The sequence below is a fragment of the Hydrogenophaga sp. genome (genome assembly GCF_025699295.1).
Lineage (GTDB): Bacteria > Pseudomonadota > Gammaproteobacteria > Burkholderiales > Burkholderiaceae_C > Hydrogenophaga.
Genome location: NZ_JAILWB010000012.1, coordinates 57,042 through 113,279, shown reverse-complemented (window position 1 = coordinate 113,279; position 56,238 = coordinate 57,042). Strand labels below are relative to the sequence as shown.

The following is a 56,238-nucleotide window of genomic DNA, read 5'->3' as shown; positions in this document are numbered from 1 at the left end:
CCGCACCAGATTGGTGCCGGGAACGGCCCCCTTGGACAAGATTACCCAAGGAAATAGACTCATCCATGCCACGAATGAGATCCTAGAGGCCCAACTGTCTGTCGTGAAAGATCAGTGCGATTTTCTAAGCATGATTCGGGCCACAGAGGAAGCTGCACGCTTCCACGGGGTCACCATCATGCCCCAATGGGGAGGCCACGGGATTGGAGAGCGAGTTCACCTGGAACCGTTCATCCCAAGTGCATTGAATCGAGGTCAGAGCAAAATCAAGCTCCAACTGGAGGAGAAGAAGTACGCTCGACAAAAACTAACCGAAGGTCAAACTATTTGCATAGAACCTGTTGTCACTTTCGGCTCATCTGATATCATTGTAGATGAGGATAGGTGGACAATCAGGCAAGCTGATGGACACCTTACCGCCCACACCGAAAGGTGTCTCCTAGTTACTAAAGACGGATACGAACTACTATCATGAATGAAAACCGTAACCCGATCATTACTCCTGGTGATCCTGAGCGTTGGCCTCTTCTAGAAATGCCCTCGCGTTCATGCCAGCTTCCGCTAACTCCAGCAGACGAGCAAGCCATTATGGATATGGACACCCTGCTCGACGCCCTCGATGAAGAGGCTGCTGGTCTGGCGGCAGTACAGATCGGTTTCCCGCACCGTATTTTCTTGCTACGCAATGGTACCGACGACGAAGGCAATGCCTCCAACAACGTCTATGTCAATCCGACCATCGTAGAGAAAAGCCGTGCGGTTAGTAAGGGTGGGGAAGCCTGTCTTTCCCTTCCTGGAATGGGAGCCTCCTTTCCACGTCCCAAGAGTGTCACGTTGGAGTTCTTTGATCTGGATGGCAACATGCAGCAAGAGACCTTCACTGGATTCTGGGCTCGTGCAGTCATGCACGAAATGGATCACTTGAACGGAGTTCTCATCACGAAACATCTTGAGGAGCAGATTACCAAGCAGCCTCGTCGCACTTCGTTTGGTATGAAAGTTACCCCCCATCGTGAAAAGGTTATCGCTGCAAGGCGAGCCAAGAAAAACCGTGCCCGCAAGGCAAAGAAGCACTTGAGGGCCATTGGGAGGTAACAACGTGCTCAAAAACTTCGTTCAACCGAAGCCACAACCAGGACAAGAAGAATATGTCAGAGCCATTAGAGAAAACGATGTAACGATCTGTACCGGCCTCGCCGGTACGGGTAAGACGTTCCTCGCTCTCGCTGAGGCGGTAGACATGATCAACAGGTCCCCTAAGCGTGGTGGCATTCAGAGAGTTGTCATTATCAGACCTTACATCCCCTCCAACACAGGAGAAAAGATCGGTGCCCTTCCTGGCACACTAGAAGAGAAGGTACTTCCTTACGTAGAGTCCATCAAGGACAACCTACGTGTCTGTATCAACAACGAGCAAGATATTGCTCAGCTAATCCAACAGAAGTTTGAGTTCACGGTGTTGAGCATGTGCCGTGGACGTTCGTTCAACAACTGCTTTGTCATCGTTGAGGAAGCACAGAACGTGCCCCTCGATGGGGCCGCAATGAAAATGATCCTAACCCGCATCGGTAAAAGCTGTAAGATGGTTATCGCTGGTGACCTCGATCAGTGTGATATTGACACACGAGACAGTGCTTTGACAGAAGCAATCAATGTTCTCGATGGCGTCAGGGGTGTAGGTCTAGTTGAAATGAACGATGTCGAGACTGTCCAGCGTAGTCGCATCGTCAAAGAAGTGCTCAAGGCATACAAGAGACACGAAAAACATGGCTAAAAGAGTAATCCACGAGTGCGACCTGACTAAGCAAGAGATTGACGAAGAGGAAACTCTCTTCACTCTCAAGCTTGCCAAGAAGGGTACGCGATCTAACATGACCTACGAACTGAGTGCCGAAGCAGCCGAAGCGTTGCTTGCTCAACTCAATGGTCGAAAAGAACTAGCGGAAGGTTGGCAGTTTGTTTCCCCGGGAGACATGCAGCCGAAACCGCCCGGTGTTCGCGGCGGCTCTGAGAGACGACGCACTCTGGAAGATCTTGAAGCCGAGGCTGGTGAAGAAGAGGAGGAGCCAGCCGATGATGCAAGTTTCGTGGCAGAGAAGAAAGCTTCCCTCCGCGAACAAGGTGTACTAGGGGACGAAGACTCTGATGAGGAAGCGTCCCCTAGGGAATCCACGGGTGGACCCGTGGAGAAAGCGTTGGGTGGATCCGGAAACAGGTGCTCGCACATGAATAAGGGTCGCATCCAAACAACAATGCGAGGCAAGAAACGCCTCATCTACCGAAGATGTAACGACTGTCGTAAGGATATCCCGGAAATCACTTCCGAAGCTCGACAGCAATACATGAGTGGAAAGACACCGCAAGGTGTCAACATCAGAGATCTCTAAGGAGAAATAGCTATGGAAAGAAAGAAATGGATCGCTCCCGCCGTACTAGTGCTCGCACTAGCCGGTGGTGCCATTAGCGGGTGCATTAGCACTGGCGAAGGTGGCGAACAGGGCATCGAAGCTCTAGAGGGAATGACAGACCTCGAATTCAACAAGTGGAAACTCTACATCACTCTCGGAACCAAGATCGGTGCGAACCGTCTCTTGGCAGAGGAGACAGTGACGGCAGAAGAACTCGAAATCACGGCTACCGCACTTGAAACCGTGCGTGATCAGTCTGTAGTCCCTGGGGCTACACAGATCATCACGCCCGCTCTCGAAGAGGCTGGTCTGACCAATGACGAGGTTGCACTTCTGCTATTGATCGTTGAGCAGGAACTCCTGTCGCGTGGTGCCCTTGAGTGGCTAGATCCGGAGACGGGTCTGATTGCTCTGTCGCCGCGTACCAAGGAACTCCTGACTGCGGTTGCGGATTCTCTACGTTCGGCTGCACAGTTGAGTGGAACCGAGCTTGAGCAAGGTAAAGAACTGGAAGCCGTTTACGGCGGCCAGATCATCGCTGAGTAATGATTACCGTCTTCTTCAATGAGGACGGTTACCTTGTGACCGGGGAGAGTGTTGAGGCTGCTCGACGCTGCTCCCCGGCTACGACTACCAAGGGTGACCGCATCTTCCAGAACATCCATCACGCATACAAAGTGCTGTATCTAGCACTCTGCGAAGTGCGTGACATGGAGAGCATGGAAGACGTGATGATCCACAACGACAGTCGTATCATTGATGAAATCAATGGACTCACAGAGCCGCTGGATGAAACCTGCGGCGAGTGGCTTCAAACGTTGAAAAGGGATGTCATCCCAACGATTCGATCCGTGGTCTTCTTCCGCAAGAAGCCTACGACACACGTAAACTCTACCGTATCCTCGGCACACGAACGAATGCTGGCGAAGCTGGACACTCGGACACGCGAGGAGATTGTTGCACGGGAAACCAAGGCCCGTGAAGACCACGCAAGGTCACGCCGTAAGCGTCTGGTAGATCGTTTGAGACTATCTTGGTTTGGAGAAAAGACAGATGGCTAGTGATAAGAGCACAGACCTTACACAGACTGTAGACCGCATTCTCCGTGAACGACTGGAGCAGTTCGAGGTTCCGGCTGAGGTTCGTAATGAACTTCGTCGTGATATCCTAGCCTTCTTCCAGCGTCCGGAGACTAAGCCCTTTGGGGCTACGGTGATGACGCCCGAGGCGAGCATCGCTGCGGATCAAGCACGAAAAGAAAAGCGGCCTCAGAGTCCTGGTGGGAACACCCCCAAGATCGTCTGAGACGCCTTGACCTAAACTCAGGGGCGGCCACTGGCCGCCCCTTTTTTGTTAGTCGCTCTTACGCTCCATGCGTTCGAGCGTGTCCTTGATTGCTTTCAAGCAGCCCGTGAGGTCTGCCAGCACCTTGGTCTTATTTTTGACCAGTTCGACATACTCGGTGATCATTTCTTTCTGATCATCGATATGACTTTGGTGCTGTTCCTGTTGCTGCTTCTCTAGATTCTCGATACGGGTTTGTGAGTTTTTGTTCTGACGCATCATGATTGTCAGGACAACTCCTAATCCAATTCCAAGCGGCCCATACTGCTCCAACAGGCTACCAATCAAGGTACCCGCGTTGGGGTCAGCCACCGTTTGTGCTAAGTACATCCACATATTTCCTCCCTACTAGGCACTCTGAGTTGTGATGGCACCACCCGCAACCGGGCCGATCCATTCTACGATAACGTTTGAAGCTCGCGATTGAGCACGGACACTGTTACCTGCGGGCGGTGCCCCCTTGTGCTCAACCCACAAGACGATAGAGTCGCCAGCATGGAGGTCCACTAGGGTTTGACCATTACAGGTGTTGGCGTTCAGGTTATTACTGTCACGGATGATAGCAACACTCTGACTGCCTAGATAGAAGAATTCTTGTCCCCACTTGTCTCGCATTCTAAGCTCAGCCTCAACAGCCTGGGCCAAGTTGCCAGTAGTCTTTTCGATAATGGCCGTGTAGCTAATCTTGTACTGACCCGGCACGAAAATCTGAATACCACTGGCAGACTGAACGTGGTAGAATGTACTCGGAGTAGTCTCAATGTTTAGCGGAACAACGAGACCATTCTCGTCAATCGAAGCACTGGAAGCAATATTGAAGAACTGTGAAACACCGGACGCCGCACGTAGCGGCACAATACCAGAACCAGTAGTGTAGAAAAGGGTATCAATACCAAGCGACCTAGCCGATGCTTCGGCACGATTACTAGGCTCCGGACCACCTACAAGTTGTGCCTCCATACCGGCTGAGTGAGCCTGCATCCATAGAGCACCAGGAACAAGGTGACCAGTATTGGGTAGCTCATTCACACCGGACACAAGCAAGTGCGGGTGATCTTGCTCGGCGGCATCAAGTCTTAGGGCATACGCAGTATCACCATCAAAGTGAACTGGATTTCCGCCAGTAGTAATGGCTCGTGGACCACCATCGTATGCCGCCTGCATACTGTGACCACCACCGACACCATTTTCCAAGATCATCTGGAGGATCTGACCAGAGTGCGGCATCGGGAAGAAGCCGTCACCTAGCGGACCTTCGGTATCACCATTGGTACTTGGGTTGACGTGCCACGCTTGATAGGGACCAAACTTGTAACGAAGCTGGCCACTACCATCGAAGGCAGACAATTGAACATCTTGACTTGCCTGCAACACGCAGTCATTACTGGCCTGACCAAAAAGATTGAAGTTCGCAGACATCTCAATATTACCATCGAAGGCAATAAGAGAGATGAAACCACTGGCCTCTGTTTTGATAGCACCGCCAGATCTAGTTTGAATGGTTCCACCACCCTGTTGAGTGTTGAAATCCATCTGACCCTGTACGCATTCTACAAACAGGCCACCACTAGTCTGAATGAGGGGGGTACCAGCAAATTGGTTGTTGTATCCAAAGAACATACCATTGGTAGGAGAGCCCACAGCACCAGAAGCAAGAATATGCATCCAGTGGGAACCAATACGTGTGAGACTACCGTGTGGGGAGCCGGGCGATCCACTAACGGCAAAACCGTATGACGCGAATCCCTCCACTGGATCAAGGTGATCAACCCATGTGGCTGCACCACCAGCAGCAGGATCGTTGTCGGGCGTGGGCTCCAAAACGATGACGCCCTGATACGCTTCACCGTTCGCCGGGGCGGCATCAATTTCATTACCACCATCATACGCACGCTGCATCGAATGACCAGTGTCGATTTGTCCAGAGGTCATCAACGTATCGAACGTTAGACCACCATCGACAGACGCCTGAAAAGCGGAAGTATTGAGGTCGTAGCGAATGACTCCCGACTGTCCTTGTCGCGGATCATGCCACACACCACTATTCATGTGGACATGACAGAACGGTCGGATATCCTCTGTCATTCCACAGAGGCCGACTTGTTCTACGCCAAGGCTGGCTGCCCCACTGGCACGCGGGACAAGATCACCAGTATCGATAGCCATTCTACTCTCCTATTACGTACTCGGGCAAGCAATCACAACGGCTTGACCGGACTGTGCCACGTTGAAAGTGGCAGTCACGGTATTCAGGTTGGCTACGCCAATGCCATCAGGAATAAGCCAACGCTTCGGGCCTTGGGCACCATTCCAGAGCTGTACTTGTACGTTATGTGTATTGAGGTTGTGAGTGATGCTCCAGCTAGTTGCAGGAGTCGTGAAGTCCTGCACGTAACAGGTTGCAAAACCGTCGCCTGCGGCGGGGCCAATCGTCAGCGTTTGACCAACGATATCCGCGATGATGCCAGAGACACCCTGGACAGTCACAGAACCTTGGACTGACGTGCCGTGGAAGTCAATCAGTTCGTTGACTACACGACCATTGAAGCCCTGAGTGGGGAAGTCCCATAGGCCAGACAGTCCAAGCTGATCGACCGCGAATTGGATCGGACTGGCGTCCGACGTGTCGAAGATCGCCAGGAAACCGCTGCCTGCGGCAGAAGCCAGATCAATGTTGCCGGTGAGGTTCGTATCACCGATTACACCAACGCTGTCAACGCCAGCACCAGCCGACAGGCTGTTGAATGTCAGGCCCCCGTCTACGGATACTTCAAAAGCTCCGACGTTCTGGTTGAAACGCAGAACACCAGACTGACCGTGCAGCGGGTCATGGAAGACGCCACTGACTTGGTGAATATGATTGAACGGGCGAATCTCGCCCTGCGTGCCATCAAACGCATTCTGAGCGTTCGGGCCGACCTCTACACCTAGGTTCGCAAAGCCAGAGCCTACGGGCACTAGGTCGCCATTAAAAGGTAATCCCATTTTACTACTCCAACTTCTCGAAAGTTAAGCCATAACCATTTGGTTCCGTCTGCGGACCAAGGGGAGCAATCATCCCCGTGCTCGTCTCAGCGGACTTAATACGGAACTGATCCCCAGGTGCAACGTCCTGCAAGATAATAGTACACAAACTTGTGTCCTCTCCGTTCGTAGAGTTTCGAGCATATGTCCAGCCGCGAGACCCGGGCACTTCAGCGAAGGCACCACCGCCCGAGCTACGCTCCAACCAGTGTCGGATCGACAGTCGAGCGGTTCCACTGATGTTGTCAGTACCGGCCCTTACGGTAATTTCATAGGTGCCAGCCGCCCACACTGTCACTACGTCAGAGGCCAGCGTGAAATGGGTGGCATCACTTACTGTCCTTTGGGTGTCAATATCAATGACTGTACCAGGACCAAATGAGTTAGAGATATTCTGAGAGCTACTGTTGTAACCATCAAAATAGACGGCAGTACAAATGGGAGTGGCCCCGCTCATCGAGGGGTTGAGTAGGAGGCGATTGTTTTCGGAATCGAAGGTGATGATACCAGAACCATCAGCCGTGAAGGCGGCATCGATGTCCTCACCGTCATAGAGGTCAAACTCGCGTGCATGAATATCGAAACACGGCACAACGGGGGCGGGAGGATCGAAGCTATTTCGTCCAATCGATACGGCCACGCCGCTTAGGGGCATTACGTCCCCTCTCCAGATGTCGTGCAGGCTCATTACGACAGCTTCCGAATAGTGATACCAGTAGAGTCAGCGAGTTGCGTCAGGTTAGCTCCAGCAAGAACGATGCCACGAATACGCACGGTGTCACCACGGTCAATGTCCATGATCACCTTACACATCAAGGTGTCTTCGCCCTGGCTAGTCGTACGATGGTAACCAAAGCTCCTGGCACCAGCCACCTCAGCAAACGCTCCACCCGCAGCCTGTCTTTCAAGCTGTGCCCGACTACTAGTACGAGTACCAGATGAAACGTCAAGCCCCACACGATACTCAATAGCGTATGTACCAGCCTGATTGATCTGCACTTCGTCATTCGTGTTGTCAAACACAAAAATGTCTGGGTGAGTGTTTGTCCGCTCTGTGTCTAAGGCAACAGTACCAATGGTCGTGGTAATCGTATTGCCGCCCGTCGTATCATAGGCTTCAAACAAGATGGCCGTAACGATGGGTTGAGCACCACTCATACTAGGAATTAGCTCAAGACGACCGCCTTGTGTGGTCTGACGGGCGTTGTACGACAAGATGCCAGAAGCGTCTAGTGCAGAGTCGTGGAGATCGAGTTGGCGGGCATGAATATCGACCACCGGCACTACGGGTGCCGGTGGATCAAAGGTGTTGCGGCCAATGGAGACGGCCACCCCACTCAGGGGCATCACGTCTCCTCGCCAGATATCATGTAGGCTCATAGGTCACTCCTCCATAAGAGAATACACTACCATTGTTCTTCCCATCGCACAACCGCTGACACTGTAGTTGATGTCGCGGCGTGTTTTCTAACCCAAAGGGTTGCTTCGAGCCCGGGTTCAAGAGGAATTCTACCTTCTCGCTGGATGGTCGATTCCGCCTTGTTGCCCGCACCTTCGACTAGTACCTCTCCAATCAGTAGTCCCGAGGGAGCACCATACAGCACGTTTGCAGTAGACTTGATTTCCATTGCAGTTTCGTTTACAGTGATCCCCTCTGGAGTAGCAAAGCCACCTCCGTAACTTGGATCGCTACTGTATGTCAAGCGAGCCTGCACGTCTTGATTAGTTCTTAGCTCAAATGCCGTGATATTCACAAGCACAGAATTCAATCTATCAGATGGCCCAAACGTCACTTTGGGCGTGATCGTCATGAGCGGTTCCCATTCATTAGTACCAGAAGAGATAACGTGTTCAATAATGGATTGACTAAAGGGTCTTGTTTGTGGAACACTGTCACCAGTGATAACTGAAAACTGTCGCCCTCCGCAAAATAGGTCGATATTGCCGCTGGCTGCTCCGTCGCCATTGTATGCCTCAATACAAATCGGCAGGTTCGGGTCTTCAACACTGGCAGAGTCTTCTGGCAAGAACCTATGTAGGTCTACCAGTTGGTGTCTGACGTTTTCGCCCGACGCGGTTAGTGCCCTGTATACGATGTCTCCATATCCATACCACGTAAAGTCAATGTGATAGATGTTTCCTGATGTGGCTGCAATCGGCACGGTCGGCGTAATGTTCCAATCCGGCTGATATGTCTTTTGCGTATCGGCCTTCTTACGAACAAACGTATACAGACCCGCTGCATCCATCCCAAAACCAACACCATTATGATTGTCCATGTAGCCCCAACGCACGTCCTGGGTGCCACTTGGCAAACTATTCAATCGCAAAGCAACGCCAGCCTGTCCTTGTGTGCCAGCCTGATATTGTCCTCTTTGCCTTGTTTGCATAACAACGACGCCACCAACATCTACCCCCGTGGATAGCTTTAGTAGTCCATTTTCTTCTACTGCACCAGCACCAGTACCCGACGCCAGAACACTATCTCTTAGTGTGGAGATGCCCCAAGTAGGCTTGATGTTTAGCTTGCTTTCAGTAGAAGCGACCAACTGCTCCCTAAAGGGAGAAGCCAGGGGTGTCTCTCCATTCAACGGATATTTGTTGATAGACATTAGCTTACCTCCGCTCCAAAAGCCGTGAATGTTAGGGCACTCGCCACGCTCGTACGGACAGCAAGATTGCCTGCCGAACCATCGAGAGCCATAAAGGTATCTAGTTCGACAGTTGTATTGCCTTCAATAGTTACATCCCAGAAAAGTGCAGTTGACTCGTCATATGTAGTGCCGTCGTCGTCCGCAAAGATTCGAAATGTCACTGAAGAGGCCGTAGTATTGCAAATCCAAACCGACTTGACAATGGCCGTGATGCCCGCCCCCGGCGAATACAAGGACGCAGCCGTTGTGTCCGCCGGTCTCAATTGTCCTAGTTGTTTTTCTTGTAGTGCCATTAGCTCACCAGTAGTGCGTATCGCTTACATTCTTCTAGGTTGGTGTCATTACCGCCGCACGCTACAATAACCACCTTACCCCTCTGAGGGCTGTTGAACCGCAAAGAGATGCTATTGAGGTCTACGATGCTAACCCCGTCAGCAATCATCTTATTGTCCGATGCATCAAAAACATCAACCACCACGTTCGTCGTGCCCAGGTTGTGCGTGATAGTTGTACTCGTAACCGCAGGAAAGTCTGCGGCATAGCACAATCCACTAGCAGATCCACCGCCACCACTCACGCCACTGGCACCAGCCCCATCCACCAGGAGACAATTCTCAGCAGAAACAGTAACCTCTACGCCATTTACGCCCTTCACGTCAATGGCTGGGCCAATCTGTCCGTTGATTGAGCCAATGCCACCGGAGGGAACAATCAATCCAGAGAGGGCGGCTCCATCAACGATGAAATTCCCGCCCACTTGCTCAACGTCAATTCCATTGACACCCAATACACCAGATTGAGTAATCGATCCAGTGAAACCGATGTTGATGATGTTGGGTGCGACGGGGGCGACAACAATGCCACTCGTACCAACGAGCGTAACGACAGGGCCAGTTTGTCCATTCAGGTTTTGAATACCAGATGAACCACCCCCGCCGCCTCCGGTGCCGAAGCCACCAACGGATACAATGTTGCCTACACCAACCATTATGCAAGCTCCATGATTCTCACGTCAGCAGACGTAGCACAGACAGCATAGACTTCAACGTTTGGATTGCCCTGAATGTCGAAAGCAATCTTCTCGCCTGCGGCCAGTGGTAGTCCGGTAGATACGGTCACACTGGAGTCGCCTAAAAAGACATCAACATTTCCCGCATTATGTACGACAAGTGCCCTGCGATACTCTAGCGGGTTGGCAGGCAGCGGAAGGGCCGATGTGGACACAGTGATCGCCTGCGTCGTCAGACCAATGTTGACACTGAAATCCTCAGGGTTGAGGATGATTGCACCGTCGCCTACGCGGGTACGTAGCTCATTCTTGCTGTGAGCACCCGGATATGATTCGGGCGTCAGGTTGTGGGCAGGACCATGTGCCACATGGGGCACAGTTCCCGAGCCAACCGTAGCAAAGTATTGCTTATTCATAAGGGAACCTCCTTATAGGGAGAGAGTTCCCTTACAGAATCACAAGTTTGACGGTCGTGGTAGCAGACGCAGATCTAGCCCAAATTTCGTTGTTGTGCAACAGCGGAAGCTCGATGCGTGACTCGACACCCGCCGCAGGGTTGGGTAGCGTGAAGCCATCGGCAACAGTCGCACCAGCCTCAGTCGGGGCAATGATTAGGTCTTGGCCGCCAAGGTTCTGGAGAACCACTAGTCGGGTGCGGGGAAGCGTGTTGATGTTCGGCCCGAAAATCTGGACTGGCGTGACACCAACCACGACGCCGGATGCCGCCCAGGCATCAACCGCAATGGCGTCTTCGGGGTTACCGACCATCACCTGAATGCCGGTGCGGACGCCTTCGCCCAGGGGTTCATTACCACGCTGGGAAGCCGGGAGAATTGCTCGTGTCTGTACGAGCGTACCAGAGCCAATAACGGCTGCAACTTGCTGGGTCATAACTTTTACCTCTTTCAGAGACTACAAACAGAACGTGACCATACCAATAATACACTAGGAGGCCGCTCTCACGAGCGGCCTCCTAGAAGAAAAGGTGGTTATGTTTTACGAGCTAGTCTTCCCAGGTATCCTCAATGTGGACCTTGTAGCGACTGCGAGCTTCAAACGTCCAAGGGAATAGCTGCTCTGCAATCTCAGCCATGCCGTCAGCGATCTCGCGGATCTCGGACTGTGCGTGTCCGTCTTGGCGTAGATTGAGGAAGTGCATGAGGTTGTGAACGTCTACATTTACGTAGATCTCAGTGAAGAGAGACACCGGCAGGACGATGCGGGCCATTTCTTTGGCCACGCCACGCTCCAAAAGCTCTTGATAGGCCGCGTACGACTGCCGGAAAGACTCCGCTGCGATGGCCGTATTTTCTTCGTTCCACGTCAGAGACCTCGCGGTGGGAAGAATGCTACCCTGCTTATTCTTGTCGTCCTGTAGACGCCACTCCGTAGGAGTGTAGAACTCCTCTGCAAGCTCAGAGTAACGACCGCTCCATTCGTTTAGTCGGAACGTGCGATGCCTCACAAACTGCCGCATACAGAAGATGGGCATTTTGATGTTGAACGTAATATTGCACGCTTCAAAAGGAGAAGTATGACGATTGCGGTAGAGGTAGTGCAGCAGCCTCTTGTCCTGATCTTCACCTTTCGAGGGCGACTTGTATGAGATACGTGCGGTCTCTACAATACGCTGGTCGCTACCGAAATGGTCGATGTAGCGTACGTACCCGTGCCCCAGCATGGGCACGGTGAAACCGGGTTCAACCACGGTAGTCTTCGATGATGTCAAAATTCTCGTCCATTACGTAGGTGCCCATCGATTGAGCACAACTTCGTGCCCACTCCAGCTTGCGGTGAGCCACCTTGCCGGGGATAGTAACTGCGGGTGTGTAGTAAAGCATCAGGTAACCAGCTTGGGACGAATGATGTCGCTCAAAACATCTTCTTCGAGACGACGCTTGAGTTCCGTGAGGACTTCCTCTGCGTCAAAGGTGCGTGCGATGGTCATGCCAATCGTGTAGCGTCCCATGTTGGGTTGCAGATTGTCGATGCCGTCAAGCGTACCAAGGGCTTTGATCAAGCGTCCCTCAATCGTATCGTCAGGCCCCAAGACCTCGCCAAGCTGGCGACCGAGGGTAAGAACGAGACTTGTCTTGACTTCAACACCATCGTCATCCTTAGGATGAATGATGATATACTTCTCTTTCGGTTCAATTTTACTCATAGTGTCATGATACGCCAGAAGGCGTCGAGTGGTAACTAGATCTCGCAGGAATCTCCGTCGCAGAACTTAGGCGATACCGTGTCCAGCACACCCTCAACGACCAGGGCACGAGCGTTGACGCACGTAACCATTTCGTCGTACTGTTCCTCAGTGATCTCCTCGTAGGGAGCCTGCTCATAGCCGTGTTCGGCCAGGGGCAAGAAAGAGATTCCCTTCAATGAATCCTCGTACAATTCGAGGACGTGCTTGATGTCGTCTTGTTCTTCGGGCTTGAACGTGACCGTCACGGACACCTGATTGTCGGCCCAGAACTTCTGGTAAGCGACAGCATTGGCGACTTGCTCCCAAATGGAAACATCGTCTTTGCCACGTCGGAAGAACTCTTCCTTCACCGGGAACGATACGACGACAGTGCTTTCCTCTTGGCCCACCGCTGGTTCGACATGATAGCCTGCCGCTGCGGCGGCAAGAGCAAGGGGACTATGGACGCCCACACGAATGCGGCGGATATAGAATTCCGAATGCGGGTAGTGGATTCCCGGCGGCTCGCCGGGCAAGAGGCTGATAGTTCCGCTAGGTTTGACCGAAGTCTTTTTGATACTCTTTGGAACTCCGAGCCAATTCGAATACTGAATGTCAAGTCCGGAAATGAACTCATAGCCTTTGTCACACCATTCCATCATGTCGCGGCGACCGTGCTTGCCGAATGCTTTGATGATACCACTCTGGCTCAGGCCGATACGACGATTGCGTGCCATGACCGCATTGGTCTCAGACCAGTGGGTAGGCACAAGCGTTACGGTTTTCGCGTACAGGTACGCAATCTTCAACGTCTCTAGGTACTCGTCTAGGTTCTCGTGGCGGGCCGGAAACGTCTCGACCAATGTGCATAGCTCATAGTTATGAAGCGTCTGCTCCAAACACGGGTTGCCACCTACAGCCTGACGGTCATCGAAGTTGGCCGGATCCTTCATGCGACCGAACGCACGAGCATTATCCAACCACATATACCCCGGCTCACCATTCACGGCAGTCTGCTTTGCGTGCCAAGCATAGTCCATGCCGACCCTAGCAAAGATGCTGTTGTTGGATGCCCAACGGTGGTGCTTGAGCTTTTCCTTATCTTGCTTCAAAAGAGAAAACTCATTGTCATCCGGATCACCGAATACAATTTCAGCCGAACGCCTCACGTTGCCAGCGACGACGCAGCGACCGATCAGGTTGCCGATGTCCACAATGTCGGACGACGACAGAACATCACCGAGCTTCTCTTCGAAGATCGCCCTGATGTCTGCGAGCATTTCGACAAGAGGCTCCGGGCCACTCGAAGTGCCACCGAAGCCTCGGATGGGAAGACCCGCCTTACGTACGAGAGATACGTCGAAGGACGGCAGAGGACCGCCCTGAGTGTACGCCTCAATGAGAACTCGCAAGGCATCTACCCAGCCCTCGCGACTGTCCTCAATGACTACCTCCACGTTGCCTTGCGGGGCAACTACTTCTACCATACCAGCACCCTCGGCGTCGAAGCCGACGCCCACACCAACCATACTCATATCCATAATGAATAGGAAGGGCTTGACGGGATCTTGGCCCAGATCGTTCGTGGTAACGAAGGCACAGTTGTTCAGGCAGGCCCCGCCGCGTTCAGCGACATACTCGGTACCCATAGCCCACATGCCACGACCGGGCGGTAGGAATTTGAAGTCCCACATTAGCTCAAACATACGCTTTGCGGTACGCTGAGCCTTCCTCTCGTTCCAAGGAAGGTGATTGCGGAGACAGTGATTCTTCTGGATGGAGAAGGTACCCTCTACGACACGGCGGCACGTCTCCCAATACTCTTCGGTTCTGCCCTCGTCAGGAATCTGACGGGCATACGTTCGTTTGTACGTAAAGTATCCTAGGGGACCCCAATCGGGCTGCTTGGTTTTGTAGGGCTTGAGGAATGTCTCGGGTAGCTGGAAACAAAGCTTAGCGATATCGAATGTCAATTTAGAATCTCCCAGGATCGAACAGTTGGACGCCTGGATGAGTCGAGGTTCCCGTCTTGATGAGGTCTTTGATGATCATGCTGCCGTGTAGGGCATGACCAAAGCCATATCCATTGAAGCCGCCGAGGATGTACTCGTTCTCGCGGCCAGGGACGTTACCAATCAAAGGTAGACTATCGGGCGTGGCACACATGATGCCTGACCATGTGTGGCTGAACTTTACGTTTTGAACAAAAGGTAACGCTCCAGCAACAAAGCTACGTAGCTTGTCGAAAACACCCGGACTGATCTCGCCATCATTGATGAGTCCCATTTGCTGTCCACGAACCGCGTGCCGCATACCGCCCACAAGAAGGCGGCCATTGTGCAAACGGAAATATTCGTGACAGTCGTTACAGGTCATGCTCATTTGAGGCAGCAGTTGGGCAACAGAATCTTCAAGGTACTCTGTAGCAATCATCTGCCCCCGGTATGGTGTCATGACCTCCGCTAGTTCGGGCAGTAGCTCTGGAGTGTACGCATTCAAACAATACACTACTCGCTTCGCCCTGATGACTCCCTTATGTCGAATTGAAACAGCCAAGCTCTTGTCTTCCTGCTTGACGCCAGTGACTTGACAGTCGGTTAGAACGCGGGGACCTTTCTTCTCCACGAGTTCTCTAAGTCCATTGACGACCTTGTAAGGGTTGAAGGTCGCCTCGGTCGGCACGAACATTCCACCAGCGAAACCTGTCTGGGGAAGAATCCCCTGAATTTCGGCCTTGCTCATGATGGGGCAATTGAGCTTACGGTGTTCTAGTATGAACTTGGACTCAAGGTTTAGCTTTTCTAGTTCGTCCTCTGTGGCCGCCAGACGGAGACCGCCAGTGTCACGAAGGTCCGTATCGAAACCAGCGGCACGTAGACCTTTGATGAACCGTCTGTTGTTCTCACCAATGAACGCTAGGTACTCAGCACCTACGTCGTCCCCTAGCTCGTGGAATAGCTTGGAACCACGAAGCATAAGCTGACCGCTACTACGCCCGGATGCGTGGGAGGCGACGGTATTCTCTTCGACCAAATAGGTGTTAGTGATGCCCGCATTGACGAGGTTGTATAGCAGACTCATGCCCGCCACTCCACCGCCGATAATCAGCACGTCCGCATTGCGAACAAGGCCCGACGCGACACGAGATCGGGTCGGGCACGTCCCAAACCAGTAGTTGTTATGGTTTGCCATTACAGCAAGTCTTCCAAGGATTCTTCTTCGCCTAGCTCGGCGTCTTCTTGCATTGTCTTGAGAACTCGTCGCACGTCAGACTTGGTAGGCTCGAAATGCTTACGGTAGTTACGTGTCTTGCAGAACTCACAGATGTCGATGAACAATTCTACGGTGCTGCCATCCTTAGCCTTGTATTCTTGCTTTTCTAGCGTGACCTCGTGGTCTAGATCTCGTGTCATACGCGACTTGCCACACTGAGGGCACTGATGCGTACGTCTATCTTTGGGTTTGCCATTCAGTCTTCTCATCGTTCGTCGCCGTCACCACCAATGACACCACGTTCCTGACGACTAGCCAGCTTGGCTAGGTTGTCCGCCGCCACTTGCTCAAGACTGAGACCTAGTTCGGTCGCCGTCTGACTGACATACCATAGCATGTCGCCAAGCTCTTTGGCAATAGCGGCTCGCTTCTCGTCAGAGATAACACCACCATCATCCCGCAAGACCTTCTTGATCTTGCCCTGTACTTCACCAGACTCGCCTAGGCCAAGGCCCACATATGCGAGCCCCATGATCTGCCCCTGGCCGGGATAGATGGCCGTGTCGGCGGTACGAGTCTGGTATTCTACGAAGTCCACCATTACAGTTCTACCTCTTGGTTGTTCGCCTTGTCCCAGCGAGTCCACTTCTTCGGGAATAGCGTTTGGCCATTGTCATGCTGACCATAGGGCAGCTTGGCATAGCAGTCTTGACAGCGAAGCTCGAAATACGTGTGCTCTTTACCTTTGGTGTCAGCTTGACGACGTACGGTGAATCGCAGGTTCGTCTTCTTGCAGCCACCACACTCGGCAACCGCGAACACTTCTTGGTAGGACGCGAGGGTCTCGAATAGTTCCTTCTGACTCTCGGCTTCGACGGAAACGTTACCGCTTCTTACAGTTACTTTTGCCATTACTTACTTCCTTGTTTAGCTTCCAACTCTGCCTTGCGTGCAGAGCGTTTGCTGCCAGCTTTCTTCTTGGCAGCAGGTTTCTGATCATTCAACCACCCCATCGCCTGCTGAGCTTCTGCGGTACTGAGTTCCGATAGCTCAAAGATGGAGGCGGCACGAGTTTCGTCTAGGACTTCTTCGAGCACTTGGACGATTTCGACACCACGACTATCACACAGCTTTTCAATCGCAGCGATCATAGATCCGGCAGCCTTGGCGTTGGGCGATGCTTCGAGAGCACCAGCACCTTCGCGGAAGCCAACTTCCTCAGACGAGAGAATGCTGATACCAAGTGCCTTGCGGAGACAACGTGCTTCCGCACGCGACTCGGCTACAGCAGTCGGATAAGACGCAAACTTGCCCTGCGTATTCTTGGCATTGCAATCAGCAGTACCAACAAACGTCACGTACTGTCCTTGCGTCTGGCCTTCCTCAGCCGGTAGCTCGAACATGGACGTGAAAACAGCCTGCACCATCGTCGGTGCTGGCGTTTGAATCACACACTCTTGGCGAATGATTCCGGCTGAGCGAGCTAGACGCTGTAGGCCAGCCAAGAGGACAACCTCAAGAGTGTCGCCACCCTCCTTGCGGGTAACTACGTCACCGTCTTGAAGCTCATTGTTCCAGTCAGTTGCGAACAGGTCTTTGATTTCTCTAGTCATGCTTCTATTATGACACGATGGCCATGCGTTGTAAGGTCTTGTTGTCGAAAAACTTGAGGAGTTGGTCGTACACCCGTTGGCACCTTGCCTGTGAAATGGCGTTCGAACGATCCTCTACAATCACTACGCGGTAACCCGCGTCGTTGAGTTGGTTGACGAGACGGTCATACCGCTGCTCAACCTTCTGCTTCTGTTCGTCACCATACACTGAGACAGGGAGTAGGAGTTCAACGACAACCCTGTGGGATGTTAGAATGATATCCGAAACGTGCCCCGGTGTCAACGTGATTCCGGTGGTTACGTCCTCTCTATCGCCCAGGAACGTGGCGAGCTTTTCACCAAAACGTGAAAGTTCGCCCGGGGCTGGGCGTTCTGCCGATTGTAGTCGGCTGAGCACACGCGACCGCTCTTTTGCGGTGCGTTGATCCCATTCCTCACGACGCAGGGAACCGAGACGTTCTTTCTGCCGCTTGCCATCAGACGAATCCCAAAAGCGACGAGTGCCCTCGGAAATCTTTTCCTTGGTCTCCTCAGAGTGGGTCTTCCCCTTGCGTTGATGGTCGGCTGTCTCCAGATGCTTCTGCTGTGCCTCGCTCTTAGACCGCCTCTCGACCCCCAGTTTACGCATATGGTAATAGAGAGTTGACCGTGCCATGCCAAGGTGGCTTGCGACCTCAGCTAATGACATGGTTTCATACAACTCTTCGAGACGTTCCTTCGTGAGTTCCATCTATCGTCTCACGATATCCCAATTGATCTTCAAGCCGAGACGTGCCGCTTCGTACCTGATCTGTTGGGTTGTGGCACCATGCTTCTTAGCTGTAAAGCTCAGACCATGATATACAATACTGCGGCGGAAGCGATCAATCTGGTCGGCCTCGGTACCATCACCATCTTCAATACGGAGTCGCCATTCCTTCTTGGGCTTTTCAACCCCGGCTTGACTCTCCACATGACGGCGTTGACGTTCAGCATCTTCCTTACGTACCGCATTGATATCAACTTTGGTACGAGGTCTCTCCGCTGCCTCGGCTGCCTTGCGAGCTTCCATTTCATCTAGACGTGCTTGTGCAGTCTCTTGGGCCTCGCGGGCCTTAGCTGCCTGCTCCAAAACGTTGGCTTCTTTTTCGTCGTCGCTACGTAGCTTGAGTTGGCGTGCCATGCGGCGTGCCTCATCTGGGCTTTCTACGTCTAGCTCACGCTTGTAGAATTCAACGTCGGCACCAGTCAGTCCAAGCTTACGCTCGAACGTGGCACGACTCGACATCTGTGCTAACAGTTCAAGGAACTCAATACGCTGCACACGATCTAGTGTGGGGCGTACCCGCGTGGATCCTTTATTCTTACTCGCCTGCCACGCACGGCTGGCTCTATCGTCATTCATCCTGTCCACTCCTAAAAGAGATACTCGTCGGCTTTACGCGACACAGAGGGATCAGGGGATTGTAGATGGTAGTCATACTGACACATCTTGTCAACTAACTGCTCAAAACCACACTCGGGTTTCCACCCCAGCCGCTCTTGAGCTTTAGAACTATCGCCCAGTAGAACATCAATGTCCTTCGGACGCATATACTTCGGGTTGACCTTGTAAACCTGTTCGGGATCAAGGTCGAACCACGCACAACACTCGTTGAAGAATCGTTGAACGGAATTGGTTTCACCAGTAGCGATAACGTAATCGTCAGGATCGTTTAGCTGCAACATCGCGTGCATCGCACGCACGTAGTCACCAGCAAAACCCCAATCGCGACAGGCATCCATATTCCCTAGCTCAACATACTCTTGCAGTCCCCACTTCACTCTTGCAAGATTACTGGTGATCTTGCGAGTTACGAATTCTTCGCCTCTAACGGGCGATTCATGGTTAAACAAAATACCACAGGTGGCAAACATGCCAAACGACCTACGGTATACTCTTGTGATGTTGAATCCGAAGACCTTGGCCGCCGCATAGGGAGACTCAGGTTCCATCGGAGAATCCTCATTCAACATGGCAACCTTGCCCTCTTGAATGGGGTTACCAAACTGCTCACTACTACCAGCAAAGTAGAAACGACAGTCGGGCTTTTCTGAACGCAGGGCATCCAGGCAATTCAGGACACCAACACCAGTGGCCTGAGTAGTTTGTTCTGCGTATTCCCAAGACATACCTACGTGACTCTGAGCCGCCAAGTGATAAAACTCATGCGGCTGGAATTCACGGATAGCCTTTTGAATACTCGAAAGATCGGTCACGTCACCGTGAACCAAATGAAGGTTGGGGCTACCAAGTAGCGTCCGGAGTCGCCCGTTGGTAGGGAGGGAGGTTCGACGGACAATGCCGACAACCCGGTAGCCCTTTTCTAGCAGGTAGCTGGCCAGATAGAATCCATCTTGGCCTGTGATACCCGTAATGATTGCTGTCTTACTCATGCGTTGCTTCTATACCACGAAATAGTGCGGCTAAGGGTCTCCTCAAGTGAAGTCTGTGCTTCCCATCGTAGTACGTTTTTCGCCCTGGTGACATCCAGGCAGCGTCGAGGCTGCCCATCGGGCTTGGTGCTATCCCATTCAATCTCAACGTCGTACTCGCCAATACGTTGGATAAGCTCTGCCAGATCCCTAATCGTGATCTCTTCGCCAGTGCCTAGGTTGATGGGCTGGGGACCTACACTACGCTTTAGAGCTACACCAATTGCTCTAGCACAGTCCCCCGCATAAAGAAACTCACGAGAGGCAGATCCAGTGCCCCACAGAGTTACCTTGCCGTCTGCCTCTTCGAACTTGCGAATGAGAGCAGGAATCACATGACTGCTGTAAAGATCGAAATTGTCATACTCACCAGCCATATTGACCGGAACGAGGTTCGTGATATCCATGCCGTACTGTGTGGCATAGGCGATCCCCATTTCCATGATCGTTTTCTTGGCGATACCGTAGGGTGCGTTCGTCTCTTCGGGGTAGCCGTTCCAGATGGTCTCTTCGCGGAACGGAACCTCCGCGAATTTGGGATAAGCACAGACTGTGCCCAAATTGACGACCTTCTTGACGCCCGTCTGTCGGGCTGCCTCTAGGACGTTGATGCCCATTTGCAAGTTTTGGTGAATGAAGCTGCCCGGGTTGTCTTTGTTGATTCCGATGCCGCCACAGGTGGCTGCAAGGTGAACGATAGTATCTACGTTGTTACGCTTGATGTAGTGTCGTAGATTGATGTTGGCGTCGGGATGCTGTAGCGGCCACTCGCTAGAGTTTAGTAGATCTAGCTCCCTTCGTTGTGGCGTAAGGATGTGTTCTTCACCACGCTGTAGAAGGTCTACAACATGCTTGCCTACAAAGCCGTGTGCCCCTGTGATTAGTATAGTCATTAGATGAGGTCGGTCAACTCTGCGGGGTTTACCACGCAGTCAAAATGGTGTGCGTTCGCTTGAAACAGCGAGGACAGCATATCTGTCACGTAACGCTTCATGTCTAGCTCGCCTCCGTCCGTGGGCAGCGGTAGGTGTGACACGTACTCAATGCCCTCACGGTACAACTCAAGGTAGCTTTGTTTTGCAATGCCAAATGGCTCGAACAGATCCTCACGTACAAAGATCCAGTCGTGACCACAGTAGGCCACGGGGTAGTAGCCTTTGCTCCTGCCAAGACGATAGATAGCCAGTGGGCTGGCCGAAATGGGGTGTCCATCTACCTCTGGCTTTTGCACGAAATCAATGAAGTACGGGATGCACAAGCTGGTCTCAATACAGACGACTCGTGGCCTGTAGCTAGTAAGCGAATTCCAAATGTGCCAGTCGATGCCATCAACGTCAATCGACATGAAATCTAGTTCGGCTGGTGCTCCCGCCTTCTCTAGAATGTTGTCCAGCCTAGTCGGCCCTTCGATGCCTACGTAACTGTTGACCGTGGTGACACCCTCTATCCCCGCATTCATCTTTTCAAGGATGGCGTACTTGGCGGGATCCCCCTCAATGAGACAGCCGTGCCATCCGGCCTCAATCATGGCCCGCGTGTTACTTAGGTGAACACCGTCCCAGGCACCGAACTCTACGCAGTATTGGTTAGTCGTCCCGATGCGTCGGAAGACCTCGCGGAGTACGCCATCTTGCCCACATTGGGAGTGGCGATTGCCTGCCTTTGCGAAAAAGCTCATCGCTTGATGCCGATACCTCGTACGATACCGGGCCTGACACCATTGGCTCCGCAGCCGTGTACTTCTACCACATCAAACCCTGCATCCTCTAGTAGAAGTCGGATGCAGTTAGGTGTAAATCGCCAGAAGTCGTCGGGATAGCCATGAATCTCGAAATCGAAAACGGTCGTGAGATAGAATACGCCACCCTGCTTCAAAACACGAAAAGCCTCGTGGGTTACCTCACGGGGCCAGTCAACGTGCTCGTAGCAATCGGTACTGATGATGACGTGGAATTCCTCATCAGCAAAGGGCATCTGCTTGGCGTCAGATACCACGTCCACGCCAGGGCCTTCTTGCATATCGAGCCCAACATACTCGCCCACGACGGGGGCGATAGTTTGGCGACACACAATAGCCTCCTGACCGGGAGCAATCCAGCTACCAATCTCCAGCACTTTCTGATCAGGATTGAAAGGCGAGTGCTCTTTAGCTACCGTCTCGATCCAGTTACGGTTGTGAATATCCAAGGAATTCCTCTACTGTGACTACGTTCATGAGTTCGTCTCGATGCTGCTGGAAATGATCCCAGGTCCACTCTTCGGGACGTTGATAGGTTGTTTGAGAACCACGCTTGATGACGCCACACCCCCAATCGGTGTCGATGACGTACATCGTAAGGTCCGCTCTGGTCGCTCGAAGGTCGGCGTAAGCCTTCCAAACATCACCGTTCCAGGGCTTACCGGACACCCCCTCTCGAAGCTGGTGCCACTCTTCCTCTGGAAGACAGTCATGCATGACAATGATACCACCATCGTTTAGGTGTGTTAACGAATTTTCAATGTCTTTTAGCACTTGTTCGTGCAAATGTAGCCCATCGATAAAGATTACATCATAACTACGGCTACAGTGTGACTCGAAAAACTCATCCGAGGTCATGGTGAAGTTCCCTTGGCCGTTGGGATCCACCCCATCCACCACGGGCAACTCGATTTGGCCAAGCGTCTCTCGACCACGCACACCGATCTCTAGATACGACTCAAAGCCGTACATTCTAATCAGGTGCTTGATGATTGCGGAACGTTCCATTAGTAGCGTAGCTCGATGTTGTTGACGTATTGCTCAATCAGGCTGGTGCGTGTCTCTTCGGTGCAGCGACCAAGATCATACATCATACTCCAGTCCAGACCGGGCCACTTCGCGTCCCACATTTGACGTAGCGGGCCATGATCAAACTTGCCGCCGTAGGCGTCTGCTAGAGAGCCATTGTGGTACGTTGTATTGTGCTCGTGATGGCAGGAAATCTTGTGAGTGATGGCAGCCGAACACCAACCGGACAAGAACATTCTCAAGGGATAGTCCAGCGACTCGTAGCACGCGATCCAGCGTTCGTCCCAATAGCCGATCAACTGAAACACTTGTCTTTTCCAGCATTGAATCGTGAGTTCCTGAGCGATACACCTGATGGGGTCGGTGTCATCCGTATACCCCTGCACCTGATATGGAACATCGCCCTTGTCTACGGCTGGCGTGATCTGATGAATGTCCGGATGAGCCTCTAGCTCGCCCAAGAGAACGGTATCAAGTTCAGGTGTGAACGTGGTGTCCGACGTTACCATACAGAGGTAAGGACTACGATTCAGTCGGGCTGCCAGATTGATGCCACCCGCAATCCCTTGGTTGTGGTCTAGGCTAATGAAGTTGAAACCATAGCCCATCGATAGGTTAGCGAGCCTATTCTTGTAGTCACTATACCAGTTACCTTGATCGATCACATAGACTTCACTCGTGATGCTGTCGTTACGATTGGCGTGCAACGATTCCATGCACGCATCCAGGTAGGCCGTAGCTTGATCCTGACAGCGTGGATTGTAGTCCAGAATGAAGTATGTGATATCAGGGATCATTTGATCAGTCGTACAATCGTGTCTGCGTGAGCAGCACCGGGAGTTGCAACGTGACCCACTTTCATTTGCACGCCAAGACCAGCAACAAACTCAGTGAACTTGGGCCAGCTATACGTATTCCAAAAGTGAGTGCAGCCATTTGCGTCCGGTTGAGATTCCTGTATCACGTCTTCTGCATCGTCAGACGGATCCAAGAAAAAAACAAGGACCAATTCCTTAGAGGCCACACGGAGACCTTCGCGTACTGCATCTTCGTACCCTTCTTGAAGGTGCTCTACGATATGACGCATGATCACAACATCAACCTCGCCATCGTCTAGCGGTAGCTCTTGAACATACCCCTCTTGAAGCGTAATCTCATCGCCATAACGCTTTTTGGCTTCTGCCAGCATTCCTTGGGTACGATCAATGCCGATGTAGTTGCAATCTACCCCCACACGCTTGAAGACATCCCAATTGACACAGGTGCCACAGGCAGCGTCTACCACCGTACATCCCTTGTACTGAGCTACGATCTGTGCAAGCGTATGGCGACCGAAATTATCGATGCCAGTCTTGTGGTTGCGTAGAAACCCAGCAATGTGCTCCTCGGTCATGAAGTCATGATCGTCCGGAGAGTCTTTGAATTTGTTATAGCCCTTGACTGTCATAGTACCCCTACCTCTTTGAAAATGTGCTCGAAACGATGGTGCCACTGGTGCTCCTTGAGCATCCGTGCTCTACCAGCAGCGGCGATCTTCTCACGCTCATCAGGATGCTCAAGGTAGTAGCGTAATTTCTCGATCAGTTCGCCGTCATTCTGTGCGACGATGATCTCTTTGTCTGCCTCAAAATATGAGTCAAGATCGTCAGCAGGAGTACACACCTGTAGACGACCGATCTGCGGAATTTCGAAGTGACGACCTTTGATCTGCGGCATGGTGCCGTGGTGCCACGGGTTAGAAAGGTTGAGACAGATTTTGCTTTCGGCAAAGGCACGGATCATGGCGTGAAAGTTGGTCTGATAGCCATGCCAATTCTCGTAGCCGTCCCAATAGTTACCAAATAGATCCAGATTGATACCAGCAGCCATGATGGCATCTACCACTTCGGCACGCCAATACTTCATGACCTTGCCGTGTTGGAATTGACCGTGTTTTTGGCCAACGAAACTCACGTCATACCGCTCTACCGAGTTCTCTTGGGGGTGGTAGTAAGGGGAGCCAGCCCACTGAGAGCGGATCACATTCATGCCGTTCTGCTGATACCACTCGACTGTACGCGAGTGAGTGGTAATGAAGTGGCTTACCCTATCCTTGCGAGGAAGAATCCAAGGCTGAAAACGCCACGAGGAATCGCAGTCCCATTGGATAACAGGAATGTCTTTACGAAGTGCCATCTTGGCGGCAGCCTCAGGAAAGTCTAGCGACTCATTGAAGGCCACATGGAAGACTGCATCGTAGTCTTCATCAATGATCATTTCCGTCGCTGAGCGACGGATGTCATCGCATTCATCTGGATAGATGATGTCTACATCAAACATTCCCCTGCTTGCACAGTCACGAATACCGGCCTCAATATTGAAGTGTTCGTATGAAAACCCTTCGTCTTTTTTGCCGTAATTGTAAAGCAGTCCTACGTACAAAATCCTCATCGTGGCACACTCGTTCCAAGGGTATACATGTAGAGACGTTCCGGCACTTTACCGAAACGGAAACCCGCACTTACGGCACGTCCCCATAGTTCCCAATCTTCACGCCCCAACCACACCTTATCAGTGCTGTAGCCACGTAGACTATCAAGGGCTAACTTACGAATCATCATGCTGCCGTGGCACATGACATTCTCGTCTGGCAACACGGCCATAATCTCTTCGTGGGTGATATGATCACGCACAGAAAAACAGTTAGGTACAACGTATCCTTCCATGATGTCCCAAGAGTGAGTACCACAAAAGTCAATGTCGGGGTGGTCTAGCATCCACTGTCGCTGGACACCAATCTTGCAGTCCATGTAGCGGTCGTCGGCATCCAGATAGGTCACCCAATCGGTCTTACACTTACTAAGGCCGAAGTTCTTGGCTGCCGCCAACCCCTGCTTACGCGGACGCTCGAAAAAGCGAATGTCAAGGACAGAACGATAGCTCTCTAGGATGCTGCGGGTGTCGTGCCAGCATTCATCCAGTACGACTACCACCTGGAAATCCTCATACGTCTGGCGTACCAGCGATTCGAGGGCATCTTGGAAGAGTCGGTCGTGCTCGATGTCCTGACTGTGAACACAGATCAGAACGCTGATTGTGTCTGTTTCTTTCATAGCGGATTGAACTCAAATACTTCTTGCGATAGCCTAACGAGATCGTGACCATGTAGGAGGTCTAGGTATTGCCTATCTCGTACCTTATGTTGCCATCTGTCCAGCACCCGAAGGTTGCGGGCATTTTTGTCATGGTTGGTGAAGCTGCTACCCTGTCCAATATGACTGAGCATAGCGTCCGTAAAGTCTAGATTGAGCGTGTCGGCCAGTTGGCGACGATACCGTTCGGATGCGAACCACAGATTGAAGTTTACTCTCAAAAAGCTCTCGTCACACACCTGCTTGATGTAGCGATCAATCAGTACGTCGTAGTTGTCTGTGCCCACATGACTATGCATCAGGCTGGCCAGCCAGTTGAAGGGATCACGCACGACCGTCATCTTGTGAACCGTATTCTGTTCCGATGATCCGGGCAAAAGACCGAACGGAATCTGGTCGTATACGTCTACATCACAGTCTTCAAAGTTGATGGCGAGCGAGTCGCAGTCGTCGCTGTGGCTGCCGCCATAGTGGACGTGGGCGTTTTCGTATGGCCATTCGTTGTGATCATGCACTCCACGCACAACCACGTCATTGAGTAGTGCCGTCCGTTCGTGATGCCCAGACAGCCATGCAATGACGCCATGATGACCGGATCGTCTCATAGCTAAGATGTGGTACTCATGCATGGTGCGGAAATATCGTAGTCAGAATTGCCTGACAACGGCTCGTGTATGTGTGGTTGGCAATGACGTTCTTTTGGCACAAGGCAGTCACTTGCGTTAGACGATCCTCGTGCTCTAAAAACGACTGACAGGCAAGGGCCAGTTCCTCGGTATCATTATACGGGAAACCGTTGTTCAAGTCAATGGGTTGTTCGGAATAATCTGCTGCTTCCGTTAGAACAAACGATCCTGCCGCTGGTGCTTCCCAATAACGCATATTGAGTAGGCCGCGTCCCGCGTCGGGGTTCTGATTGATGACGATTTTGGCCGACGCCAGAGCGTCGATGTAGTCTTCTCGGAATACATCACCCACAAGCTCTAGCTCAACGCCTAAACGAGAGAGTGCAGCAGCCAGATGCCGCCTGTCGTCACGAATAGAACCAACGAGCACAACGTCACGGGTCTTGGGATATTCCAGCGAACGTCCATGTAGTTCGCGGTCACATGCATAAGGTAGGTAAGAGACATTTTCGTATCCCCACAGTTTGTATTCCTGAATGGTAAGCGGATTCGCTAGAAATAGGTGATCGAAACGGAAGTAATCGACTAGCCTCTTGTAGCGATCAGCGTGGTAGCTGGTGTCGAATAGCCAACACGCCGTCTTGCGTGCTCGCGTGATCTTGAGTTCGGGGTATTGAGGGTCGCCATCATTGCACTCCATGAATAGGATCAAGTCCCAATCCTGTTCGTCCAACAGGGGGCGTCCCTCTACCCAGCGGTTCTCTTGGTAGTATTTTGCGTACGGATATGCCTCATGACCAAGCTCTCGAAAAGCCTTGACCACCATGTCTCCAGTTGCCCAGCCGGGCGACTGAGGAATGCCTCTATAGCTGACCAGAATCTTCACTGATGCGTCCCCAGGTAACCTTGTTCCAGGCCGCTTCGTGTCCTAGATAGATGAGTGTGTTGATGATAGTGATAGCGATAGCAAGGCCGCCAGCGACAGCAAACGATCCAGTAAAACCGCCTAAAATCAGGGTGCTTGTTGCCGCAGTAGCAGTCTTGTATGTGGCAGTTTTCGCGAGTAGTCTGCGTCGGAGTGATCTCATAGTCTGTCTTTGCCGTGGGGTCTACCTTCTGCTGCACCATTGGGAGTGATCTCAACGTGATCGGCACGCTCCCGAATATCACGCAAGTTGTTGGCACCACAATATGTCATGCCACTTCGGATACCACCCATGATGTCAGCGATCACAGCCCCAGCAGGCCCCTTGGCCGTGACTTTGATTTCTACGCCTTCGGCTGTTTTCCATTCACGCATTTCGCCCATGAAATCGTCTTGAGCTTCTTTGGACGCCATGCCACGAAACATCTTGTACTTGCGTCTCAGTGTGCCAGCGGGCGATGCGGTCTCCCAGATGGGCTCATCTTGAATCTCGCCCGGAGTTTCGTCCGTGCCAGATAGCATACCACCAATCATGATGGCGTCTGCACCAGCATAGAGAGCTTTCACCGCATCACCCGGCGTACGAATACCACCATCAGCAATGAGAAAACAGTTGACTCTTCGACAATCCTTGATCGCAGAAAACTGCGGCACGCCGAAGCCAGTCTTGACACGGGTAGAGCACACACTACCAGGACCAATGCCCACCTTGATAGCATCGGCCCCCTTGTCTGCTAGATAGCCAGCACCCATCGATTCACAGACGTTGCCAGCAATCACGAAGGCCGCCTCATCGAACTCTTTGATTTGCTGAATCAGCGTCCCTACGGGACGCGAGTGACCGTGAGCAATGTCGATGCAGAAGTAGCGAGCACCAACCTCGTAGAGTGCGTGGAAGCGATCCAGCCCCTCGTTGACACCCAGCGAGACAACCGCTTCACGGTTCATCGGTCGTTCGTTCGGAAACATACGCTCGTTGGAAGACGCTTTGGTATACATGTCCACATTGTCTTCGATGGAACAGAAGCGATGTAGGAAACCAAGGCCGCCGACGTGCCGCATGAAGCGTGCCATTTCAACACCCGTTACAGTATCCATGTTGGACGAGAAAATGGGTGCCGACAGCGTGAGACCACCAAACTCTACGTTGGTATGTTGTTTGTCGCCATCGAACTTGCGGCTCGCGATGTTGTTGTACCTCGGCACTAGCGAGATATCGTCAAAAGAGAGGGCTTTCATGCTGCCAGTTCTTCCCAAGCTGCTCGCTTGATAGTCTTCATTTCGTTCTGTTCTGCCTCAGACATATGTAGCCTTAGTGGGGTTGTGATATCCCAATACAACTCAAATGATTCCTGGTACGCCTTCGTGTTGTAGGCGATTTGCACGTCTTTCAGCCAGCGTTCAACCAACTTCTCGTCAGTCATCATAGTGCTTTTGCAAGTGCTTGTAGGTGCTCGGGCACCGTAGCCTCGTTCTCGTCAAATACCTGTCCCACGAACTCGGTACCGTTTCGCGGCACCGGGAAGTCTTGAGCGTGTCCCTCCATACGTAGAAAGGACGCATGAATCATCGCATCATTGACGACACGAGGATAAATCTCAGCGTTCAAAAAGTCCTGATCAGTCTGCCAGCGATCTTCGTGGTTCCAACGAGCCATCAACTCATTGAATTCAGGGAGAGCACCGCTGCGAGCACCCCACATGCCGCCAAGCATCCGGGACCCGTGCCACGGGTGATCTCGCATGATGTGAAATCCCTTACCGCTGTCGAGCCATTCTTGGACCGCTGCGGCTTCGCGATAGCTAAGTCGCGAATCACAGTCTCGTGAAATCACCACGTCAACGAGAGTAGCATTGACATACTCGAAACGCCAGAACATACCACGCCAATCTCCACGGGCCATGCCGTTTGTTTCGGGATCGAGACGACGAATCACGTCTACGTGGGGCATACCCTCTAGAGCATCCCAGACGGCGATAGGCACCAGGGCATCAAGCTGAAATACGCAACGCCATCCGGGATAGATCTCCGCAGCAAGCTCGGCGTTACGTACAGCACCGACGCAATACTTCGGGTCCTTACCCCAAAGGCTAAAGCTAATGATCTTCTCACCCATTCTTCAATACCCAATCATAGAACTGAGCGAGTTGACTAGTCATGCACTCAGCCTCGAAATATCTCATGGCACGACGACGAGCCTCAAGACCAAAGTGTTCGCGGATACGCACAAGACCCGACTCATCTTCATTGGCGAGTTCGGGGTTGGCAATCAGTTGCACGAGGACATCACGGTAAGCTTCGTGTGCTCCAACGGGCACAACGAATCCTGCGTTACCAATGATCTCAGACTGACCATTGTAGATCGCACTCTCATGCGACACCACAGGAAGCCTATGCATCATAGCCTCCTGGATATTGCAGGGGCAACACTCTCCATCGTGGCGAGCGTGGGCGTAAATGTCCAGGCCACGATAGAAATTGGATAGCTCAGCGTCGTCCACGATGGGGCCACCAAAACGAATGTTCTGAATGCCCAATCTAGCAACCTCGTCATGCCACCCTTGGCACGGATTGATCACGATGTACCAAGCTTCGGGACATACCTTCTCGACTTCGGCAAACGCACGAAGAGAGATCGGATCGAAATTGTCCGCACGTCCTACCCGCCCAAGCAAAATAGCGTCATGAGGAATCTTGAACTGCGTCAGCAACTCTTCGCGACACAGTTCCTTGTTCTCGGGCGTAATGTCCAGAACGGGCTGTTCGATGGGGTTGTATAGGACAGGTCCATCGTTATTGCCGTCTTGTAGGGCACGTCCACGAATGTAGTCCGAAATGTAGACGTTGAGATCGATCTGTTGTTCGGGCGTACGGTCAGCCTTACCAAAGATGTTGGTCTCAACCCACTTTGCACGCGGAGCCATGTACCGGAAACACGGCCATTCGGCATACCCACTACGATGAACGTGTACGATGTCCGGGTCAATAGCACTCAGGACTTCGTGCAAGTTGTCGTGCTCGGGCATAAACGGCGAAACACGCCCCTTCTTGCCCGGCTCCCACTCGTAGCCAATGACATGATCATCGCCCAGCCATTCACGAACAATATCAAGACGTTGATTGTTCGGATCACCTAGACGATAGACGATGTACGGCTCGAAACGCTCGCTCTGGGCAAGGTACTTGCAAAACAACTGAGCCGTGCGATCAGTACCGCTGTAGCCCACGGTCTTGCTGTGGTGTACTACCTTGATCTTACTCATTAGCCTGAGTACCCCATAGAAACACAGCCAGACGCAGCAATACCAGACCAACCAGAATTGGAAGTCATGAACTGCTGTTGCCAATCCCAATTGTCCATGACGTATTGGGTATATTCTTGCTCGGTCAACTCAATGTCGTTTTGCTGACAGTTCTCAACCATCAGAATGGTACGATCATAGTCGATCAGGTGGTTCGAGGGCTTGGAAACATTGACACTATTGATGCCAAAGTAGTATTCTCTGAACTCGTCCGTCCGACTCTCGTCTTCACGAGTAATACGAAGACACTCATTGAGATCAACAACCTTCGCGGCCAGATCTTCGCCCACTCGTTCGAGTTCCTCCAAAACCTTCTGCCGATAGGCAATCAGGGCTTCGTTGTAAATGTCCTTGTGACGCTTACGGTTTTCCGTGAGCTTTTCCAGAAGGAACTTCTTGTCAAACGTTAGAATCTGCATTTGCTACTACCTCTCGATAAATACGTTCTAGCTTCTCTTGGCAAGCGTCAGCGTGATACTCTCGCATCGCCTTGGCGATAGCTGCGTACCCCATTTGCTCGCGTGTTTTCGGACTGTCAATTAGCTTGCGTAGTGCCTCGGCATACTCGCCGGGGTCGTTATTGACGATATATCCTGTCTCGCCATCGTCTACGAGTTCTGTCTGTGATTGGAATACGCCCATGCCCGGGACACTCGGGGTAGCGACATGGGTTACAACGGGCTTGCCGTGGATCATGGCTTCGGCAATGTTGACGCCGAAGGTTTCACCATCTGCCCTGGCATGGGCGTAAATGTCAATGCTGTTGTAAAACTGACTGAGCACCAGTGGGTTGGTAGTAGGCTCAATCATCTTGAATGGAATGTCGTAACGAGCTAAGTCCTCGATCATATTGCTCGGAGGAGCAGCAACTACGAAACCAATGTCATAACCCTGCATACGTAATAGGCGAACAGCCTCTACGCTCACTGAGTTATAGATGCCGTTGTCCGGACGCCCACACCTTCCAAGCCATACCGTGTCGCTTGAAAAAGAGTAGAGGGAGTTATCGGTATACGGGGCTTCCACCGGGTTGTTCACGTAGTCGAAGCGATCCGCGAGACTTGCCGGAACCTGAACGCCACGGAGGGACTTGTCCATCAGCCACTTACTCATAAAGAGAGTGCGATCAATGCGGCGGTCGGCATCCAAATGACCAAACACGTTAGTCTCTACTACGTGCGGTACTTCTACTTGGCCAACAGGGAACTCGGCGTACCCACTACGGTATACGTGTAGAATGTCTGGCTCGAAATGGTCGATCACACCCTGGAGATCTCGTGACGTGGGTGTGGCCTGCGGATCCCTGACGCCGTTTTCGTCACGATACGAGCAAATCCTGTAGATCTGTCCACCACACACTCGACGTGCCTTCTGGAACTCTTCCAGTCGGGTCATGTCTCCTGTGGATTCGTGGGCCACGGCAACCTCAAAGTCGCTGCCAGCGTTCTCAAAAAACAACTGACAGGTCTTCTCTGTGCCGCCCAACCCAAGGTTGCGGAGGTAGTGAAGAACTCTAATCATTGGGCATATCGAAGGGGTCGAAGTAGTCTTTGTTACCACGGCTGTAGTCATCTTCTAGACGCACAACGTCGTCTAGCTCAGGCGAGGAAGCCTCCATCACCATAACGGGGGAGGTCTCAGATGCCACAAGGCGGTGGACGGTGCCGGGCTCAATGGTTACATGACGCCCAGGCAATAGTGTCATTTCTCTGTGATTGTCGCCGTCAGTCAGAAAGAGCGTGCCGCAACCGTAGACACAGTACATTGTCTCTCTCTTCTTTTCGTGGTACTGTAGGCTAAGTCGTTGCCCGGGGTCAACCTCCAGAATCTTGAAAGCGTATTGGTCATTCGCCTCAATGATTCGTTCGCGGCCCCAGGGCTTTAGCACGATACGTTGTTCGCTCATCGCACTTGCCCTTCCACTTGTTCGAAATACCTCTGACGTTCTTCAAGAGGTAACGCATTGAATGACGGCTGATCGCCAGCGTAGTGCTCTTTGATCTCTTCGAGGTAAGCGACATACGCTAGTTCTTGCTTGAGTTGTTGCCGCAGTAGATCCATCTTGCCGGGAAGATCAGCATCCATCCCCATGCGTTCACGGACGATCTGTGCCGTCGCAGCCGCGTCGGCGGTACGTGACTCTTGAGCATACTTGAGTTCGCTCTTGAGCATGGGCACTTGTCTACGAAGCTCGTTCACTTCTTTACGAAGATCGTCTGCAACCTGATCGGCAGCAGCCCACGAAAGAGCGTTAGACTTGGTAGCCGCAATTTGCTCCCCAAGCTGACGCAGAAGTCCGCCAGCTACTAGCCTGTACCACCATGCTTTGAAGTTCGCCATTTCTTACCTGCTTGCATTGTTGCAACCCACTCTTCCTTAGGAGGTAAGCTGCCGAAGTCACGGAATTCTCTCGCGTGCTTCAAATGTCCATCGAAATTATGACCGAAAAACTCAGAGATGGAAGCGTATGTCTCCCAATTATTAGCCCATTTGTTTCGATTCTCAATAGAATCGGGACGTTGTGTGTAGACCGTAATGAGTTCTTCGATGACGTGCCCATGATAGCCCTTACTCATGAAGTAAAGCCATAGCCAGTAGTCGAATGCAGACTGGTGACTGGCAGCACGCTCATCCATGAGATTCCAGTCCAAATCCTTGAGGAAATCCTTGTCATTTCGCCACGCAACCTGCGGTCCAGCCCAGCACTCGCGAGACATTAGCTCAAAATCGAACGGTGGTTTCAAGCCTCTTCCTTGGATCTGACGCTGCTCATTGATTACGGTCAAACCGCCGTAACAGAAGGCAATCTTAGAGCCAATGTGCATCGGACCTGTAGCCACCTTCATGTGCTTATGCACTAGTTCGGTAGTCTGCGGAACATGGAAGTCGTCGGTGTTAGAGTTCATCACAAACTCGCCCGTCGCATTCCTCCAAGCCCTCAGCCACGAAGCCCCGTAGGGTTCACGGACGGGCCAGTAGATGTATTTGACGCGATCATCTACAGCAGCCCATTTCTGAGCGATTAGCCCGTCCGTGCTCGGGGAGTCGGGATTGACGACTACGATCTCAAAATCGGGATCGGTCTGGTTCTCTAGCAAGTCTGCTAGATGAGCGTCCAAAAAGTGACCTGAGTCGTAGGTCGATACTAGATATGAGATCTTAGCCAACGTTTTCGTCCCTCTTGACAGCACAGATATCAACTAGCTCCAAAGTGCCGTCTTTCGTTTTGCGATAAAGAGCTACATTGTGGAACTCATCCTCTTCAAGAAGGAGGTCGAGGTTGTGTAGTTTGTCGTCCTCGATACGCATGGCACGAGTAGGCTCCTCTAGCGTAGCACCACAGTCATAACAAAGCTTTGTCGGGACAGCACCAGTCAAATCGAGCGGACTACAGCGAAAGTGACGACACTCTTTGTCGCCACCGATAATGGTACGCAGTCCACTCAGTTTGAAACGTTCTGCCAGGAAGCGAAAACCACGTCTGTATCGTTCTTCCGTAGCATACTCTCGCAGCATACGCAAGAAACCCTTGATGTAATCTCTTAGCACGGCTGTACCTCCATGCCATTATGGAAGGTCGGCATGTGCGGCGTAGCCTGCTGTGTCATGCAGAGCCAGATGTTACCGTACGCTTCGCCAGCGAGAACCTGACTGTAGAAACGGTCTTCACGCCAGTTACCAACCACCTTGCCACGTACGGGGTTGTGCTCAAAAGCCTGTACGGCGATGGCTGACGGATGCTCTCCGTCATATTCCAGCACCGGCTCGGCATTAGCACACCAGTCTTTGACCTTCTGGTCAAACTTCTCATCTGCTCCGTCGTGCTTAGCAAGCTCACCTTTGTAGTAAGCCTGCTTCTGCTCCATTACTTCGTCCATCCCAGCACGGGCATAGCCGTAGTGATAGATGAAGAAGTCATTGAGCATTACTCGACGTACTTGATAGTGAGGGGAGAAATAGGTACAGTGGCCAACCGGATCGGCAACGACCGGGTGACTGTTGTATTTCATACCACGGACAAACTTGAACACCCTCTGATGCTGCGGCTGCCATTCGGGTCCCGGCACGGCTACGTGGTTGAAGTCACCGTAGAAGTGCAGGAAATTAGGTACGAACTCCTGTGCGTGGGGATTGAGTTCGATAGCTCGACGCAGACGGCGAATGTCCTCAGGGCGATAGAACTCGTCAGCATCATTGATCAACATCCAGTCACCCGGAACAGACATATCAAGGAACGTCTGCTTCATTTCCTCAAGGTCTTTCCAGAACTTAGGGATTGAAATGATGATCAGCTTGTTGTCCGGATCACGGTTCGCTTTGAAGTCTGCTAGGATCTCCACAGTACGGTCAGTAGAGTGCCCATCCTCCGTGGCGTTGGGACGGTTCTCAACAGCACCCTCAATGACGAGAATGCGATCTACTTCGTCATAGAGAGACGAGAGGACGGCCTCCGCAAACTCTTCTTCGTTGTGCATCTGAATGCACTGTACGATCCGAACGGGCTTATTGACACGCTCTGCAATCGATTGCATCTGCGGGACATAATGGATTTGTTGTTGGTTCATAGTTCTACCCACGTTGTCTGGGGTTCTTTTTGAGCTAGACGTAGCGTTACTTCTGTGTTGTGATCAAAAGAGTGCGTACGTTCCTCGCTCACTAGTGATAGTTCAAACTGATCTAGAAAGCCATCGGCCAGTGCCTCTTCGACCGCCGCAAAGTCCTCAGTGATCAGGTGAATATCCACAGAGATTTGTTCTTCCGTACCAACCGGATTCTTCTGTCCAAGGATATGTTCAAACGACATGCCAGAGTGCATTTCAGCACCAGCAAATAGCACGCCATACGAATCAAAGTAACGCCGAACGTCATTGGTCCAGTCGTAGAGATTGGTCATAGTGATTCCTCTAGCGAAGGTTCTGCTTCCGGCTCGGGAGCGGGCTCTTGGTAACGAGCCACACCAGTTTCTTTCCACGTCCCTAGGACGGCATGTAGCTGCTCGGTTACATGAGACGAAACGGCACGATAGTCCAGCTTCTCTCCTACCTGCTTGGCGTTCTCACGACGCTGTAAAACAGCTTCCCACTCTTTGAGATTGTCGCCCTCAAGTTCCCCAGCCTCGGCACCCTTGCGGAGCATATGGAAGTGTCGCATAGTCAAAGCAAGTTCCACAGGAGACGGCTCGAAGCATTGCTCAACACCAGTGAATAGCCCCGGGTCCCCATGCGGCATGTCGTAGAAAAATGCAGGAGTACCACCATACACAAGGGCATTCTCAGCGGTCACGAATTCACCAAGACCACCGTGCGTGTGACTAATGACGGTTTTGCCATGAGCCAAAGCATCAAACACGGGGATGCCCCAACCTTCCGCTCGACTAGAGCACACATATGCATCGCCGCGAGCGTGTATACCATGAATTTCGTCGTCGCTCATGGTGTATACCAGCGGCAGAACCGGCGGTAGATTCGGTACGGGGATACGACACTTGGCCTTCACGGCATTCACATACTGCTTGACCATTTCGATATCCTGCTGACGCCCCTGCATGTTCACGTACGTCTTCAACACGAGCAGAACGTCATCGGGAGTACCAGCGAAAGCTGCATAGTAAGCACGCAGTAGGTTATCGATGCCCTTCTTGGTGCTTAGCTGACAGATGTTGTAGAAGACTGTGCGACCATCGATGTTTGCAATCTCAAACGGCTGGTAATCCTGTTGATACTCGTCCACGTCACACGGAGGACCAGCCACTAAGATCGGCTTTCTCACACCCGAATTCAGGAGGGTATGTGCGTTGTGCTTAGAGGGCACAATCAGGAAGTCGAATTCGTTAGCCTTCTGTGCCCAGGTAGCCTGGATACGATCAGTCTCGAAGAAGGTATACAGACCATTGGGAATGCCGGGAACGGGTACAGCTTCTACGTTACACGTAGTCATCTGTAGTGCCATTTCAACACCCTGTAGATCTTTCGCCAAAAGAGGGGCCATCCACTCAGGTACCTCAAACGACTGTCCTTCATCCAACGCATCATACTGCAATGGGCGAGCAACGACATCCATGTTTTCGTCTTGGATGATAGCACGCAACAGATTGCGTGACGCATGGGCAAAGCCACTGAAATCCAGTAGCGGGCCAGTATACAACAACTTCATTAGATGAACTCCTGCTGCGGACGTGCAGCGACATTGCCTTGGGCAACCGTGCCGCCCACCTGTTGACGAATCTGATCACGGAGCTTGGTACCATCAGACTGCTGGTTGCCAATGGCCACAAACTGCTTCATGATTTGTTCACGGGGAACACCCATGCCAAGATGCTGAATCCAAGTCTTAGCTCCCTCAGGATCAACAGCCGGGTACTTGAGAATATTGAGGTAAAGCCATTCGACATACTGTTCGTCGGTCAAGCCTTCCGGCACCGGCACAGCAGCAAACTCTTCGTGAGTTTCAATCGGGCTATCCCACGTTTCACTACGGTCCTTGATCTTGACGTTATCTAGAACGTACTCCCACTGTTTCCAGATCTTGTTCCAGTCGTAGTTCTCTTCGGTGCATTCACGAGCATCACGCCCCAAGTTCTTGAGGTTTTGCTCAGCGGTCAACATGGCACGCATCTTGAAAGCCATGTCCTCTACATCAGGGTGGGCACGCTTACAATTGGTCTCGGGCTCGTAGTAGTAACGACCGACATCAATGACATCGCCGCCCTTGGTGCAAGTGTAGTTGTCCTTCGTAATACCCAACTCTTCGAAGTGGGAGTAGTTCGGGAAACGTCCCTTCTCACGCATGGCTGTGTAGTCTGTCACCAGGGTTGGTACGCCACACGCCTTCGCTTCCTGAATAGGCATCCCGTCCCCCTCGCAAATCGAGCATTGGACGTAGAGATCCATGAGGTTGTAAAGCTTTGCGAGATCTTCTCGACTAAAGCCACCAGCCGTCCCCGGAGGCGATGCTTCCACTTTGCCACAGTGCGGGCAGGGAAGCTTGATGCGACCATCTTGAATGGGCTTGCCCCATAGGTTCATAGCAAACGTCACAGACGGTTCCTCGCAGGCGTGACAGTACATAGACTGTAGGACGCTGCCACGAATACCTTTACTGTGGTACGGCATCCACTCAAGAGACTCAAGACGCATAATGTGTCTCGGGTAATCGTATGAGTGAGCGTTATCCGGCCACGAAGAATGAATCAGGAGAACGGCCTTGTCTACTTGCGGCTCGCCCTTGAACTTCTCCTTCATCAACGCAAAACCGTCGATGAGGTCGGGGTAGAGCTTACGGCTTTGGTTACGCATAACCGTACCGATCACAGGGTTCTCTTTACTGAGGTTCCAATGCTCTCGAATTTCTGCCTTATCCATAGGCTTGAAAGTCTCAAGGTCTACGCCAGGACGCATGGCCTTCGGGAAGACACGCACCTTCCTCTTGTTGTTCGGCATGAGTTGACTTTGACGACGTAGAGCATGAACGCCATAGTCTGAATATGCCAACACCATTTCGGCATTCTCATACGTATTCATCCACTCTTCGGCTTGCGGCTCTGCATCGACGGTAGGCATCACAACCCACTTATACCACGGACGGAACACGCTCCGCTCTTGGTACTCAAGCATCCACCAGTCTCGGATATCGATAACGATATCCGGCTTGAAATCAGCAACAACGTGATTGAACTTGTACTCACCAAACTGGTTGGTGTTCTGGCCCCGCGTTCTGGGGTGGGGCGACGGCTGCTGGAACTGCTTGGCCTCTTCTTGGCTCTCGGGCATGACGCCATAGAACTTCCAGCGGCCCTGGATAAACTCATGGACCTTGGGATCATTCTGGCGGGCGTACGAGCCGAACTCGGCAATCTCGTACTTGCCCGTTGCAACTAGGCGGGGGATAAGCTCTCGGTAATACGTCGAGAAGCCAGTGCTCAGGTTGCTGGCCTCTCCACAGAACAAGATTCGTTTCTTGTAATTCATTCAGTTACACCTTCAATGGCCTTACGGATACGATCTTTGAGATCGTTCTCTAGCTCATATACTCGTCGTTGTGATAGCTTCAAATCGGCTGCAACCTCTTTGACTGATGCGTCTCCCATAAGCCTTTGCTCTAGAATGGCAACGTCGGTATCGTTCTGCACTACTCCCCGCAGTATCTCTTGGATTGTGCTTTCTTCTGCGATACCTTCGTCTGCTGCATCATCAGGCTGTAGATCCGAATGCTGACGACGACTATATGTGATGCGGAGATCACGGACATGCTCCGCATCAAACTTGCGATTAGACGTGGTTAGTGTCTCTGCGATCTGCTCGTCCGTTTTGCCCTTAGCGTGTAACTTACTGACTTTGGCCGCTAGGCTCGTGACTCGATGATCAACCGTAAAGACACCCAGGAATCTGGCTGCCTCATTATAGATATCCTGACGTACGATCCGTGCCACGTACGACTTGATCGTCGTACCATACGTAGGATTGTAGGATTTGATTGCCCTTAGGACTGCGACATCACCAACCTGACACAGATCAGCAAAGTCAATAGTGGCGGAAGAATAGCAGGCTGAACGTGCAATCCTGCGAACGATAGGGCCGTACTCATTGAGTAGTTCGATAGCCTCTGCATCAGGAACATCAACCATCATTCCGTGCTCTCCGGTCCATGATCTTGATTTGTCCTGCTCCGGGGGCCACCCGAACAATGTCTCGGTAGCATTCATCTTCATCTTCGTAGTACCGCTCGTCATCCATCACTCCTAGAGCGTTGACGAGTCTTCCTTTGAGTCCGCCGTCTTCCTGACACTTTGAAACATAGCTCGCAAAACTTCCCAACACCATGATTCTTCGGTATAGGGTTTTAGTTTGTATCTGATTGCCGCGTCGAATGGGGATGTTGAGGGCTAGGGTCAAAGTAGCTTTCCCTGGCCGCCCTTCTTCGTCTAGATTGCCGAATTGGGCATCTGCTGTCGCCCGACCAAGCAACTGTACCTGTGCATAATCGTACATTTTGGATGAACTGTTAAGTCTTTTTCGAAGTTTTTTTGCGAGTAGTGCGTCGGGCGGGCTTCGCTTTACGGAACCAGATCTGCGGCACAGAGAAGGGATAGAGGGGTTCCCAGCCATCGGCAGCACGCTCATTGATCACGTCACGGATCATCAGATTCAGTGCGTCAATATCACCAAGGCCCATCTGGAGTACCTGTTTGTGTTCGTCACTCAGGTTGAGAGTCACGAAATCGTATTCGTATTTTGTCATCTTAGTCGCTCTACTCGTTCGGCAATCAACGATCCTTGGTCGCTGATCTTACCCTTTACCTTGATCACATTGCCATCTTCCAGCAGTCTCTTCGACCTGTCGTAAGTCCTGGGGAATACCACGATGTTGTCCATGCTAAAGGTGTTATCGCTGGCAGTCACGAAAGCCATCGGCTGCCCTGCGGACTTACCCTTACTGACAATGTGTTCGCGGACTGCATCTACACGGACTGCAATCTCGAAAGCCATATCCTGATAGCCACTCTTGACTAGATCAATGCATTTGTCCTGTGCTCTGTAAATGTCTGCCTCACTACCACTTAGGGCGATCCCCAAGAAGAACTGCTCCCAGGCAATTCGCTGAGCTTTGGTGTCGAAGAGTTCGCGGGCATCATACTCGCTGAGTGCCTTGCGAATCACGGGACGCCTGCGGGCATTCGGAATCTTGACGCCGAACTTCTCTTTGATGAGCGGAGCCTTGGTCTCGTCGGAAATGCCACGCACAATACGAATCCAATCTGGTTCGCCTTCTTGGTGGGGCGTGAGTGCTTGCACAAGCTCAATCTCTTTATCAGTCATGGCGTCCAACAAACGGAACTTGCCTTGACTCTGTACGCGGTGTTCTTCGAGGTCATCAAAAGCACCACCACGAATGAGGGCATTCATGACGCCAGTGTTCACCTTACTCTTCTTACTCTTCCATTTCCAGAGGATCTCATCGAAGGTATCACAGTCGCGTCCCATCTTGACAAGATCGTTGACGGCCATAGCACCGACTCCCTTGAGGGCGGTCAGTCCAAAAGCAATGTGCGTGTCGTCTACTACAGCAAACTCTTTGTTGCCCATCGAAACTCGCGGAGGCACAACCTCGATGTCGAATAGCTTGCCGTCGTAAGACAGTGCTGACATCTGCTCAAACTTGTTGGGGTGGCTGTCTGCGTGACGCAGCTTGGCACACAAGAACTCAACGGTGTAGTTGGCCTTGAGGTATGCGGTCTCATACGCCAGTAGGGCGTAGCCGACACCGTGCGACTTGTTGAAGCCATAGCCAGCGAACTTCTCGATATAGCCCCAAATCTCGTCAGCAGTAATGGGGTCAATGTTGTTCTTGCCACAGCCCTCAGTGAATACCTCTTTCCACTTCTGCATTTCCTCGGGCTTCTTCTTGCCCATCGCCTTCCGAACCATGTCGGCGTCGATGGAGTTCATGCCCGCAAGCTGTTGACAGATGTAGATAACCTGCTCCTGGTACAAGAGAGCAGAGTAGGTTGTACCCATGATGGGCTCAAGCATCGGGTGAATGTACTCGGGTGCTTCACCCTTGTTCTTCACGCTACGATACGCCCGGTGCATGTTCGATTCCATCGGACCAGGACGAATCAGTGATACAAGGTCACTCAATTCTTCAATGGACTCTGGCTGTAGGTTCTTACTCCAGGTACGACCGAGTTGCTTTTCAATCTGGAAAATACCAATAGTGAATCCCTGACCCAACATGGCCCAGGTGACCGGATCATCCAGCGGCATGGCTTCTCGCGAAAGCTCGATGCCACGGCGTTCTTTGACCAGATCCATAGTGACCTGGATGTCGTCTAGGGTAGTGAGACCTAGGATATCGAGCTTGAGCAGACTCAAAGAGTCCACGGTGTTCATGTCCCAGCCGAACAGGAGACTCCCATCTTTTGATCGTGCGAGGGGATACGAACTCTCTTCGAAGGGGACATCGGAAATCACAACCGCAGCAGCGTGGATCCCCGTGGTCTTGTAACAGCCCTCAAGTGCTAGAGCTACTTTGAACCAAGGGGTGTACTTGTCGTAGTATTCCTGGAGTTCCGGTACAGCGTCAATAGCTTCTTGCAGACTAATAGCAACGTGATCGTCATTTTTGGCTGGCACCAGGGCGGTGATTTTGTTAGCCTCATCGAAAGGTAGATCGTAGACCTTGAAAACCTCTTTGAGAATAGCTTTGGCTTGTAGGCCACCAAGCGTCACTAGCTGTGCGACGTTACCTGCACCGAACCGTTCTTTGATATACTCAAGTACCTTCTGCCGTTGGGACCTGGGAACATCAGTATCGATATCAGGAAGACCTCCACGGCCTTTGTTGAGGAAACGCTCCCAAATGAGACCATACTCAAGAGGATCAATCTCAGTAATGCCAAGAGCATAACTAACAAGGCTACCGCCCGCACTACCACGTCCGCGACCAACCAGAATATCTTGTCCACGCACCCATGACATGACATCATGGACGATGAGGAAGTAGTCCGCGAACCCCATTTCTTCGATGTCCGCCAGTTCTCGTGCGAGTCGGTCGCCATAGGTTTCAGAGGCACCAGCCTTCGGGTCAAGGCCCAGACGTGCTAGACCCTCTGCGGCAAGTTCACGTAGGTATTCGTTAGAGGTCTTCCCATCGGGGATGAACTTGTACTGTGGCAAACGACGCTTCTTGAGGTCAATATCAACGTTGCATCGCTCAGCAATAGCGGTCGTGAGGTCTAGCTCGTCTGCTGTAAAACCACGCTCCTCCATTTCCTCACGAGTCTTGAGGTAGTATTCCTCGGGCGTGAAGTCCGTGTAGGTGGCACGACTGTACTTGTTGGCACTCATTTCCAACAAGGTCTTATGTGCTTCGGCATCGTGCTGCTCAACGTAGTGAACGTTGTTGGTAGCTACGGTGCGTAGACCATACTTCGTTGCGATGTTACGCAAACGCCCACTGACCTGTTCCTGCATTTCTAGGTCGGTGTCTTGAACCTCAAGGAAGAAGTGGTCAGCATCAAAGATCTTGAGGAAGCGACGTACAAGACCTTCGGCCTTGAACAAGGCGGCAGGCTGTCTCACTTCTCCGTTCTCGTCTAGCTGGTCAAACAGAAGCGGGGCGATAACGCCATCCAGCGTGCTGCCGGTCAGGCAGATCACACCCTCACTGTACCGTTCCAGTAGCTTGAAATCAATACGAGGGTTGTAGAAGAAGTATTCCGGACTGTTGGCGTGAGACACTAGCCGAGTGATGTTTCGCCACCCGGTTTCGTTCTCAGCCAGCAGTACAATGTGCGACACCTGACGTACCTTCTGGATTCTAAGCTGTTCCGCATCCTCGCAGAAATACAGATCGACGCCCATGATGGGCTTGACCCCAGCCGATTGTGCTGCCCTATGAAAGTTGACTGCTTCAAAGACGTTCGAGTAGTCGGTAAGGGCTACAGCGGGCTGACCTAGCTCCTTGGCTCTGCCCACCAATTTCTTGATGTCCGCAGAGCCGTACAGCATAGAAGCCTTAGAGTGTACGTTCAGGTGAGTGAATGTCATTTGGGTCCGTTGAGTCGTTCGGGGTTGACCTCGCTCTTAGAGCGTCGGCCATAGTCTTTCTTCGTAGCCTTGTCGATCCGCTTGCCGGGATGTCTTTCTTCGGGGAGGTTGCGTTCACGCATACGCTTCAAACGCTCGTTGTTAGCTCGCTGCGAACGGCTTTCGCTGTAGTTGCCTTTGCCGTCGTAGGTGCCGCTGCGAACCGGCTCGGCTCCAGCCTTGTCCCACAGGTCACCAAGTCTCGTTTTGGTCTTGATACCGGCGGCACTAGGATAGGAGATAGTTGCAGAGTCCACGGCTTTGAGTTTGCAGTCGCAAGGACGACCGTTGTCCCTTACATGATGACAGGAAATCTCCTTTTTGTCAATCAGTTCTTCCAGTTCTTCGATGCGTCCCTCAATGTTGACGAAGTTCTCGTCGTCGGGGCCGAACTTAGTGTGTAGCATACCATTGGCAAACGCACTAACTGTCGTGACGTGACCGTGACGACACTTGAACACCTTGAAGTCTCCGAATAGAGTTTCGCCCTCCTTGATGAAGACATGACGATTGCCATTGCCCTCCTCGCGACACGTAGGACATACGGCCTTGAGTGTCGGAATCTGCTTGACCAACTTCTCCTCTTGCCTCTTGGTCATGCCGAGTTCTGTCTCGTGTGCATGATCCCAGCAGCAAACTACTACTCTATGCTGTGCCATCTTACGCCTCGCCGTCTTTTTCGTCCCAAACGTGGTCGATCAGACCCCACTCTTGAGCCTGATAGGCTGAAAAGTATTTGTCGCCCACACACTCACAGTGCTTCTTCCAAAATGCTGCGGTCTGACCGCTGTGTTCGGCCATCAAATCATACCAACGCTTAGCCATCGCATCGTAATGCTTTAGCTCTTTCTTGATCTCGTCGGTACGTCGCTCGCCCCAATCTTCCCAGGATTGGTGAACCATGAACCACGTATTCGGTGTAGCATACCGATGACCGGGTTCGCCACGACACACCAATAGGGGAGCAGCACTCATGCACTTGCCAATGGCGGTAGTGTGGATGGGGCTATTGAGCGTACCAATCACGTCGTAGAGAGCCCACATTTCGTATTCGCTACCACCGAAGGATCCAATGAAGAGTTCGATGGGCTTGTACTCGCCCTTCTCCATTTGTACCTTCGTGTGATCTGCTTCCATGAGATAGAGACCTTTGATCACGTAGCCAATACTGTCTTCGTCAACGCCATCGAACAAGAAGACTTTGCGATTGACAATATCAACGCCGTATGAAAAATACGCCTCTACCCAGTCTTTCGTGATTTTACTCATCTGTTTTGAATCTCCCTTTCCATTCACGCTTGCATACGGGGCTGTCACAGAGGTACTTGCAGCCAAACGCCACCTGACCGTAGCGGGTCTTGGTGTCCAACTCATAGTCATCGCGAACAACGCGATCAATCCACTCGGTTGACTGGATCTCATGGATCTTATCGCGGACGTATGCTTCCGTCTCAAGATCCTCTTCCTCAGAGAAGCCAACCGTGATAGGACTCTTGGTAAAGTAGTCGAACGTCAGGATAACGTTCTTGTACTTGAAACCACGTCCTTCGCAGTCATCAATGAACACTCGCCTACTGGCCAGCGAATACATCTTGACCTGAATGTCCTTGCAGCACTCTTCGTAGTTCTGCGTGTGGACACCCGTCTTGTAGTCGATTACGTGAATGGTGTCTTCGTCCTCTTCGACCACCAAATCCATGTAACCGATCATGGGAACGTCAGCACCCGGAATGGGAACCTTGAAACCATACTCACAACCAATGGGGGCACCTTTGTCGTCGCGTAGTAGCTTCGGCCAGATATCCTCATAACGAGCGATGGTACGTTCCACCATCGAGATAGAGCCGTCAAACAAATCACGAGGACATCCCGGGAGATTGTCAAGGGGTTCGCGTGAAATACCACAGATGCCTTCGTCCTCTTTGACGTAAGGGCATGTGTCACAGTACGGCTTCTTGTCCGCGTAGTCTTTGGGCTTAGCCCAGACCAACGGAGTCTCCATGACTTCTGGCTGCTGGTAACGGTCGAGCGTTTCCAGTGTGCCACCATAGCCACGGTAGAGTCTACCAATCGGATCCATGTCGGAGCCGTTGGAGTATTGTTCTAGAACGTCATGAACCAGGGTTCCGTGTACGGCACCCCAATTAGACTTGAGCGTGATGTCAGGACAGTTGTATGTAAGCCAATACTTGAACTTACACATATCATATGTCTTGATCCGGCTAGGCGAGACCGATTTCAGTTTTAGCATGAGATACCTTCAAAGATTTCTAGTAGTTGTTCTGTTCTCAGGTCGCCACAGTCTTGTCCTGCCGGAAGATCTACTCGGTGCAGGTTGAAAAGGTCGCCTACGATACGGCTCATGCGGAGCCATCCCTTTTCGCCGGGGCTCTGGCCGTCTTTGTACTTGTCGGGATCGTCGTTGTCGTAAGCAACGTACAGATCGGTGACACCATACTTGACCAGTAGTGTTCTGTGTGCGTGGCAGAAGCTAGTGCCGAGAGTGGCTACCCAATTGTGGATGCCAGCCTCTTCGAGCTTCATGCCGTCCAGCGGCCCCTCAACCAAGATGAGCTTTTTGCTCAGGGGGAGATACCGCTTCGCACGATGGAGGTTGTATAGGATCGAGCTAGTGAATAGGTCGCCCCGCTGCGGCCAGCGGTTGTAGTGGCGTCCGTGTACCCACTTCATGTATTTCAAGCCTCGATCTTCGAAGTGCTTTTCGGGGTGGACCGTGCGGCCAGTGTAACCAACAAGGTGACCATCGTGGTCCCGCACAGGGAACACGACACGATCATGCATGTACGTGCCAATCCGACTCCACATGCCTACCTCGTAACTCCTGAGCACTTCGAGATCAAACTCGCGGTTGAGGAGATACTGAGGATCAGGGTTTAGGAATTGAAGGTTGTCCTCAGCAAGAGGTTCATGGACGTGCAGTTTGTTGCCACGATGTAGGTTCTCGGGGTCGCCAACCTCTTCATCGAGGTCTACGTCTTTGGCCTCTAGCGTAGACGTGATCCACTTGACAGTCTCGACAAAGTTCGTGCCCTTGATACTAGAGACTAGACCGAAGATGTCGTTGCCTCGTGATTCTTCGCAATGATGAGTCCAGCAGACCCACTTGCCTAGATCGATACGCCAACTCCAGGCGGTGCGGTTGTTGCCGTCGCCACTATGCTGCAAACAGTGACAGGTGGATTGGATGAGACCATCCCCACGATCATCGAACTCGACCTCCAGCCTGTCGAGCAGATAGGCAATGTTGCGGTTCGCATGATTGCGGATCATACGTTTCTTGTCGTTGTCTAGTCTACTCGTCATTGTCATCGTCGTCGTCATCCTGTTGCGGCGGGGCTACGCTACCGATATCTAGTTCCTGGAAATCACCACAGCTTAGATCGGCACCGTAGTTGACCCAGCTATTCCACAGACCTTTTCCGTAACGTGCCTTAAACACTTTCATTAGGTGCGTGCCGCTTCCATCGTTCGCACGCTCTTGATCTGACTTCCGCTTGAAGTAACTCACGGAGTCTACGTTCTCGCTGATTCGCTTGCCACCGGCCACGCATCGAATACCCTCGTCTAGCTCGTTGTTGGTCTGCCCGAATCCGATGAGAGGGATGTTGTACTTGTTGGCAAAGTCGTGTAGCTGAGCAATGTGGAGACCGTGCTGCTGCCATTCTTGTAGCACGCCACGGCTAATCTCATTGGTCATCGACAGCTTGATGTAGTCATAGACGACTAGGCACTGAGGCACTCGCGTCTCCCGGTCGGGCTTGACGTGCGTGAGCAACCATCTGCGAACGTGCGGCAGCACGTCGGGCACGCTGAGGCCACTGATGGACTGATAGAAGATCGGCATTTGCTTCACGGCTTCCCAAAGCCGTGGTTCGCGTAGCTTGCGACCGTGAGCCAAGATCGAGTCCCGAACATGCGGGTCTTCGACACCGTTCTCCTGTAGTTCCTTGTCGGTCATTCGCCAGAAGCCAGTCTCGATATACTCAGAGGGCACCTTCGCAATCATCGCGGCAATGCGGATCCACTGGTCTTGCTTGTTTAGCTCACTGTCCAGGTAGAGCACGGGGAGACCTTTGCGGGCAGCAATGACCGCAGCCTTCATGCCGAATTGCGACTTACCCGAGCCAGTGGTGCCGACCATGAAGGTAATGGCTCCGTTACGAATCTGTCCGATTCGCTCCTGCCAAAGAGGGTAGCCCAAGTCTAGCCCCATGTGTCCCGGGTCATCAGCAATACTGTTGATGAATTCTTCGAAGCCTTCGCGTAGGTCTTCGATTGCGTGCTCGCCCTTGTCGAGAATGTTGACCTTGCTAACGACAGTATTCTCGACCTTGCCGATCATGATGGACAGGGGATCGTCCGTAGACGCAAGGTAGTCTCGAAGCTCCACAAAGCTTTCGGTGTACTGATCCTTGAGCGACTGACGCTTGACCTCCATGAAGTGAGAGTCTACTTCGTGCTCACCTACCTCCTCAGCAAAAAGCTCATCCAGCCACTCACCATTCTTGGTGGCAGACAGATAGTTGTGGTGTCCGAGGGCCTTGGCCTCAGCAACCAGCTTTGCTTTCGTGAGCTTCTCTGCTTCTTTCTCGATGACGAGAGATCGCATAGCTTCAAAGGTCATGGACGTGACCGAGTGCTTGAAATCCCCTTCGTCCAAATACTCCACGAACTCGAACAACCGCTGTGGGTGTCGAGCGACTCCAGCTAGGAATACTTTTTCTGCGGCAACGTTAGCCATTACGTGCTTCTTCGATTAGTTGTTGTAGGTCTTCGACGGTTGCGTTGCCGCGTACCTCGATGAGATCGATCTCGTTGATGTCGCACCATTGTCTCTTGCGTACATCCCGTGCTTTTGATTTTTCAAAGCCCTTCTTGTCGCCATGAAAGAGCTTTACGAATTCGTCGTGTTGCTTACCCTGGTATTCAAAACCCAACCTGTGATGCGGCATGTAGAAGTCAAGCCATAGTCTCTCGTCAGGCAGGGGGAACTCTTCAAGGATCAATGAGTTGAAACCGTAGATACGACGCAAGAGGCGGCCAAGCATATACTGACCAGCCGACTTGCATTGCTCTCGTGTTCGCATAGGATATCGCTCTGGCAAAATCTCCACACGCACTTCGCGGTTACTCAGTGTCTTGAACTTCATCCACTAGATCATCAAGAGGATCATGTCCCCCAGGCTCAAACAGTTCTTGGATTTGTGCATCAAGCTTATCCACAAGAGCACTATCCATCAGTAGGCGGCGGGCTGCATTGAACTGACTCATACAGGTAGCAGCCACTTCGTCTCCATCCATCACGTATTCGCCCGTCTCCCGATCAATCTTCGGTAGGAAGATCTGCTTGCCTCCCTTGCCCCCCATGCGGAGGATACCAAAGTTAGCAGCCTGCGTCACAAGTTCCTGTTCGCGGAAGATACCATTACGGAAGAGAATGGGGAACGCCCCTTCGTTGCCATCGGGAGCAACCTTATTCTTGATCACCTTGTAACGGACAACGCTACCGATACGCTCTTTGTCGGCGTCCAAGATCCAGTCTACCTTGCGGGGCTTGAAAAGTCGAATGCGTTGGGAGGCATAGAACTTGAGGGCATAGCCGCCGGGAGTATCAGTTGGGTCTCCGTACATCGTGATCTTGTCGCGAATCTGATTGACAAACACGAGGGCTACTTGGTTCTGTTCAGAGACGCCGATCAGCTTACGCATGGCGTCAGACATCAGCTTCGCAAGTTTGCCTACGGTGGAGTCTCCGATCTCACCAGCCATGACAGCTTCCGGTTGGGCAGCATCGATAGAGTCTAGGATAGCCACGCCCTTCGGCACCATAGCAGCGAACTTCCTCATGGCCTCGAAAGCCTGCTCGCCGTTTGATGCGTTGACAATCCATAGGGGACAGTCGGCGTCCTTCTTGCCAGACTCCATGTTGGCGATAGCTGCGTCGATGTAGGGACGAAGCGTTCGAACCGTTCGCATGAGCGACAGGTTCAGGTTCTTCTCCATGTTGACGTAAAGCACAATCTTGCCTGCCTGGATAGCACGTCCAGCTACCTCAAGAACAAGCGTAGTCTTGCAGGTTCCCTCTTCACCGAATACTTCGGTGATCCTCCCCTCTGGGAACGGCACAAACAAATCGTAGTCTAGGTTGTATGACCCACTACGGTTCGGATCGGGGTCACCGATCTCCTCTGCGGACATGGCACGCACGCCTTCCCGCTCCACTTCCTTCTTGAAAAAACCAAAGGTCGGGACTACCGGCGATTCGTCTTCTACTACTTGCTGTTTACGCTTGGCCACGCTCTAACTCCCTTAGGAAAGACAGTAACGTCTTGGGTTGCTTCTCTTTGTACTTCACTTTTTCGAGTCCCGAGGATGCCAGTTCTTTCTGCCAATCCGTATAGAAGCGGGACACTTGTTCTAGGTCGTAATTCTCAAAGAGGCGGCGGGCGACCACCGCCATCTTGGCGAACTGTGCCGGATCAATACGACGCGGCTTGCACTTCCAGATGTAGAATGCAAGCTGCCCCGCCGATAGACCGTACGGTTCACGCATGAGCTTCTTGAGTGCTGCCACCAGCTTGCCCCACGCCTTCCCATTATTACCTCGCCACGGGTAAGTGTCAGCACGAATATCCTGATTCAGCCAAATGAACTCGGCCAGCAGGTTGGCGGCATCGTGCTCGATGTCGGGGGTTGTGAGCGACGGATACTTCATGCCGGGGGATCGTTGACGATGGTTGCCTTGTCGCCAGTCTTGTACGGCCTAATCTCCTGCCGCGTCGTGCCGTCTTCGTGAACCCACGTAATCCAGACTTCCTGGTTCTTGAGGACGCCGATCCCGCTACACTTCGCTTCGCTAACGCCGTGTGAGTGCATGAAAGCGTTTAGCTGTTTGCTGTGCCAGTAGCCGTTGACCTGAGCATTCCCTTCGTCGTCGCGATACGGGATAAGAACCACGTTCCTGTTGTATGCTTCAAGCCTCAGGTTTGTGATCTTGAGGTTGTGGACCTCAACGTAGTCCCTAAGTCGCAGCCACGCAGATCTTTCGTGGGGCGTGGCGTCTTCAAAAACGGTAGAACCGTCCGACAGCGATGCGATCCAACGACTAGCTCCAGGGTTAGTCTTGGGATTCGGGACGTGTGGGTGCTTTGAGCTAAATGCGAGAGTCATGTGTTTCTTCCAAAACCTGAGGTGGACTGTCCAGCACTCCGGATGGCACGTACATGATACGCGGGGGATTCGGAACGTCAACGAAAAAGGCCCGGAAGTTAGTGCTTCCGGGCCAGATTCTCTTAGTTCAAACTGTAGATCTTACAGGAATTCTAGTTGCAAGAAATAGCCGAAGTCGATCTTGCGTCCAGCGGCAGATGGGTTACCACTCACGAGCAAGTGGAAGTCGTGAACCGCCGCCTCGATGCTTTGGTCTGCAAGACCCAAGGCAGCACCACCGCTCGAAATCTCCGACCACGCGGCGTCCGCAGCGTTACCAGACGTATCTTGTAGCTGAGCCGCCTGGACAGTAATGCCAGTCGCAAGGTCACTGATGTCGGGCACACCAGAACCAGCGTCAAAGTTTACGGCACGGAACGTGGCCGACTGCGTGATGACAGCGGTGTTGTTCTCTTCGGTGAAACGGGCGAGTAGCGTACCAGACTCACGGGGAATCTCAGAGAAGCCACCAGTGAAGGGAACGCCAGAGTGCTCGACCGTGCTGGCCCCTGTGAATTTTGCATTGATCATTTGACCAAGGTCTGTACCCACATGGTCTGTCACATGGGTACGGTCTTGATATTGACCAACGATAACCGCACTGTTTGGAGCCCCTAGGGAACCAAAGAAGCCCATGCGGTTGGGGCTATCCGTAGCACTAATCTCGAAATTGAAAATCTCTAGACCGATGGTGGCCATTGTATTCGCATACAAGCTGGCTACGGTGTTGCCCATCGCTCCTGAGCAAGCAAAAAATCTAATGCCTGATACCATTGTTCGACTCCTACGTCGGGAAGTCTGTTATCCCCTAAAGGGGAACACCGCTTCGAGACTGGCTATGACGCACATCAACGCCTACAGGATAATACACTAATCGATGTCTCGGAAGATGAGATCGAGGGCATACTGATCGTCCGTGTCATCCACACTGAAGTTGAGATCGATTGCCTCTTCCACGCGATAAAACGTAGCCTGTTCTGTTACCCTGAGAATCCACATGTCGTCGGAAGCGGCAGGGAAATTGCCGATCTGAATGAGTACCCAGATACCGGGGGTAACATGGGTGGCTTGAGCAGAGGTGACCTCAATGATATCGTGAATACGAGAGCCGGTGTCCGCAATACCAATCGTCGTTTCCGCAATGATCGGCTTTGCTGAATCGTGATCAAACGTACCCGTGTTAGCAAGGGGGTCGGCAGGATCAGCAGTAATGGACCACTTGCCAATGCCGCTGCCAATACCAAACCCACTCATGTTGGGGTCAGTCAAAAGTGGATCACCAGCCTGAATACCACCGTTCATGTGTTGCCAGTAAACATATTCTCCATCGATGAATGCACGTCTACCGCCGATGTCACCACGGTAACCGCCGAGATATGCAAAAGCAGACGAGAACCTATGTACTCGCGACAAGAATTTACCCACAAGCCAATAGTCAGTGCCATCATAGAACATGTCGCTGATGGCGTTGTCAACTGGTCCAGACTCAGTATCGTCCGCACCAACAAAGGTCCAGGATACGCTGATCTCTGAGTGAGTCATGCTTGGTCCCGAGTACCTTTGGAAAAACACTTCGTTGTCCCATTGATCACCAACGCCAACACCAAGGTCTGTAAAGACCTGATTGTAAACCTTGCTAAGCATGAGGATGTCATCGCCTCCAATGGGCTCCATGCCAACGTGACACTCAAAGTTACCCGGCGTTCCAGTGGGCACACCCGAATCATACTGTGAAGACAACGATGGATTAGTGCCAGTTGAAGCAATCGTGAGGTCGGCAGGACGATACCACATGAACGAACCATTGAAGGGCGACAGCGGCAGAATACCACGCGAGGGCGAGTTCGAGACGCCACTGAGGGGGTTACGTGACAACGACTTCATCCAGATCGCGTCATCAAACACTTGGTACCCTTGCGAAGCACCATTGACGTTGGCGATTAGCACTTTGCCATCGCTAGTGACATTGATGGCTCTGTGTAGACCACGGTTCGTCATTGCTTGACGATGATCGATCTGTGGAAACATGCCAGCCGCACCAGAAGGAATGGCCAAGAGCGGCTGAGCACTTAGCGGGGTGTATGGCAAGCTGGCGTAGAATCCAGACGCCTGTGCTTGGGGTGTCCAATATGTGCGGGCCGCCGGATCGTTGGTGCCAGCATTATTGATTTCTCTATGGCCACCCTCAAAGAATGTAAAGTCGCTAGTTGCACTAATGGTGTCACCAAACGTTGAAAGGTTCTTGTTACCACTAATGAGACGCAACTGTGTGTCTGGCAGCATAGCATAACCATCAACTTGCACCTTGCCGGATGCAATAGCGGCAAAGTTAGTGAGGGCTCTCCAAGAACCAGCTCCAGCCTGTGCAAATTCGTTACCACCTAGAGAGATAATACTGCCGTCTGTCTTCTGGAATGACGGAAAGTATGGACCAAATGAAAAACGCGGATTACCAAAACCCGGAACGCCTCCACCACCAGCTCTGAATAGATTGAATCGACTATGGAACGGGAATGGTTGGAAAACAACTTCCCCAATATCAAGATCAAAGAATACGCCAGATCCAGCGAGCCAATGAATGTCCGTATCAATGTGGTCGTCGCCACCAGTGATGTCCTCAAGCTCTGGTCTTAGTGGAATAGCATTGCCAATTGAGAAACCAAACCCCAGGTCGGTGATCACAATGAAGCCACTTCCATGTCCGGGGTATGATGTCGTATACCACGACTCCCCCATGATTTGACGAGAGAAGCTCCCCATTGAAGATTCGTCGCCATACAGGTCCCAAAGGCTATTATTGTTGAAACGAAGCCAATCTCGCAATTTGACAACATGATCAATGGTCACAAGCGACGGACCAGCAACATCACCACCAAGAGTAGAACCATCGCCCTTGGGTTCAAATCCAGAACCAGCTACATCAGGATGGATGTAGTGATTGAACTCGAAAAACTGGAGCGGCTCATTACCCCACTTTCGAATCTCTGCATTGAGTACGAACATCGCTGCTTCCAGGATGTTACCAGACTGTCCGATAGGCCCAGTGATGGGCAACGGAACATCATACTCATACGGGTATTGTCCAGATGCTACAACCATTAGAAGTTACGGTACGCCGGGCGTACGATCTCCACGAAGTTCACAGGGCCAGTCTTACCGAATCCACCACTCGGGGTTGCAAGCGGTGTCGATAGGAACCCTCTGTCGCCGGAAGCTGCAAACTCACGGAACGGAATAGGAATCACATCCCCAAAGATCTCACCAGATGCAATAGAGTATGCACCAGCAGAATCCAAGCCAAGCTGCTTGCATGTAGCTACTGCCTGAGGTGTACCGGGGTTTGTCACCGAAACGATCTCTACAGGTGTGACGCCAGCCGCATCAGATGTGGTGCCATTGATAAAGATTGTGCCATTGCTAGGACCAGGACTTACGGGAGCATCTCCCTGAACAGCCAGTGTGGTCTTGTCAGCAATCTGCACGGAACCATTCAACACCTCAACACCAAAGATGGCACGTTCCTCACCAATGGTCGCTAGTGCTGTCGGGTCTACGATGGTCACATCATAAAGGGTGGAATCCGAAGGGTTGGTCTGTTCGACGGTAACAATCGTACCATTGCCAAACGGACGACCCTGAGTGAAGTAACGAAGAATAGTGTTACCACCCGGGAGTTCGAACTCGTCCGTGTGGTACATGGCCTCATCGCCAATATTCAGGAATCCATCAATGCAGATAGCTCCATCGGTGAAGTCGGGGTTAGTTGATCCTCCAGCACTCGGCGGTTTGGTATACAGGTTTTGATCAATGCCACGATAGCGTTCATCTTCTTCCGTACCCGGCAAGCTGGAGAGCGTGAAAGCGTTATTGACCTCGTTGATTGTCACACGTACAGCACGCTCCTCACCATCGAAGAAGAGGGGCGGAATGAATGGATCATCCGGCAACTGCGGATCACTCGGCGGACCCGGGTTCGGGTTGAGTAGGTTGAGATCGCTGAAGTCAATCGGGTTGAGAATACCATTGAGAATGGCACGCACACGTTCACCAAGCGGAGCCTCGCGACCAAACTTCGGGAAGTATGACTGGATCTTGTAGCGTGTCAAGAATCCTTCAGTACCAAACGAGATATTGATCTCGCTGACTCCGTGGCTAATCTCTCCATAGAGACCAGACGGACCAATGTTCTGTTGGGCGAACGCATCAAACGACAAGAGCGGCAAACCAACTTGGTTGAAGTCGGCGTATCGAGACGAACTCTTGGGGACGATCTTACCCTCCGCACGACGCACCGCACGACCAGTCATAACCTGTAGAGAGGTCTCGCTACCCAGGGGCGAGAAAGCCCACGGCACAAACTGATCATCAAGCTGAATATCCTCATCTCGCTGGTAGTGAAGATCACCAAGTACCCACTGACTCGGATACGACTGACCATAACGAGTACGTGCCTGCACGGGGATGGCGACACCCGACAGAGAATCATACACGTTCAAGACGGTCGCAGGATTGATGACATCTAGTAGACCAGAACCAGTGAGCTTCGTGTTAGTCGTCACTAGTGTCTCAAGAGACGAAATCACGCTGTCAGATACCAGTCCACCAGACGGACCAGCGTTGATCGGAAGCTGACACCAGAGGGTGCCCTCAGGATAGTCTTCAAAAGAGTAAAGATCTACATTGTTCCTAGGATTGATTACCCGATTTCCGACGATGGTTAGTTCGACGGGGATATAGTGACTGCCGTCGCCCGCCGGATTGAACGGTGGTGCATCCTCTGTCCAGTTGCCGAAGCTCGCCGGGTTGTCGTCTCCCTGCGGCCCATAGACTGTATCTTCCGGCAAACGGCAGTACGCACCGACACGGAAGTCATCTGTAACGAACGGACTGATCGGCCCCAGATCCCTATTGATTTCATAGTCCTCAACGAACACGCCGCTACCACCGTTGGTAGTTCCGGAGGCTGATAGACTGAATCCTTCTACTTGGTTTTCTACGTTAGCCCAAGCTGCATCTACTAGTCTGTAAAGACCATCATCAGTATCAAAGAGAAGACCCTCGATAACGTAAGAACGACCATAGTGTCGAGCCGCGTGGTCGCGAATACGGTTGTAGAATGAGATGGTCCAGTTCTGGGCCTCGTCTCTACGGTTGTTGATTACGCGAATACCAGACTCAGCCGCACCAGTCGCGAGACCGGCCAGAGGCATCACTGGGTCTAGACGACTCTGGAAAGATGGGTGCTGAGCGGCAACTGATCCATCATCAGATGGTAGGTTATACCCCGGAGGATCACCGCCAGCAGAATCAGTCTGGTAGATTTTGAAGTAAGTCCATTGTTCAATGCCCGTGAGTGCAAGCTGAAGCTCTTTCTCTGTCGGGATGTATGAACGATAGAAGCCATCGGCGTCATAGAAGCCAACAGTTAGGTTGGGCCACGCTGGCTGGAAAACAACGTCGGCCTGTGTACTGTTGATGGTCGAAATGCCATCCAATGCAAACGTATCAAGACCATCGATAGGACTCAAGATGTGCGAGTTGATGAACCCCTCTTGGTGTCCACCAAGCACGCGGAAGCGGGTCGGGTCGGGCACAACGTCCTGACCAAAACCCAACTGCTTAGTCTCGTTGAGACCACTGGCACTACCGAACTGAGAAACCAGATCTAGGATATCAGATTCATTGATATCGAAGATCGCCTTCTTATTGATGAGGTTGACCTCTTGAGCGTCCATGTTCCAGTACCAGTCGTAACCAGTGTCTAGT

66 protein-coding genes (2 of these 66 running past the window's edge) are annotated in these 56,238 nt (G+C 52.1%); 6 read left to right on the top strand and 60 right to left on the bottom strand.

Translation table 11 applies throughout. The annotated features are described in order from the left end of the window. The 6 genes in view from K5880_RS14425 to K5880_RS14400 are tightly spaced (at most 12 nt apart) and all read left to right on the top strand, a layout consistent with a single transcriptional unit that may run on beyond the window. On the top strand, positions 1–475 hold the 3' portion of the coding sequence (locus K5880_RS14425; RefSeq protein WP_297653768.1) for a M24 family metallopeptidase. The gene continues 302 nt to the left of window position 1, outside the view; 475 of the gene's 777 nt are visible here — the last part of the coding sequence; the start codon falls outside the window, past its left edge; the stop codon is at positions 473–475. Continuing rightward, the gene (locus K5880_RS14420; protein ID WP_297653590.1) at positions 472–1,095 is read left to right on the top strand and encodes a peptide deformylase; all 624 of its coding nucleotides are present in this window, start codon (positions 472–474) and stop codon (positions 1,093–1,095) included. The genes K5880_RS14425 and K5880_RS14420 overlap by 4 nt, the downstream gene beginning before the upstream one ends. A gap of 4 nt (positions 1,096–1,099) precedes the next feature. Continuing rightward, entirely contained in the window at positions 1,100–1,774 is a 675-nt protein-coding gene (locus tag K5880_RS14415; RefSeq protein ID WP_297653587.1) for a PhoH family protein, read from the top strand. Continuing rightward, positions 1,767–2,387, top strand: a complete 621-nt coding sequence (locus K5880_RS14410; RefSeq protein ID WP_297653583.1) for a hypothetical protein — start codon at positions 1,767–1,769, stop codon at positions 2,385–2,387. Before K5880_RS14415 ends, K5880_RS14410 begins: the two co-directional genes overlap by 8 nt. Positions 2,388–2,399: 12 nt before the next feature. Beyond that, the gene (locus tag K5880_RS14405) at positions 2,400–2,954 is read left to right on the top strand and encodes a hypothetical protein (RefSeq protein ID WP_297653580.1); all 555 of its coding nucleotides are present in this window, start codon (positions 2,400–2,402) and stop codon (positions 2,952–2,954) included. Then, positions 2,954–3,469, top strand: coding sequence for a hypothetical protein (locus K5880_RS14400; protein ID WP_297653577.1), 516 nt, complete (start codon positions 2,954–2,956; stop codon positions 3,467–3,469). Before K5880_RS14405 ends, K5880_RS14400 begins: the two co-directional genes overlap by 1 nt. Positions 3,470–3,761: 292 nt before the next feature. On the opposite strand, the gene K5880_RS14395 is transcribed toward K5880_RS14400, so the two are convergent. The 60 genes from K5880_RS14395 to K5880_RS14105 form a co-directional block, all read right to left on the bottom strand. After that, positions 3,762–4,082, bottom strand: a complete 321-nt coding sequence (locus K5880_RS14395; RefSeq protein ID WP_297653574.1) for a hypothetical protein — start codon at positions 4,080–4,082, stop codon at positions 3,762–3,764. A gap of 18 nt (positions 4,083–4,100) precedes the next feature. Next, on the bottom strand, positions 4,101–5,918 hold the full coding sequence (locus tag K5880_RS14390) for a hypothetical protein (RefSeq protein WP_297653571.1): 1,818 nt from the start codon (positions 5,916–5,918) through the stop codon (positions 4,101–4,103). Between the two features lie 12 nt (positions 5,919–5,930). Further along, entirely contained in the window at positions 5,931–6,737 is an 807-nt protein-coding gene (locus K5880_RS14385) for a hypothetical protein (protein ID WP_297653568.1), read from the bottom strand. A 4-nt stretch (positions 6,738–6,741) separates the two neighbouring features. Further along, entirely contained in the window at positions 6,742–7,464 is a 723-nt protein-coding gene (locus tag K5880_RS14380; RefSeq protein ID WP_297653565.1) for a hypothetical protein, read from the bottom strand. Next, positions 7,464–8,156: a hypothetical protein gene (locus K5880_RS14375; RefSeq protein WP_297653558.1), complete on the bottom strand. Its 693-nt coding sequence runs from the start codon at positions 8,154–8,156 to the stop codon at positions 7,464–7,466. The genes K5880_RS14380 and K5880_RS14375 overlap by 1 nt, the downstream gene beginning before the upstream one ends. A 26-nt stretch (positions 8,157–8,182) precedes the next feature. Next, positions 8,183–9,388 (bottom strand): hypothetical protein, encoded by a 1,206-nt coding sequence (locus K5880_RS14370; RefSeq protein ID WP_297653556.1) that lies wholly within the window; start codon positions 9,386–9,388, stop codon positions 8,183–8,185. 334 nt (positions 9,389–9,722) lie between these two features. Then, positions 9,723–10,418, bottom strand: coding sequence for a hypothetical protein (locus tag K5880_RS14365; protein WP_297653553.1), 696 nt, complete (start codon positions 10,416–10,418; stop codon positions 9,723–9,725). Continuing rightward, entirely contained in the window at positions 10,418–10,855 is a 438-nt protein-coding gene (locus tag K5880_RS14360; protein WP_297653550.1) for a hypothetical protein, read from the bottom strand. The genes K5880_RS14365 and K5880_RS14360 overlap by 1 nt, the downstream gene beginning before the upstream one ends. A 31-nt stretch (positions 10,856–10,886) precedes the next feature. Then, entirely contained in the window at positions 10,887–11,330 is a 444-nt protein-coding gene (locus tag K5880_RS14355; protein ID WP_297653548.1) for a hypothetical protein, read from the bottom strand. A gap of 112 nt (positions 11,331–11,442) precedes the next feature. Next, positions 11,443–12,168 carry an FAD-dependent thymidylate synthase gene (thyX, locus tag K5880_RS14350; RefSeq protein WP_297653546.1) on the bottom strand — a complete coding sequence of 242 codons (726 nt, stop codon included), beginning with the start codon at positions 12,166–12,168 and terminating at the stop codon, positions 11,443–11,445. 111 nt (positions 12,169–12,279) lie between these two features. Further along, positions 12,280–12,603, bottom strand: coding sequence for a hypothetical protein (locus K5880_RS14345; RefSeq protein WP_297653543.1), 324 nt, complete (start codon positions 12,601–12,603; stop codon positions 12,280–12,282). 35 nt (positions 12,604–12,638) lie between these two features. After that, complete coding sequence (locus K5880_RS14340) at positions 12,639–14,597, bottom strand: hypothetical protein (RefSeq protein ID WP_297653540.1); 1,959 nt, start codon at positions 14,595–14,597, stop codon at positions 12,639–12,641. A gap of 1 nt (position 14,598) precedes the next feature. Then, positions 14,599–15,816, bottom strand: coding sequence for an FAD-binding oxidoreductase (locus tag K5880_RS14335; protein ID WP_297653537.1), 1,218 nt, complete (start codon positions 15,814–15,816; stop codon positions 14,599–14,601). Positions 15,817–16,102: 286 nt separating this feature from the next. Beyond that, positions 16,103–16,438: a nucleoside triphosphate pyrophosphohydrolase family protein gene (locus K5880_RS14330; protein ID WP_297653534.1), complete on the bottom strand. Its 336-nt coding sequence runs from the start codon at positions 16,436–16,438 to the stop codon at positions 16,103–16,105. Further along, a complete protein-coding gene (locus K5880_RS14325) occupies positions 16,438–16,749 on the bottom strand; it encodes a hypothetical protein (protein WP_297653531.1) in 312 nt (103 codons plus the stop codon). Before K5880_RS14325 ends, K5880_RS14330 begins: the two co-directional genes overlap by 1 nt. After that, positions 16,749–17,450 carry a hypothetical protein gene (locus K5880_RS14320; RefSeq protein WP_297653528.1) on the bottom strand — a complete coding sequence of 234 codons (702 nt, stop codon included), beginning with the start codon at positions 17,448–17,450 and terminating at the stop codon, positions 16,749–16,751. The genes K5880_RS14325 and K5880_RS14320 overlap by 1 nt, the downstream gene beginning before the upstream one ends. A 7-nt stretch (positions 17,451–17,457) precedes the next feature. Continuing rightward, a complete protein-coding gene (locus K5880_RS14315; RefSeq protein WP_297653525.1) occupies positions 17,458–18,180 on the bottom strand; it encodes a hypothetical protein in 723 nt (240 codons plus the stop codon). Further along, on the bottom strand, positions 18,181–18,834 hold the full coding sequence (locus tag K5880_RS14310; RefSeq protein ID WP_297653522.1) for a hypothetical protein: 654 nt from the start codon (positions 18,832–18,834) through the stop codon (positions 18,181–18,183). It abuts the gene before it with no gap. Between the two features lie 11 nt (positions 18,835–18,845). After that, on the bottom strand, positions 18,846–19,865 hold the full coding sequence (locus tag K5880_RS14305; protein WP_297653520.1) for a GDP-mannose 4,6-dehydratase: 1,020 nt from the start codon (positions 19,863–19,865) through the stop codon (positions 18,846–18,848). Beyond that, entirely contained in the window at positions 19,862–20,797 is a 936-nt protein-coding gene (locus K5880_RS14300) for a GDP-L-fucose synthase (RefSeq protein ID WP_297653517.1), read from the bottom strand. The genes K5880_RS14305 and K5880_RS14300 overlap by 4 nt, the downstream gene beginning before the upstream one ends. After that, the gene (locus K5880_RS14295; RefSeq protein WP_297653514.1) at positions 20,797–21,432 is read right to left on the bottom strand and encodes a hypothetical protein; all 636 of its coding nucleotides are present in this window, start codon (positions 21,430–21,432) and stop codon (positions 20,797–20,799) included. Before K5880_RS14295 ends, K5880_RS14300 begins: the two co-directional genes overlap by 1 nt. 146 nt (positions 21,433–21,578) lie before the next feature. Further along, a complete protein-coding gene (locus K5880_RS14290; RefSeq protein WP_297653511.1) occupies positions 21,579–22,091 on the bottom strand; it encodes a methyltransferase domain-containing protein in 513 nt (170 codons plus the stop codon). Continuing rightward, positions 22,072–22,650: a class I SAM-dependent methyltransferase gene (locus K5880_RS14285; protein WP_297653508.1), complete on the bottom strand. Its 579-nt coding sequence runs from the start codon at positions 22,648–22,650 to the stop codon at positions 22,072–22,074. Before K5880_RS14285 ends, K5880_RS14290 begins: the two co-directional genes overlap by 20 nt. Then, positions 22,650–23,468 (bottom strand): glycosyltransferase, encoded by an 819-nt coding sequence (locus tag K5880_RS14280; RefSeq protein WP_297653505.1) that lies wholly within the window; start codon positions 23,466–23,468, stop codon positions 22,650–22,652. Before K5880_RS14280 ends, K5880_RS14285 begins: the two co-directional genes overlap by 1 nt. Next, entirely contained in the window at positions 23,465–24,118 is a 654-nt protein-coding gene (locus tag K5880_RS14275; RefSeq protein ID WP_297653503.1) for a class I SAM-dependent methyltransferase, read from the bottom strand. The genes K5880_RS14280 and K5880_RS14275 overlap by 4 nt, the downstream gene beginning before the upstream one ends. Beyond that, complete coding sequence (locus K5880_RS14270; RefSeq protein ID WP_297653500.1) at positions 24,115–25,101, bottom strand: glycosyltransferase; 987 nt, start codon at positions 25,099–25,101, stop codon at positions 24,115–24,117. The genes K5880_RS14275 and K5880_RS14270 overlap by 4 nt, the downstream gene beginning before the upstream one ends. Further along, positions 25,098–25,763, bottom strand: coding sequence for a glycosyltransferase (locus tag K5880_RS14265; protein WP_297653498.1), 666 nt, complete (start codon positions 25,761–25,763; stop codon positions 25,098–25,100). The genes K5880_RS14270 and K5880_RS14265 overlap by 4 nt, the downstream gene beginning before the upstream one ends. Next, positions 25,760–26,431 carry a hypothetical protein gene (locus K5880_RS14260; protein ID WP_297653495.1) on the bottom strand — a complete coding sequence of 224 codons (672 nt, stop codon included), beginning with the start codon at positions 26,429–26,431 and terminating at the stop codon, positions 25,760–25,762. Before K5880_RS14260 ends, K5880_RS14265 begins: the two co-directional genes overlap by 4 nt. Continuing rightward, positions 26,424–27,314 carry a glycosyltransferase gene (locus K5880_RS14255; RefSeq protein WP_297653492.1) on the bottom strand — a complete coding sequence of 297 codons (891 nt, stop codon included), beginning with the start codon at positions 27,312–27,314 and terminating at the stop codon, positions 26,424–26,426. Before K5880_RS14255 ends, K5880_RS14260 begins: the two co-directional genes overlap by 8 nt. Beyond that, entirely contained in the window at positions 27,292–27,516 is a 225-nt protein-coding gene (locus K5880_RS23160; protein ID WP_366883011.1) for a DUF2061 domain-containing protein, read from the bottom strand. Before K5880_RS23160 ends, K5880_RS14255 begins: the two co-directional genes overlap by 23 nt. Continuing rightward, entirely contained in the window at positions 27,513–28,592 is a 1,080-nt protein-coding gene (locus K5880_RS14250; RefSeq protein ID WP_297653489.1) for a guanosine monophosphate reductase, read from the bottom strand. Before K5880_RS14250 ends, K5880_RS23160 begins: the two co-directional genes overlap by 4 nt. Beyond that, on the bottom strand, positions 28,589–28,780 hold the full coding sequence (locus K5880_RS14245) for a hypothetical protein (protein WP_297653486.1): 192 nt from the start codon (positions 28,778–28,780) through the stop codon (positions 28,589–28,591). Before K5880_RS14245 ends, K5880_RS14250 begins: the two co-directional genes overlap by 4 nt. Continuing rightward, a complete protein-coding gene (locus K5880_RS14240; RefSeq protein WP_297653483.1) occupies positions 28,777–29,469 on the bottom strand; it encodes a hypothetical protein in 693 nt (230 codons plus the stop codon). Before K5880_RS14240 ends, K5880_RS14245 begins: the two co-directional genes overlap by 4 nt. Continuing rightward, complete coding sequence (locus tag K5880_RS14235; RefSeq protein WP_297653480.1) at positions 29,462–30,616, bottom strand: glycosyltransferase family 4 protein; 1,155 nt, start codon at positions 30,614–30,616, stop codon at positions 29,462–29,464. Before K5880_RS14235 ends, K5880_RS14240 begins: the two co-directional genes overlap by 8 nt. Further along, positions 30,616–31,074, bottom strand: a complete 459-nt coding sequence (locus tag K5880_RS14230; RefSeq protein ID WP_297653477.1) for a hypothetical protein — start codon at positions 31,072–31,074, stop codon at positions 30,616–30,618. Before K5880_RS14230 ends, K5880_RS14235 begins: the two co-directional genes overlap by 1 nt. Next, the gene (locus tag K5880_RS14225; RefSeq protein WP_297653473.1) at positions 31,055–32,050 is read right to left on the bottom strand and encodes a glycosyltransferase family 4 protein; all 996 of its coding nucleotides are present in this window, start codon (positions 32,048–32,050) and stop codon (positions 31,055–31,057) included. Before K5880_RS14225 ends, K5880_RS14230 begins: the two co-directional genes overlap by 20 nt. 118 nt (positions 32,051–32,168) lie before the next feature. Next, positions 32,169–32,561 carry a cupin domain-containing protein gene (locus tag K5880_RS14220; RefSeq protein WP_297653471.1) on the bottom strand — a complete coding sequence of 131 codons (393 nt, stop codon included), beginning with the start codon at positions 32,559–32,561 and terminating at the stop codon, positions 32,169–32,171. Continuing rightward, on the bottom strand, positions 32,558–32,995 hold the full coding sequence (locus K5880_RS14215; RefSeq protein ID WP_297653468.1) for a hypothetical protein: 438 nt from the start codon (positions 32,993–32,995) through the stop codon (positions 32,558–32,560). Before K5880_RS14215 ends, K5880_RS14220 begins: the two co-directional genes overlap by 4 nt. Continuing rightward, a complete protein-coding gene (locus K5880_RS14210) occupies positions 32,962–33,846 on the bottom strand; it encodes a glycosyltransferase family 2 protein (RefSeq protein WP_297653765.1) in 885 nt (294 codons plus the stop codon). Before K5880_RS14210 ends, K5880_RS14215 begins: the two co-directional genes overlap by 34 nt. Next, positions 33,815–34,204, bottom strand: coding sequence for a hypothetical protein (locus K5880_RS14205; protein ID WP_297653466.1), 390 nt, complete (start codon positions 34,202–34,204; stop codon positions 33,815–33,817). The genes K5880_RS14210 and K5880_RS14205 overlap by 32 nt, the downstream gene beginning before the upstream one ends. Continuing rightward, a complete protein-coding gene (locus K5880_RS14200) occupies positions 34,198–35,220 on the bottom strand; it encodes a glycosyltransferase (protein ID WP_297653463.1) in 1,023 nt (340 codons plus the stop codon). The genes K5880_RS14205 and K5880_RS14200 overlap by 7 nt, the downstream gene beginning before the upstream one ends. Then, positions 35,217–35,549, bottom strand: a complete 333-nt coding sequence (locus K5880_RS14195; protein ID WP_297653461.1) for a hypothetical protein — start codon at positions 35,547–35,549, stop codon at positions 35,217–35,219. The genes K5880_RS14200 and K5880_RS14195 overlap by 4 nt, the downstream gene beginning before the upstream one ends. After that, positions 35,546–36,808, bottom strand: a complete 1,263-nt coding sequence (locus K5880_RS14190; RefSeq protein WP_297653458.1) for a glycosyltransferase — start codon at positions 36,806–36,808, stop codon at positions 35,546–35,548. The genes K5880_RS14195 and K5880_RS14190 overlap by 4 nt, the downstream gene beginning before the upstream one ends. Then, complete coding sequence (locus tag K5880_RS14185; RefSeq protein ID WP_297653456.1) at positions 36,808–38,622, bottom strand: glycosyltransferase; 1,815 nt, start codon at positions 38,620–38,622, stop codon at positions 36,808–36,810. The genes K5880_RS14190 and K5880_RS14185 overlap by 1 nt, the downstream gene beginning before the upstream one ends. Then, on the bottom strand, positions 38,619–39,281 hold the full coding sequence (locus tag K5880_RS14180; RefSeq protein ID WP_297653453.1) for a sigma-70 family RNA polymerase sigma factor: 663 nt from the start codon (positions 39,279–39,281) through the stop codon (positions 38,619–38,621). Before K5880_RS14180 ends, K5880_RS14185 begins: the two co-directional genes overlap by 4 nt. Beyond that, positions 39,271–39,642, bottom strand: coding sequence for a hypothetical protein (locus K5880_RS14175; RefSeq protein ID WP_297653450.1), 372 nt, complete (start codon positions 39,640–39,642; stop codon positions 39,271–39,273). The genes K5880_RS14180 and K5880_RS14175 overlap by 11 nt, the downstream gene beginning before the upstream one ends. 13 nt (positions 39,643–39,655) lie before the next feature. Further along, the gene (locus K5880_RS14170; protein WP_297653447.1) at positions 39,656–39,892 is read right to left on the bottom strand and encodes a hypothetical protein; all 237 of its coding nucleotides are present in this window, start codon (positions 39,890–39,892) and stop codon (positions 39,656–39,658) included. After that, a complete protein-coding gene (gene dnaE / locus K5880_RS14165) occupies positions 39,889–43,203 on the bottom strand; it encodes a DNA polymerase III subunit alpha (RefSeq protein WP_297653444.1) in 3,315 nt (1,104 codons plus the stop codon). Before dnaE ends, K5880_RS14170 begins: the two co-directional genes overlap by 4 nt. Next, positions 43,200–43,841 (bottom strand): hypothetical protein, encoded by a 642-nt coding sequence (locus K5880_RS14160; protein ID WP_297653441.1) that lies wholly within the window; start codon positions 43,839–43,841, stop codon positions 43,200–43,202. The genes dnaE and K5880_RS14160 overlap by 4 nt, the downstream gene beginning before the upstream one ends. Positions 43,842–43,902: 61 nt before the next feature. Beyond that, a complete protein-coding gene (locus tag K5880_RS14155; protein WP_297653438.1) occupies positions 43,903–44,511 on the bottom strand; it encodes an ATP-dependent Clp protease proteolytic subunit in 609 nt (202 codons plus the stop codon). Further along, complete coding sequence (locus K5880_RS14150) at positions 44,504–45,493, bottom strand: PD-(D/E)XK nuclease family protein (RefSeq protein ID WP_297653435.1); 990 nt, start codon at positions 45,491–45,493, stop codon at positions 44,504–44,506. Before K5880_RS14150 ends, K5880_RS14155 begins: the two co-directional genes overlap by 8 nt. Then, positions 45,487–46,584 carry a toprim domain-containing protein gene (locus K5880_RS14145; protein ID WP_297653432.1) on the bottom strand — a complete coding sequence of 366 codons (1,098 nt, stop codon included), beginning with the start codon at positions 46,582–46,584 and terminating at the stop codon, positions 45,487–45,489. Before K5880_RS14145 ends, K5880_RS14150 begins: the two co-directional genes overlap by 7 nt. After that, positions 46,556–48,004 carry a DnaB-like helicase C-terminal domain-containing protein gene (locus K5880_RS14140; RefSeq protein ID WP_297653429.1) on the bottom strand — a complete coding sequence of 483 codons (1,449 nt, stop codon included), beginning with the start codon at positions 48,002–48,004 and terminating at the stop codon, positions 46,556–46,558. The genes K5880_RS14145 and K5880_RS14140 overlap by 29 nt, the downstream gene beginning before the upstream one ends. Beyond that, positions 47,997–48,413, bottom strand: a complete 417-nt coding sequence (locus K5880_RS14135; protein ID WP_297653427.1) for a hypothetical protein — start codon at positions 48,411–48,413, stop codon at positions 47,997–47,999. Before K5880_RS14135 ends, K5880_RS14140 begins: the two co-directional genes overlap by 8 nt. Next, the gene (locus K5880_RS14130) at positions 48,391–49,560 is read right to left on the bottom strand and encodes a hypothetical protein (protein ID WP_297653424.1); all 1,170 of its coding nucleotides are present in this window, start codon (positions 49,558–49,560) and stop codon (positions 48,391–48,393) included. The genes K5880_RS14135 and K5880_RS14130 overlap by 23 nt, the downstream gene beginning before the upstream one ends. Beyond that, positions 49,547–49,978 carry a hypothetical protein gene (locus tag K5880_RS14125; protein ID WP_297653421.1) on the bottom strand — a complete coding sequence of 144 codons (432 nt, stop codon included), beginning with the start codon at positions 49,976–49,978 and terminating at the stop codon, positions 49,547–49,549. The genes K5880_RS14130 and K5880_RS14125 overlap by 14 nt, the downstream gene beginning before the upstream one ends. Next, entirely contained in the window at positions 49,975–50,433 is a 459-nt protein-coding gene (locus K5880_RS14120; protein ID WP_297653418.1) for a hypothetical protein, read from the bottom strand. Before K5880_RS14120 ends, K5880_RS14125 begins: the two co-directional genes overlap by 4 nt. A gap of 141 nt (positions 50,434–50,574) precedes the next feature. Further along, a complete protein-coding gene (locus tag K5880_RS14115) occupies positions 50,575–51,207 on the bottom strand; it encodes a hypothetical protein (RefSeq protein WP_297653414.1) in 633 nt (210 codons plus the stop codon). 135 nt (positions 51,208–51,342) lie between these two features. Further along, a complete protein-coding gene (locus tag K5880_RS14110) occupies positions 51,343–53,475 on the bottom strand; it encodes a hypothetical protein (protein ID WP_297653411.1) in 2,133 nt (710 codons plus the stop codon). Between the two features lie 95 nt (positions 53,476–53,570). Next, positions 53,571–56,238 carry the 3' portion of a hypothetical protein gene (locus K5880_RS14105; RefSeq protein WP_297653409.1) on the bottom strand. Its footprint extends 707 nt past the window's final position, so 2,668 of the gene's 3,375 nt are visible here — the last part of the coding sequence; its start codon lies beyond the right edge, outside the window; it ends in the stop codon at positions 53,571–53,573.

Coding starts and splice junctions, on each gene's coding strand:
- K5880_RS14420 (WP_297653590.1), top strand. CDS start 472: ATGAATGAAAACCGTAACCCGATCATTACTCCTGGTGATCCTGAGCGT.
- K5880_RS14410 (WP_297653583.1), top strand. CDS start 1,767: ATGGCTAAAAGAGTAATCCACGAGTGCGACCTGACTAAGCAAGAGATT.
- K5880_RS14405 (WP_297653580.1), top strand. CDS start 2,400: ATGGAAAGAAAGAAATGGATCGCTCCCGCCGTACTAGTGCTCGCACTA.
- K5880_RS14400 (WP_297653577.1), top strand. CDS start 2,954: ATGATTACCGTCTTCTTCAATGAGGACGGTTACCTTGTGACCGGGGAG.
- K5880_RS14395 (WP_297653574.1), bottom strand. CDS start 4,082: ATGTACTTAGCACAAACGGTGGCTGACCCCAACGCGGGTACCTTGATT.
- K5880_RS14390 (WP_297653571.1), bottom strand. CDS start 5,918: ATGGCTATCGATACTGGTGATCTTGTCCCGCGTGCCAGTGGGGCAGCC.
- K5880_RS14385 (WP_297653568.1), bottom strand. CDS start 6,737: ATGGGATTACCTTTTAATGGCGACCTAGTGCCCGTAGGCTCTGGCTTT.
- K5880_RS14380 (WP_297653565.1), bottom strand. CDS start 7,464: ATGAGCCTGCACGACATCTGGAGAGGGGACGTAATGCCCCTAAGCGGC.
- K5880_RS14375 (WP_297653558.1), bottom strand. CDS start 8,156: ATGAGCCTACATGATATCTGGCGAGGAGACGTGATGCCCCTGAGTGGG.
- K5880_RS14370 (WP_297653556.1), bottom strand. CDS start 9,388: ATGTCTATCAACAAATATCCGTTGAATGGAGAGACACCCCTGGCTTCT.
- K5880_RS14365 (WP_297653553.1), bottom strand. CDS start 10,418: ATGGTTGGTGTAGGCAACATTGTATCCGTTGGTGGCTTCGGCACCGGA.
- K5880_RS14360 (WP_297653550.1), bottom strand. CDS start 10,855: ATGAATAAGCAATACTTTGCTACGGTTGGCTCGGGAACTGTGCCCCAT.
- K5880_RS14355 (WP_297653548.1), bottom strand. CDS start 11,330: ATGACCCAGCAAGTTGCAGCCGTTATTGGCTCTGGTACGCTCGTACAG.
- K5880_RS14345 (WP_297653543.1), bottom strand. CDS start 12,603: ATGAGTAAAATTGAACCGAAAGAGAAGTATATCATCATTCATCCTAAG.
- K5880_RS14335 (WP_297653537.1), bottom strand. CDS start 15,816: ATGGCAAACCATAACAACTACTGGTTTGGGACGTGCCCGACCCGATCT.
- K5880_RS14330 (WP_297653534.1), bottom strand. CDS start 16,438: ATGGTGGACTTCGTAGAATACCAGACTCGTACCGCCGACACGGCCATC.
- K5880_RS14325 (WP_297653531.1), bottom strand. CDS start 16,749: ATGGCAAAAGTAACTGTAAGAAGCGGTAACGTTTCCGTCGAAGCCGAG.
- K5880_RS14320 (WP_297653528.1), bottom strand. CDS start 17,450: ATGACTAGAGAAATCAAAGACCTGTTCGCAACTGACTGGAACAATGAG.
- K5880_RS14315 (WP_297653525.1), bottom strand. CDS start 18,180: ATGGAACTCACGAAGGAACGTCTCGAAGAGTTGTATGAAACCATGTCA.
- K5880_RS14310 (WP_297653522.1), bottom strand. CDS start 18,834: ATGAATGACGATAGAGCCAGCCGTGCGTGGCAGGCGAGTAAGAATAAA.
- K5880_RS14305 (WP_297653520.1), bottom strand. CDS start 19,865: ATGAGTAAGACAGCAATCATTACGGGTATCACAGGCCAAGATGGATTC.
- K5880_RS14300 (WP_297653517.1), bottom strand. CDS start 20,797: ATGACTATACTAATCACAGGGGCACACGGCTTTGTAGGCAAGCATGTT.
- K5880_RS14295 (WP_297653514.1), bottom strand. CDS start 21,432: ATGATTGAGGCCGGATGGCACGGCTGTCTCATTGAGGGGGATCCCGCC.
- K5880_RS14285 (WP_297653508.1), bottom strand. CDS start 22,650: ATGGAACGTTCCGCAATCATCAAGCACCTGATTAGAATGTACGGCTTT.
- K5880_RS14280 (WP_297653505.1), bottom strand. CDS start 23,468: ATGATCCCTGATATCACATACTTCATTCTGGACTACAATCCACGCTGT.
- K5880_RS14275 (WP_297653503.1), bottom strand. CDS start 24,118: ATGACAGTCAAGGGCTATAACAAATTCAAAGACTCTCCGGACGATCAT.
- K5880_RS14270 (WP_297653500.1), bottom strand. CDS start 25,101: ATGAGGATTTTGTACGTAGGACTGCTTTACAATTACGGCAAAAAAGAC.
- K5880_RS14265 (WP_297653498.1), bottom strand. CDS start 25,763: ATGAAAGAAACAGACACAATCAGCGTTCTGATCTGTGTTCACAGTCAG.
- K5880_RS14260 (WP_297653495.1), bottom strand. CDS start 26,431: ATGCATGAGTACCACATCTTAGCTATGAGACGATCCGGTCATCATGGC.
- K5880_RS23160 (WP_366883011.1), bottom strand. CDS start 27,516: ATGAGATCACTCCGACGCAGACTACTCGCGAAAACTGCCACATACAAG.
- K5880_RS14250 (WP_297653489.1), bottom strand. CDS start 28,592: ATGAAAGCCCTCTCTTTTGACGATATCTCGCTAGTGCCGAGGTACAAC.
- K5880_RS14245 (WP_297653486.1), bottom strand. CDS start 28,780: ATGATGACTGACGAGAAGTTGGTTGAACGCTGGCTGAAAGACGTGCAA.
- K5880_RS14240 (WP_297653483.1), bottom strand. CDS start 29,469: ATGGGTGAGAAGATCATTAGCTTTAGCCTTTGGGGTAAGGACCCGAAG.
- K5880_RS14235 (WP_297653480.1), bottom strand. CDS start 30,616: ATGAGTAAGATCAAGGTAGTACACCACAGCAAGACCGTGGGCTACAGC.
- K5880_RS14230 (WP_297653477.1), bottom strand. CDS start 31,074: ATGCAGATTCTAACGTTTGACAAGAAGTTCCTTCTGGAAAAGCTCACG.
- K5880_RS14225 (WP_297653473.1), bottom strand. CDS start 32,050: ATGACCCGACTGGAAGAGTTCCAGAAGGCACGTCGAGTGTGTGGTGGA.
- K5880_RS14220 (WP_297653471.1), bottom strand. CDS start 32,561: ATGAGCGAACAACGTATCGTGCTAAAGCCCTGGGGCCGCGAACGAATC.
- K5880_RS14215 (WP_297653468.1), bottom strand. CDS start 32,995: ATGGCGAACTTCAAAGCATGGTGGTACAGGCTAGTAGCTGGCGGACTT.
- K5880_RS14200 (WP_297653463.1), bottom strand. CDS start 35,220: ATGAACCAACAACAAATCCATTATGTCCCGCAGATGCAATCGATTGCA.
- K5880_RS14195 (WP_297653461.1), bottom strand. CDS start 35,549: ATGACCAATCTCTACGACTGGACCAATGACGTTCGGCGTTACTTTGAT.
- K5880_RS14190 (WP_297653458.1), bottom strand. CDS start 36,808: ATGAAGTTGTTGTATACTGGCCCGCTACTGGATTTCAGTGGCTTTGCC.
- K5880_RS14185 (WP_297653456.1), bottom strand. CDS start 38,622: ATGAATTACAAGAAACGAATCTTGTTCTGTGGAGAGGCCAGCAACCTG.
- K5880_RS14180 (WP_297653453.1), bottom strand. CDS start 39,281: ATGATGGTTGATGTTCCTGATGCAGAGGCTATCGAACTACTCAATGAG.
- K5880_RS14175 (WP_297653450.1), bottom strand. CDS start 39,642: ATGTACGATTATGCACAGGTACAGTTGCTTGGTCGGGCGACAGCAGAT.
- K5880_RS14170 (WP_297653447.1), bottom strand. CDS start 39,892: ATGACAAAATACGAATACGATTTCGTGACTCTCAACCTGAGTGACGAA.
- dnaE (WP_297653444.1), bottom strand. CDS start 43,203: ATGACATTCACTCACCTGAACGTACACTCTAAGGCTTCTATGCTGTAC.
- K5880_RS14160 (WP_297653441.1), bottom strand. CDS start 43,841: ATGACCAAGAGGCAAGAGGAGAAGTTGGTCAAGCAGATTCCGACACTC.
- K5880_RS14155 (WP_297653438.1), bottom strand. CDS start 44,511: ATGAGTAAAATCACGAAAGACTGGGTAGAGGCGTATTTTTCATACGGC.
- K5880_RS14150 (WP_297653435.1), bottom strand. CDS start 45,493: ATGCTAAAACTGAAATCGGTCTCGCCTAGCCGGATCAAGACATATGAT.
- K5880_RS14145 (WP_297653432.1), bottom strand. CDS start 46,584: ATGACGACGACGATGACAATGACGAGTAGACTAGACAACGACAAGAAA.
- K5880_RS14140 (WP_297653429.1), bottom strand. CDS start 48,004: ATGGCTAACGTTGCCGCAGAAAAAGTATTCCTAGCTGGAGTCGCTCGA.
- K5880_RS14135 (WP_297653427.1), bottom strand. CDS start 48,413: ATGAAGTTCAAGACACTGAGTAACCGCGAAGTGCGTGTGGAGATTTTG.
- K5880_RS14125 (WP_297653421.1), bottom strand. CDS start 49,978: ATGAAGTATCCGTCGCTCACAACCCCCGACATCGAGCACGATGCCGCC.
- K5880_RS14120 (WP_297653418.1), bottom strand. CDS start 50,433: ATGACTCTCGCATTTAGCTCAAAGCACCCACACGTCCCGAATCCCAAG.
- K5880_RS14115 (WP_297653414.1), bottom strand. CDS start 51,207: ATGGGCAACACCGTAGCCAGCTTGTATGCGAATACAATGGCCACCATC.
- K5880_RS14110 (WP_297653411.1), bottom strand. CDS start 53,475: ATGTTCGTACTCAATGCAGAGATTCGAAAGTGGGGTAATGAGCCGCTC.